This is a genomic window from Rhizobium sp. 01L419 (assembly GCF_056400025.1).
This window is the reverse complement of the sequence record NZ_JBFTSM010000002.1, coordinates 628872-679616: the sequence shown is the minus strand read 5'-3', so window position 1 is coordinate 679616 and position 50745 is coordinate 628872. Positions and strand designations below refer to the sequence as shown.

The following is a 50745-nucleotide window of genomic DNA, read 5'->3' as shown; positions in this document are numbered from 1 at the left end:
TCATCTGCCTGAAGCATATCTTCGCCCTGCATTGTCCGCGACAATGCAGGATGCCCTGAAGTCAAGCTCATCATCCATCTCTCCTCGTTCTGAAACGAGGGGGCAGTTCTTCATTTCGTTAGGGGGTCAGTTTCTCACTTCGCCTGACACCTTCGCTCAATCCGGCTTCAATGAGGATCAGTGAATGCCGCACGCAAYGCGCCCGGACCTCACAGAACCCTCCAGAGGCTGGAGCAAATCAGATTCAACACTGACTTCTGGAGGTCGGTGATGGATTGCACGCACTTCGAGATGATCAATGGAAGCGCATCAGGGGCTTTGTGCCGGGTGGGACCAAAGGCAAGCGCGGTCCCCGCACGGATAGTCGAACATTTTTGGAGGCACTCTTGTGGATGGAGCGTTCCGGTGGTCGCTGGCGAGATCTGCCCGAGCGGCTTGGCGACTATCGCTCGGTGAAGCGGCGCTATTACCGCTGGATCGAGATGGGCGTGCCCGACTCATGCCCTCCCATTGCCATCTCGATCAGTGCCAATCGGCAAGGCAACGCTGCCCAAATTAGTTAAATTTAGAAAAAAATGTCGATTCTGCCTCTGGCGGGAGGATTCCAGCCACGCCCATCAGGTTTCCCTAATGTTTTCAATGGAAGCATTTCGCTATAGTTGCATAAAGAATAATTCGCGGCATGCGAGACATTTATACTGCCACAGTTTTGGAAACGCGAAATTCAACAAGTATTTCAAAACGTAACTTCGGATCGATTCAGATAATGTGGCAGCAATATGGCTATAATTCTCAAGGGCTTACTGTTGAGTTGCTGTTGCAACCTCCAGGATGCCGTCCTATAACCCCCCGCCGTAACGGCTGATTAACCAAAAATATTAATCGGCAAACACAACGCTAAGGTTGAGGAGCAAGATCATGACGACATATTACGTAGCGACGACCGGTAGTAGTGGCGGTAACGGCAGTGCCGGCTCTCCATTCCGCACGATCAGCGAGGCGATGTCGTCGAACCTTAAACCCGGCGACGAAGTCGTGGTGAAGGCAGGGACCTACAACGAGGCCATCAACATCAACAAGGACGGCTCGGCTGCAGGCGACATCACGCTGCGCTCGGAAGTGCCGGGCGGGGCGCTGATCCGGCCGCCCGCAGGCTCGTGGAACGCAATCACTGTCAACGCCAACTACGTGACAATCGATGGCTTCGACATCAAGGGCGGCCCCGGCGACGGCATCGAAGGGGACGGCGTCCACCATGTCTCAATTCTCAACAACAAGGTCCACGACGCCGGGGAGTCGGGCATTCAGTTCAACCAGTCGGACTTCCTCAAAATCGAAGGGAACGAGACCTACAATAACGCATCGTCGGGCTGGTTTTCGGGTATCTCGATCTACCAAAACCGGAACATTACCGGCGATACCTCGACGGAGGGCTACCGGACGATCGTGCGCAACAACATATCGCACGACAACGTCACGAAGTCGGGTGCGCACACCGATGGTAACGGCATCATCATCGACGATTTCCAGAGCACGCAGGCGAGCGGTCATCCGAACTATACATTCAAGACCCTGGTCGAGGGCAACCTCGTCTACGAGAACGGCGGCAAAGGCATCCAGGTGACCTGGAGCGACTCCGTCACGGTGGCAAACAACACCGCATACCACAACAATCAGGACCCGCAGAACACCGGCACCTGGCGCGGCGAACTCAGCAACTCGCAGTCGAGCAACAATACCTGGGTCAACAACATCGCCGTAGCGGACCCATCGCTGAACAAGAACAACACCGCGATCGATAACACCTCGACCGGCGGCTACAGCAACAAGAACGTGGTCTGGGCCAACAACGTCACCTATAACGGCACGGCCGGCCAGGCCTCGGTCAAGACCGACGGCGGCAACCCGATGCCGAGCGCGGCGAACGGCAACCAGCTCGGCGTCGATCCGAAATTCCTGGCGGCGGCGAACGGCGACTTCCACCTCGGCGCCGGCTCGGTGGCGATCGACCACGGAACCGACAAGTACGGCCTCGATACGGTTGATCTGGACGGCCACGCTCGCGTCGTTGGAACTGTCGATGTCGGTGCCTACGAATCGGGCTCCCACACGACACCGGGAACGCCAACCACGCCGACGCAACCGGGGACGCCAACCACGGGGACGAAGGTATATACCGGCACCAACGGCAACGACACCATGCCACATAACGGCCAGTCCGACGGCGGCAACGAAACCTACAAGGGTATGGCCGGTAATGACGTGTTGAAGGGCGGTGCCGGCGCGGACCTGCTCGACGGCGGCACTGGCAACGACACGGCCACCTACGCGGGCTCCACTGCTGTCAACGTCAACTTGACGGCCGGGACCGCATCGGGCGGGCATGCCGCCGGTGACAAGCTCGTCAGCATCGAAAACTTGACTGGCTCCAGCTATAACGACGTGCTGGTCGGCAATAGCGGCGCCAACGTTCTCGATGGCGCGGCTGGCGCGGACAAGCTGAACGGCGCCGCCGGCGCGGACACCATCAATGGTGGCGACGGCAACGACACGGCAAGCTATTGGGGCTCCGCCGCTGTTAACGTCAACTTGGCGACTGGGGCCGCATCGGGCGGGTATGCCACCGGTGACAAGCTCGTCAGCATCGAAAACCTGGCTGGCTCCAGCTACAACGATGTGCTGACCGGCGATAGCGGCAGCAACGTTCTCGATGGCGCGGCTGGCGCGGACAAGCTGAACGGCGGCGCCGGCAAGGACATTATGACCGGTGGCGCCGGCTCGGATATGTTTATCTTCAAGGCACCGGCGGAAGCCGGGCTCGGCTCGAACCGGGACGTCATCACCGACTTCCAGCACGGCGCCGATAAGATCGACCTCTCGGCGATGGACGGGAATGGCTCTGCGCAGGGCAATGGAACCTTCCATTTCCTGGCGCAGGAGGATGCCTCTTTCGACCACAAGGCTGGCGCGCTCGCCTGGCATTATGAAGACAAGGCTGGATCCGCGAACGATACTACCGTTATCCAGGGCGACCTGAACGGCGACGGCGTTTCTGACTTCGAGATTCAGATGAAGGGTCTCGTCCACCTTGAGACAGGCGATTTTCTCCTGTAACGATACCCGTTGTGGCGGTCGTCCGATCGCCACAACAATCGCGCTAACGATCACGCAGCGCGCAACAATCGGCTACTTCGGCGCGCGGATGAGCCCACCGGGAGGGCGTAGCTCGAGCGGGGGCCTCATCCGCGCGCTGGGATTTTTCGACTGACGTCAGCCGGCCTTTCGGGCGCGGCTTTGCTGGAGGCGATAGCTGTCGCCATTCATCTCGAGGATGTTGAAGTGGTGGGTGATGCGGTCCGGCAGAGCGCCGGTCAGGCCCTCGGATCCCAAGGTCTCCGTCCATTCGTCGAACGGAAGGTTGCTGGTGATCAAGGTGGCACCTCGTTCGTAGTGTTGCGAGATCGGTTCGAACAATAATTCCGCACCGGTCTAGGTGTTTGGGCCAGATTTTACACGGGAGCGCCACGACGACAGTGGCAATCCGTCGAGCAATACAAAATAGTGAAGAGAGCCTGAGAGCACTTTCGAAGCGCTACGGGATCAATCAGAAGACTGTCGCTAAATGGAAGAAGCGGACATCGTTGGTCGACCTGCCGACAGGCACGAAGGAACCACATTCGACAATTCTTTCCCTTGAGAAAGAGGCCGCCATCGCCATCCCGGCATTCGGGCACACTCAGCCCAGAAGTGATGACACGGCTCACCGTCAACAATATCGTCCCACCCATCATTGGAGCGCCTGCCTTGTCCCAGACCACTGGATTCTGATTTGATGCGCATACTCGTGTCAGCCTATACCTGCGAGCCAGACGCGGGATCCTGATTGGGCAAGGGTTGGAATTTCGTTCTGGAACTGGCCAGCCAGGGTTATGATATCACCGTTCTTACCTGCGGCAGTCGTCATCGTGCGGCGATCGAGCGCTATTGCGACAAGCGACAGGTGCCGAGCGGTCTGAGCTCTGTCTGGCACGATGTTCCTGGCCGGCCTGGACCTGGATACGAAAACGCCCATGGAATCCGTCAGCATTACTACAAATGGCAGATGACCGCCCGTAAAACGGCGGCCTGGTTGCACGCTGAAAATCGGTACGATGTCATTCACCACCTGACATGGACCGGTCTGCGCTGGCCTTCCGTTCTCGGCGGCCTCGGTCCGCGGTTCGTATTTGGTCCGGTTGGCGGAGGGCAGAGCACGCCTTGGCGGCGAGGTTTTCCCGATCGGGGATGGAAATTCGAGATCAAGCGGGACCTTTGCAACATATGCAGCCGGTTTCACGTCATCGCCGACAGCAACACCGCGCGTCGCGGCCGCTTTTCTTACTCGGAGGGCGCGACGACACTGCCTGTGTCGGTTCCAGCCCTCTGAAGATCCCTCAGGCTGCCATATTCCCCTGAAGACATGATCTTCGGGCTTATTCGGAAGCTCTTATCGTTCAGATTGCCGTAATAGCGGTTGCGCGCGAATTGCACATATCCGCGCTTATGGCCGGGAGCGTAGACATATGCTGCAAGTCCGCTGCTATTATCGACCGACACGATATTGTCCTCGATGCGATTTGGGTGCGCCCATGATGGATGCCAATCCCGCCCGGTACTGTCATCGACGCGAAAAGCCGCGCCTGATCCGTGTGCGATGACGTTTCCTGTCACGACGTTGCTCCAGCCGCCGTTGATGCCGATCGCCGATACATTGCCCGAAAGCGTGTTTCCTTCGATGCGCACGCCGCTAGCCTTACCATCGGTGTAGATCGCCCAACTGATGGGGCTCGGCCATTCATTGGTATTTTCATATCCGGTAGGCCAGAACGTCCCGTCGGCCCTGTTCATAAGATGACCTGTCCCGGTCACGAGATTGAATCGGATGCTGCTGTCTAAGGGGTCGGTCTGCTCGCCCATCATCTTGATAGCACCGCCATCCGCCGTCTGCTGATTGGCGTTGCGGATCACGTTGTGCTCGATCACCGCGTGATGGACTGCATCTTCCGGCCCCCAGAGCGAGCCGCCGGTGATGCCGAACTGTGCAGCATCTTCGATCAGGTTGTCGGCGATCTTCACATCGTCGGCCGCCTGGAACCATATGCCTGCGGTCTCAAAGTAAACCCTTCCGACGTCGCGGATATGGTTCGACAGGATCCTGGCACCGTCCGATTTGCCGAAGCTGCCGTAACTCGTGCCGATGTAGATTCCGTTACCGGCGACATCTGCGATCGCATTGCCGGCAATCAAAACATCCTTGCTTTCAGATACATGGATACCGACGCCGACATTTTCGATGACATTGCCAAGCAGCCTGACGCCATCCGCGTGCTCCAGCCTGATGGCGCCAAACCCTCTGGTTTCCGTAAAGAATTTGCCGCTGCCTTGCGGATTTCCATCACGAAATTGAAGTCCCGAGACAATCATGCCATTGGCTCCCTCCAGCTTAAAGAATGTTGGGAGAACGCCCGCGACAACGATAGAGTCGGGGAACGGCCGGTCGGCAGGTATGTAGTCGAGTTGGCCTGTAACAGGATCATACCACCATTCCCCGGGGGCATCGAGGAATGCGGCCGCCCCGCTCAGGAAATAGCGGCTGCCCTCTGCCGTGAAGAAATAGCCAGTGCCTTTGGTATGAACAATTCGGTTTGCAGTGTCGATTGAGACCACTGGGAGCGTATCGCTCCCCCATTGGCTCCCAGGGTGAAAGCCACCAACAATGTGGGCGACAAGTCCCGCGGCATCTCCCAAGGCGGGAAGATCGCCGGCCCGGAAGCAAAAGCGTGTATTGCCTTCCCAGCCTTCATCATCCGACTCGCACTTGGCCGCAAACAACCATCCCTTGCGAGGATCTCCGTCGATGGGCGCGTTGGGAAAGCGGGCCTGGGTTTGGAGGACCCCATTGACGAAAAGATCGCCCACCGCCTGATCTGGCGGTAACCTCAGCGGTGCCGTCCAGCGGCCATCGGCCTGCGATGTCCAGCGACGCACAAGCAGGCCCCCGTGCAAAACCGGCGTCTGGTTGCATCTCGCCGTGATGACCAGGCCAGCATCGCGAGAGTCAAAGACTATCGGTTGAGCGAGATAATAGTCTCCGTTGCCCATTGCAATTGTGCTTTGGCCACCCTTCTTGCGCGCAGCATCGCGAGCTCTTTCAATGCTGGCGAAAGGACCGTCGGTACGTTTAGGATTTGGTCTGGGAAGGCGGCCACTCCAGGTGTCCTCGCCATCCGGAGAAACATAGAACATTGCCTTTGCCGCGGATGTGCCGGTCACTACGTCGCTCAAGGAAGTCCCATTCAGCTTGGCCGATAAGGTCGCCGCCGAAGCTTCCGCGCAGGTCGCGTCCCTGAGCGTCCTCTGCATCTGGTCGGGCGCATTTGCGTCCGACCTCACCGATGTCGGGTTGCCTGGCTGCGGAAAGAGCGTAGCAGGCAAAATGCTCAAGATCAGTGCAAAGCGCAGGCTCATGAGAGTTGCAGCTCCGTCATCATGCTGCGTGCGGGCGCCTGCCGCGGTGGACAGGAGCTGGCTGAAACGACGGGCGCGTATAGCGAAAACATGATCATGGCTGTGGCAAACAGAACGAAAATGGCGTCATTCTGGACCAGAAATATGCTCTCGGTCAGATTCATCACCAAAATCATGATCGTGAAGACGTTTAGCCAGAGCCAGCCATACTGCGGATCACGGCATTGAAGGATCGCGCCCTGGCGTACTGCACGGAGAAGTATCAGGGCGAACAGGGTCATTCCAATTATTCCGAAGCTCAGCATGGTATCGCGATATCCATTATGGGCGTGAGGGGCCAACCATTGGATTTTTGACCAGATAACCCACGCTTCGGGGTTCGCTTCTGTCCAAAACGCCTGGTAGCCGAAGCCGAGCGCCAGATGATCGGCTATCTGACGATCGACCAGCTCCCACAACGGCACTCGGCCCGTCAAAGTGGCATCCTTGCCGAGCCCTTCGAGGAACGGAACCAGGAATTCGTGAAGCGAAATGAGAAGGCCGACTGACACTTGAACGAAAAACAGGATGATGACGATGCGGCCGATGCCGCGGGTTCTCTGCAAGATGGAGTAGAACCCGAGCGAGCAGAATGCCGATGCCGTCGCAATTATCGCGGTCATCGATCCGGAGCCCGCAAGACAGAAGACACCCGCGCTCAACAAAATGATAGCGGTTCGCCGCCAGCCCAAGGTACCGTCAATCAGCACGGCTGTCGCCACCAGTATCATGATGGCGGCATACCAACCGAGACTGTTCTTGTTGAAGAAGATGCCCCGCAAAGCGCCGTCCGAGGGCATGCGGGCGAGATTCGGTGACGCTCCAAGAATGGCCACGCTGAGGACGACACATGTTCCCAAGCTCGCAAATACGAGCAGAAGCAGCTGCCTCGGTGTGAAGCGTATCGCCAACACATAGGCCAGGAGCACCGAAAACAGGAGGCCGATGGCGCGCCTCAAGCTTATTGACGGGCTCACTGACCACAAGACAGACAAAAATGGCAGAACAAGTAGGATGGGTAACAACAGATTTCGCCTGAGTGCTGTGAGAAATTGCGGAAAATTCCGCATCAGGATCAATCCGGTAAACGCGTAAACGGGTAAGACAAGGAGGCGCAATATGGCTTTGGCCGGATCGCTGAGCGCGCCACCGGCATCTACCAACATGAGTGGAAAGACAGCACCCGTTTGGAGAAAAAGGGAAAATCCGGCGCCCCAGCATTCGATGGTCCGCCAAGCGATGACCGGCCCAATCGCGGTTCCAGGCCCATATGCTCTCATTGTCGGTCCCCACTGAACGGGATAGGCAAGAGATCGTTGATCGTAGCAATCTGGAAAGACATATGTGATCGTTCTTGGTTGCGCCAAGGAACAATCGTCCCGTCACATCCGCAGTGCAACAAACACAAACGAAGGCGAGGCTACCTCTAACGCGCATACACACTATCCAATGACCTTGGGGTGCTAAGCCCTTGGGAGGCACTTCTCTTCCCGAGGGTTGATGGCAGGATGCACGTGATTGCCCATAAGAGCAGGTGTTGCGCGTATCCAATCGCCGGTAGGTTGGCGATGAATGCAATACCGCGAAGGACATCGCGCTAGGCCGCAGTTCTTTCCGGTGGGGTCGCAATCACCGAATCTCGATCCGCGGTAACCAGGCCGCCATTTGACGGTGGCGGGGTCAGATCGGCGGGCCGTTCGGGTAACAGCCGCAGGGACGGAGGAATGTTTGTACAGAGGAATGTTTGTGATGGCCCGATCTGCTGCCTCCTCGTCTGCGACCAAGCCGAAGCTGGTCTTCCTCCAATGGGACCACAGTCCTTATTCCCGATACGCGAAGTACTTGATGCAGCACATGCGGGATCATGTGCACTGCCTGGAGCAGCATTTTGAGGTCGTGGTCGTAAGGCGGGGGAGTCGGACCGGACAGCTCCCGCGAGACATCCCCTCGTGGCCGCGGCGGAAGCCTGAGACGGCACGCCCACTCACGCGACGCCGCCAAAGAAAGATGGAGAACGCTTATGACGCTTGAGCGGGAGGCCGCGGTAGCGGTCGGCGCGCTGTCTCCGGCAGACCGACCGCACGCACCCATCCGGATACGGACAGGGCACAGCTACCACGTGCCCCTCGCCATAACGCTCGGCCAGAGGAATGCGAGGTTCGTGCAGCGAGCACTAACTCCGCTCGCGCGGCTCGGCCGATGGGGCTGGGTGGACAGCATGAGCTTCATCCCCGAACCGGGCTTCGACGCTATCCACACCTGGAACTCCGTGCCGCTGCTTACGCGGCGCCCGTACATTGTGACCTTCGAGGATTTCTTGCCTCGCACGCCCGAGGATCGGCGGATCGCCTGGCTTGAGCGCTGGCTCCGGGATCGGCTCGTGGAGCCGCGCTGCGTTGGGATCGTTGCGCTCTCAGACTACGCCGTTCGTCAGGTCCGCCGGCAGCACCACGGCTGGAGCGGCCTGCCGGACCTGCTTGCGAAGATGTGCGTGATCCCGCCGGCGACGCCGATCCGCCGGGACCGGCCGAAGCACCATTCGGATCGGCTGCGCCTCCTCTTCGTCGGGTACGACTTCATGCGAAAGGGCGGGCCGGTCGTCCTCCGCGCGCACGAGATTCTGCGTGGGCGAGGCGTGCCCGTCGAGACGACAATTGTCTCGAGCCTCGGATGGTCGGCGGATGACTATGTGGGACCGCCTGACGCCGCTTATGTCCAAGCCGAACTCGCGCGGCTGTCGCAGGAGGGTGTGGTCCATCACCGGCGCCAGCCCCTAGCCGAAGTGCACCGCCTGATGGACGCCGCCGACTGGCTTGTCTTTCCGACTTTCCACGACACCTTCGGCTTCGTTACGGTCGAAGCGCTGGCGGGCGGCACGCCCGTCATCGCCACCGATACCTGCGTGATGCCGGAGGTGGTGATCCCCGGCGAGACCGGTTGGCTTCTGCCCTTCGAGAACGAGGATGAGGTTGGCAAGTGGCGCTGGCTCTACCGCAACGCCGAGAGCGGCTACCTTGATGCCTACCACGGGGCGACCCTCCGGCTGGCGGACGCTCTCGCGGACAGGCTGACGGAGGCGTGGGAGGAAAGGCGTGATTACCAGATACTGAGTGCCGGCGCCCTCGCTGCGGCGCGCACGCGCTACAACCCCGAGATCGCGCGGACGAAACTTGAGACGCTCTACGAACGGTTCAGGGACGTGCTGACATGACCGGCCGCCCGGAAGGCGCCACACCCGTCAAAGAGCGCGCGCTGCGCAGTGTCCGAGAGGCGATCGCGCTTCCAGTCAGCCAAGACTGCCCAGGCCTGCTTCGTTTAGGCGGACTGAACGACGGCGTTCGTGTTGTTATTGCAGATCAGAGTGCCGGTGATACCCATACGGAGGAGAAGTAATGGAGTTGTCATTCTCTTCAGATCTGGGTGCTGGCGAATATGACGCGACACCCGATAAGGCCATCGAGGCGGTACAACACTTCGATGGGCCGCTTCTGATCGACCTTGACGAGACACTCTACCTGAGAAATTCTACGGAAGATTTCATAGACTGTGCACGACCGGCCTTGGCGGCGTACATGCTCCTGAAGCTGCTCGATCTATTGCGCCCATGGCGTTGGACCGGAGCGGAGACGCGAGATGTCTGGCGCGTCCGACTCGTTATTGTGCTCTTCCCTTGGGTGATACTCATTTGGAAAAAACGCGTTACGGCGTTGGTTCGCGAGTTCGGGAATGTGCCATTACTGCGCGCGGTGAATGCGCGGCCGAACTTGCCCATCATTGTAACCCTGGGATTCCGGCCGATCGTTACTCCACTCATCGCCGCGCTCGGTCTTCCTTCCGTGCGCGTGGTCGCGGCGCGCGTCTGGACCGCAACGGATCGCCGAGATGGAAAGCTAGCGCTTGCGGGCGCGGCGTTGGGCGCCGAGACGCTGCAACGCAGCCTTTGTCTCACCGATTCATTGAATGATCTGGCGGTCCTCAAGGCATGCGCGTATCCGGTCCGCACGATCTGGCCGCGCGCGCGCTACCGGCCCGCCTTCGCCGGTCTCTATATCCCCGGACGGTACCTGACGCTGATCAAGCGGCCGAACGCGCAATATATCCGCCGGATCATCCTGCAGAAGGATTATGTACTGTGGGTCCTGTCGTCGATCTGGCTTGCGGCGGTGCCGCCATTGCACCTGCTCGGCTTGCTTGGTTTGTTGATTTCGTTCTGGGCAGTATATGAGCAGGGCTATGCAGATAACGACCGGATCGCAGCTCGGTTCGAAGAGAGTCCGCAGTTGACGGCCGAGTTCGAGAACGTGGAGGTGGCGATCCCGCAAGCAGCTCATTGGGTCTGGGCGGCGGCGGCCGGCATTGGCGGGATCGCATTGCTGCGTTGGCCACAACCGCCAAGCTTCATCGACTGCGCCATCTGGACTGCAGTGCTGTTTGCGACGTGGCTCTGCTTTCGTTTTTTCAACCGCCTGGATAAGGCTACGCGCGTCTGGCCCTACGCCGGTCTGCAGTTCGCCCGTTGCGCAGCTTTTGCAACGCTCGTGCCGATTGTGCCGATCGCGCCGGCCGCAATCGGTGCCCACGTCATCGAAAATTTTGTGCCCTACTTTGTGCGCCGGCTCCGGGGCGGCTCATGGGATCTACCGCATAATCTCATGTACCTGATCTTCCTTGTCCTGCTCTCACTCCTAGCCGCAGCCCAGCAGGGCGTCGAAATCCTCCTGCAATGGCCGACACTCACACTCTTGGGCTTCGCCGTGCTGCGAGCCGCACGGGAGCTTCGCGCAGTCGTCGCAAGGGCATCGTGGATCGATCGTGGCCCGCAACGAGACTCGCAATCCTTGACCGGGTCCGGCCCCGATCGGTCCGGGCGGCCAGCGCCGCAGGCGGAGGCGCACGTGACGCGGGAAACGCTCGTCCGATTTGGGGGGGCGCAATGATTACACTGCCGATCCGCGCTAGAAAAGCCGCCATGCGAAGGTCGCAGCGTCGGATCGGCGGGCCGTTCGGGTGACAGCCGCAAGAATGGAGAATGTTTCGTGTCGACCCCATTTTCTGCCTCCTCGCCTGCCAAGCCGAAGCTGGTCTTCTTCCAATGGAACCACAGTCCCAATTCCCGATACGCGAAATACATGACGCAGCACGCGCAGGATCATGTACGCTGCCTGGAGCAGCACTTCGAAGTCGTGGTCGTCAACGAGGATTGCGACTATGGCCGGATCTGCGACCGGTACCAACCGGACCTCACGCTGTTCGAGCTCGGTTATCAGTCGAACCAGTCGCATCGCATTGAGATCCGGAACGTGTCGGCCCATTCGCAAGTTCCGAAAGCCGGCCTCCTCAACGCCGATTCATGGTCGCCGACGCGCTCGGGCATCTTGTCGGACCTAGATCGCTTGGGAATCGGCGTTTGCTTCTCCATCTGCACGACGATCCAGGATTACCTGCCCGACAGTCTGGATGGTCTTTATGTCTGGCCGAACTTCATCGACCCAGCCGTGTTCCGCGATTATGGCGCGGAAAAGTCCATCCCGATCATGCTGACGGGCTCGCGGGCCGAGCTCTATCCTTGGCGGCGCCGTGTCTTCCCGCTCCTTTCAGGATCCTATCCCTGCCTCATCTGTCCGCCGCACGGCTACTTCGACGCCAGTGCCGCGCGGGCCCTCACCGGCGAACGCTACGCCCGCACGCTCAACGCTAGCCTCTTCGCCCCATCTTGCGGGACAATGGCACGGGAGATCGTGCGCAAGCATTTCGAGATCCCGGGCGCCGGATCCTGCCTGATCGCCGAACGCACACCGATGGCCGAGGCGGCCGGCTTCGCGCATATGGAGAATTGTGTCTTTGCCGACGCGGACGACGTATTGGACGTCCTTGACAACCTCATGCAGGATCGAGACCGGCTCCGGCGCATAACAGACGCCGGGCACGACCTGGTCCATTCCCGCCACACGATCGCGCATCGCCCACAGATCTATCAGTGGTTTCAATTACAGAAGGCACCATCGCCAGGCCGCCGGATCGAGCAGGACGGCCCGTTCGGCGACCTTGTGGGGGTCGAACGGACCGGACCGCGCTTTCCGGCGCGGAGCGGAGGAGGCGCCGACCGCACCCTGCTCGCGAATGGATACAAGAGCCTTCGGCGCGGCGAGCTTGGAGCCGCACGCAAGGGGTTTTCCGACTGCCTCATCTATGTCAGCGATCTGCCGGAGGGCCTGTTTGGCCTAGCGCTGTGCGATCTGGCGAGTGGCGATCCTGCCGAGGCAGCCATCCGGCTGGGGCACCTGATCGAAACGACGGCCGTCGTCTACGGCGCACAGGATCCCGACCCTGCCGAATGGGCCGTCTATCTCTTTGCGCTTTCCCGTCTTGGACGGGACTGGGAAGCTCGACGCCTGGCCGATTGGTATCCGCGACTGTCCCATCCCGCGCTTGATTACATTCGCAGCCTCCTCTTTGCACCCGATGCCTGGTCTGGAACCGGCGACGCGCTCACGAGACGACCGAGCATCCACGACAGGTTCGTCGCGGCAGAATCACAGGGATGGCAGGCGCTGCTGACAGAACTGTCCCGGCTCCCGCCGCCCTCCGAGCGAAGCGTCCCGGAGGGCGGTGGACGGGCACCGGCGGCCTCGCGCCGCGCCGGACGGGCGACGTTAAGGCAACTCCTGGCCCATGCGACAGAATACACAGTGACACGGGCGGGCCTGACCGCCCTAAGACCGAACATCCCCCCAACGGGAGAACTCGACTATCTGCGAAATGTGTCCCGGCAGTTGCGCCGCGCCATCCGCAAGACCCGGCTCTGGGACCTTACCGCCGACACGCGCCGGTTCTTCAAGGCGCGGCGGGAACGACGCGAGCTATTCCGAGGCGCCGAGGCCGAGCGGCGGGAGTGAGCGCAGATGCGAAATCACAGGGGCGAGGCATGGCACGAGGAAGGGCACACGGAGCGCCGTTAGGATCGTGTCCGGCGCCAATCCGGAACATTTCCAGCACCTCGCGGTTACGGCGGCGTCGATTGTCGACAATGCCCCGGAGGCCGCGATCGACTTTCATGTGTTCACCTGCGACTGATCCTGTTGCGGAGGCGATGCTCGAGGAAGGTTTCGCGGATTCGAGCGTCTTTCCCTCCGGATCATCACGTCGATGGACGGGTGCTGGGCGGGCTGTTCATCGACCGGTATTAGGCTGCTTGCCTTTGCTAGGCAGCGAGGCTCCGACCTCACGCTGCACGATCAGGACGCCGTTAACGCTGTTGTCTTCGACGAAGTAAAGACGCTGGACCACCGTTGGAACCTGCAGGCCAGAATGTCCAGATGTGGCAGGCGGGCAGCGCAGCACGACCGCCACACACGAGGCGTGTCGCCGACCTAAAATCACGCACTATACTACTTTCGAAAAGCCTTGGCTCTTTAGATCGCGGACACCCCACTCAGGAAGGCGTCGTGGTGCGATGCGAAACCTGTCCTACCATCTAATGATGTTGTCCCGCTTAAGTCCTTGGGAGGCACATCCCCTCCAAAGGTTGATGACAGGGTCTACGGGACTGCCCTTAAGAGCAGATGTTGTGCGAGTCCATTCGCCGGTAGTTTAGCGATGAGTGCATACGCGAAAGACATTGGTGGGCCCCAGTCTCCGGTGAAGTGAGGCAACGATTCTGGTGCACGCTAACTGTTCGCAGTTGACGATTAGAAGGGTTGGGATTGCTATGGTTCTGCGTCATGGTCCTGGTTCCGCACGCTACACGGCAGGAGCGTCATTTGTCGCGTTAGTGTCGGCGAGGACCTCACCAGCCCTATACAAGATCCTGATCGAGCGAGGTGATACTTCGGATATCGCTATTACGGAGGCTCCCAACCTCGGTGGCGACAGCAATGTCGAGCTCGCGGGCAACATCCTGCTGCCGCACCACCATTGGTACCGTGTAGCCTCGGCAAGTCCGGGCGGAGCCGAGGCATGCACCCGGCTCAAACTTGCTGTCGAAGCGCTATGGAGGCGGACGCGTGATGCATTGCGCAGAGCCGGCGACCTCCCTCGACCTGGTCAGGATATTGGCTTGTCGGAGTCAGCACGATGAAAGCCCTGATGCTGGTTTCCGAACTCGAAGACTACACCATCTCCTACGCCAGCGGCCTGGCACAACACATGCAGGTCGTGCTGGGCGTTCCGCGCCGGCGCTTCGAACACCTTGCTTCCTGGTTCGATCCGGCTGTCGATCTGCACCTTCTGGATTGGCCGCGGCACCGCTCGCTTTCCAATCCCTGGTTCCTGCACCAGCTCACACGTCTCATCCGGCATGAACAGCCGAACCTTATTCACCTTCTGAGCAATTCTACGCTCTGGCTGAATTTTGCCGCTCCATTCTGGCGCCCGATTCCGCTCGTAACGACCGTACACGATGTGACAGTGCATCCTGGCGATTCCGATACCCGCACGCTGCCCGCCTGGGCTCCTGAATTGATGGTGAGGCAATCGCGTCATGTCGTCGTGCATGGCGAGGGGCTGAAAAGGATGGTCCTCGACAGATATTCAAAATCCCCAGATAGCGTCCATGTCCTGTCGCATCCAGCCATTCATCGCTACGCGGAGCTCGCCCGTCGGAGGAAAATGACGCGGGGCCAGGCAGACGGAACCATTCGGGTCCTGCTCTTCGGGCGGATTTTTGCTTACAAGGGTCTGGAGCATCTGGTCCGAGCCGAGGCCATGCTCAAGGATACGCTCCCCAATCTGCGCATTACGGTGGCGGGCCGTGGCGACGACCCCAGGATCTTCCAGCCACTTATGGGGGAAGCCGGTCGCTATGATATCCGCAACCGCTTTATCGAAGACGAGGAGGTCGCGCAGCTTTTCCTGGACGCCGATATCGTTGTCCTTCCCTATACGGAAGCGTCTCAAAGCGGTGTCCTCAACCTTGCTGCGGCCTTTGGCAAACCGGTTATCGTAACGGATGTCGGCGAATTGCGCGCGACAGTTCAGCCAAATGGATTGGGGGTGGTTGTGCCGCCGGGGGATGCGGAGCAGCTCGCAAGAGCCATCCGGATATTGGCGGAGAACCGCGAACTCAGAAACAATTTCGGTGCCAATGCGCTCGAATGGGCCACAGGACCGAATTCACCTGAACAGGTCGGGGCACAGGCCGCGGCCGTTTATCGCGAGGTGGTCGGATCATGCTGATGAAGGTATTCGCGGCCGGCCACCAGATAACGATGCGGAACGCGGCAAGCGTCCGTCACTATGTGCCGGGCGGTTGCGAGAACGGCGGCGGCATCGGCAGGCTGGTCGGATATATATCCAGCACGGCGAAGGAGGCAGGAGAAAAACATCTGGTCACCGATACCAGGGGGCCTCGGTGGTCAGTCGTGGCGTCGCCTGCGCGCTTGCTCGGCGCCATCTTGATGATGGTGAAGGATCGGCTCGTTGCTCCGCGACGAATTCATCACATCCATGTCGCGGGTCGCGGCAGCACTTCCCGAAAACTGATCTTGACTGAGGCCGCCCGCCTCCTTGGATGTCGTCACATATTGCATCTGCACGACTATGATTACGCAAGCGATTTCGCCACACGCTCGCCACGCCAGCAATCGCTCATACGTCGAATGTTTCAACATGCGGACTGCGTTGTGGCGCTCGGCCAGCGTGATCGCACAACGCTGTCGGCACTTCTGGGCGTCGAGGAACGCCGCATAGTCGTCGCTCATAATTGCGTCTCCGATCCGGGCGCACACGGTGTTCGGGTCGGCGAGACACCATTGATCGTATTTCTTGGTCGGCTGAGCGAGCGTAAAGGCGTTACCGAGCTTCTCCATGCCTTGAGCCATCCGCTCATGAAGGAACTGGGGTGGCGCGCCGTGCTGGCGGGCGATGGACCTGTCGAAGACTACCGACGCCAGGCCACAGCTTTGGCACTTTCGGATCGGGTGGAGATGCCGGGCTGGCTCGACGCCGACAAGGCGCGGGCCTTGTGTGCACGTGCGGATATCCTTGTCTTGCCTTCACATGCCGAAGGCCTGGCAATGGCGGTTATCGAGGGACTTGCCCATGGGCTCGCGGTTGTCACGACACGTGTCGGCGCCCACGAAGAAGTCATCTCCGACGGCGAAACCGGTGTTTTCGTGCCTGTCGGAGACAAGGATGCCTTAGCCGCGGCGCTGGCGAAACTCGTGATCGATCCGGACATTCGCAACCACCTCTCGTCCAGGGGCCGCGCCCTCTACCTCAATCACTTCAGTATGAAGGCATACATGCGATCGATGGAAAAACTATATGAAGCCGTCTCTGCGCAACCTCAAACAATGGTTGGCGCGCCATGACAATTTCAACTGTTCCCCCAGATCGTAACGTCCCGCTGTCGTCGATGCGTTATGACCCCAGGTTTCAGACAGAGACCAAATCGGACGACTTTGATCTGACATCAGGCATGCGCCTCATCCGCCGAAGGGTCGTCATGATCGCGGCGCTGACAGCACTCTTTATGGTGCCTGCCATTACGATGATTTCCGGATTTAAGCCGAACTATCACGCCGAGTCCCGGTTGATCATTCACAGGCCATTAGCAACAACGCTCGGCGCCGAAGATAACAGTCGCAATGATCCTCTGGACCTTACATCGGAGATCGAGCGATTGCTTTCCAGAAGCGCCGCCGAACGGGTGATCCGCGATCTTCAGCTCGATGAGCGGCCAGAATTCAATGCGGCACTGCGTAAGGCCTCTGTTGCCGCAAAGGTCCGGGAAATGTTGCGCGGCCTGGTCGACAGCGAAAAACCGTCCTTGCCGATACGAGACAGCATCGAGCCTATCATCCCCGCATATTACAAGGCGCTGCGCGTATGGAGTGACGGCCAGGGTGACGTTATCCAGATCGGATTCGATGCGAGCGATCCCAAACTGGCCGCCGCAGTCCCGAACCTGCTCATGAGCATCTACCTTGAAGAGCGCAAGGACAGCATCCGCAGCCGCCTGGACGCTGCGGAAGAATGGCTTCTGCAGCGCATCGCCGAACAACAGGATCGCGTGAAGACAGCGCGAGAAGCTGCTGACAAATATCAGGAAACGGCCAGTGTCGTTTCGGACGATGACACTCAGGGTGAGCAGATCAAGTCGCTGATGGAGTTGAGTGAGCGGCAAACAAAAATCGAACAAAGCCGCGCTGAAGTCGAAGCAACGATTTCGACGCTGGAAACAGCCGACGATTCTTCGCTTGCTCTCCAGAACATACCCCTTCCCGATAGCATCGGCGCGATGGAACGCGACCTGCGCGCACAGAAGCTAGATCTGGAGCGCCTTCTTCAGACCTATGGCAACGATGCCGAAGCAGTGGTCGACCTGCGCGAGAAGATTGCCAAGTCCCACACCGACCTCGGCCGTGCGGTCGATCGGTATCTCCAGTCCATGCGCGCCAAGCTGGCGGCGCTTGATCATGAAAATAGTGCGGTCCGCTCTGCGTTCGCAGCCGCCCAGGTGCAACGTTCCCACTCGGCCCTGGCGCAAACCGAGTTGTTGCGACTGCAGCGCATCGTTGACAGAGAGCAAACGACGCTGGACGAACTCGAAAAGCAACGCCGTGGTCTTGCTGGACAGGCCATGCTGCCGGGAGCGGAACTTGAGGTTTTGTCACCGGCTGCAGAGCCGCTCGGGCCGCAGGGTCGCGGACGGCTTTTCTACCTGATCGGCGCCATGGTCGCTTCGATTTCGATCGCGGTGACGGTCGCCTTCGTGGTTGAGATGGTGGACAGGTCGGTCCGCAGCTTCGACCAGTTGGCCGGAATGGCACGCATAATACCTGGCGGTTTTATACCGCGCTTGACCAGGAAAAGCCGGAATAATCCTTCGGCACTGTTCGGCCATGGACAAGGCGGGATGTTTGACGAAGCGATGCGCACTGTCATGATTTCGCTCAAACAGTCCAACGGCGGAAAATTGCCCAACAGCATTGTGGTGACGTCTGCGCACAGCGGCGAAGGCAAGTCGCTTGTCGCCAGATCGCTGGCAATCGAACTGGCGGCCAACGGGAATTCGGTGCTGCTTATCGATGGCGACCTTCGACACGGAAATCTCGATGCGCTTTTCAAGTCAGGTTTAAAGCAAGGATTGAATGAATTCCTGAGCGGACAAGCCCAACTACAGGACATCATCTGTCACCATCCAAGCGGTATCGACTTCATTCCTGCCGGTAGCCCCAGTCCCAACCGGCGCGCTCATTTGAATGATGTGGCTGACATTATCGAGATGGCACGGGCAAATGGCCAGATCGTGATCTTCGACAGTGCGCCTGTACTGGCCTCGTCCGACACGATGCATATGACTGCGTTGGTCGAGCGAACCTTGATGATAGTAAAATGGGCAAAGACCAGCCGTCGCGCCGTCGAAATTACCGCGCTGCATCTGAGAAGCGCACGAATCTCCGAAATTGTTGTCGCAATAAATAAGGTTAAGCCGAAAAAACACGCCCTATACAACTTCAGTGACTCGGAGTTATTTTCAAGAGCGCTCATGAAATACCATGACTACAAGACATGAAATTTCACTTTCATGGAAAGGTACTTGGCACGGGTAGTCACTGTATCGGGGCTTTGGAAATGAGGGGCCATTCGAACTGCCGAGCTAAAAACTGCTTCGCCAAGCGTACCGCGCCTGGCGGGGCGACATCAACTTTTCGAAACAACTGTAGTACCAGAGTTGGAGGGTGATCATGGATACCGGAGTAAGACATAACCGCAAAGTTGCGCTGATAACCGGCGTAACAGGTCAGGACGGCGCATATCTGGCCGAATTGCTCTTGGAGAAAGGGTATATTGTCCACGGCATCAAGCGGCGCTCGTCGTCCTTCAACACCAATCGTATCGAGCATCTCTATGAGGATCCCCATGTCGAGAATCCTCGCTTCATCCTCCACTACGGGGATATGACCGATGCAACGAACCTCATTCGGGTGGTTCAGGAAACGCAGCCTGACGAGATCTACAATCTTGCTGCACAAAGCCACGTCCAGGTGTCTTTCGAGACGCCTGAATATACCGCCAACGCGGATGGAACCGGCACCCTGCGGCTGCTTGAAGCCATTCGCCTTCTGGGCCTCACCAAGAAAACACGATTCTATCAGGCATCCACCTCCGAGCTCTACGGCAAGGTTCAGGCGGTCCCGCAGAACGAGACGACGCCTTTCTACCCTCGATCCCCCTACGCTGCCGCCAAGCTGTATGCCTACTGGATCGTGGTCAACTATCGCGAGGCCTATGGCATGCATGCCTCAAACGGCATCCTGTTCAACCATGAAAGCCCGATCCGCGGCGAAACCTTCGTGACCCGCAAGATTACCCGGGCGGCGGCGGCCATCCATCTCGGCCTGCAGGACCGGCTCTATCTCGGCAATCTCGATGCAAAGCGCGATTGGGGACATGCGCGAGAATATGTCCGCGGCATGTGGCTGATGCTGCAGCAGGATGAACCGGAGGACTATGTTCTTGCGACCGGCGAAACGCACACCGTTCGCTCCTTTGTCGAGAAGTCCTTTGCCAGAGTGGGCATGCCGATCGACTGGCAAGGCGAAGGCGTCGAGGAAAAAGGATATGACAAGCTATCCGGCCGGTGTGTGGTGGAGGTCGATCCGGCCTATTTCCGACCCACTGAAGTCGACCTTCTGCTTGGCGACCCGACGAAGGCGCATACGAAACTCGGCTGGAAGCACGAGGTCAGTCTTGATCAGCTGGTTTCGGAGATGGTTCGCGAGGACCTGAAAGTCATGGCCCGCAATGTTCCGACGGTTGGTGCGAATAAGGGCTTGGTGCATGCCTGAGCTCATCTACAGCCTTGCCGGAAAAAGGGTCTATGTCGCGGGCCACCGAGGCATGGTGGGCTCGGCGATAGTCCGGCGTCTCGCGTCCGAGGGCTGCGAGATCTTGACGGCCCCGCACGCCGAGATCGATCTCAGACGGCAGGATCAGGTGGAGGCATGGATGGCAAAGAACCGTCCCGATGCCGTCTTCCTGGCGGCTGCGAAGGTCGGCGGTATTCTCGCCAATGATACCTATCCGGCCGACTTCCTCTACGACAACCTTATTCTCGAGGCGAACATCATCCACGCCGCTTATAAAGTTCGCGTTGAAAAGCTGATGTTTCTGGGTTCGTCCTGCATCTATCCGAAGTTCGCCGATCAGCCGATCGTCGAAGAGGCGCTTCTCACCGGATCGCTCGAACCCACGAATGAATGGTATGCGATCGCCAAAATTGCCGGACTGAAGCTTTGCGCTGCTTACCGAAAACAGCATGGAAAGGATTTTATCTCGGCCATGCCCACCAATCTTTATGGGCCAGGCGACAATTTTGACCTCGATTCAAGCCATGTCATGCCAGCGCTGATACGCAAGGCGCATGAGGCAAAGCATAAGGGAGAGAAGGAAATACGCATCTGGGGCACAGGAACACCGCTGCGCGAATTCCTACACGTCGAGGATTGCGCCGACGCCTGCATCCATCTCATGAAGACCTATTCCGCCGAAGGTCACGTGAATGTCGGCTCAGGCGAAGACATTAGCATCCTCGAACTGGCTGGGCTCGTCGCAGAGGTCGTCGGCTTCGAAGGCGAGATCACACGAGACCTTACCAAGCCGGACGGTACGCCACGCAAGCTCATGAGCGCTGATAAGCTCCGCGCTCTCGGCTGGTCACCGAAGATCGGCCTGAAGGAGGGCATCGCGGACGCCTACCACTCCTTCCTGAATGGGCATTATCTCGAACGCCACAACGAGGCTGCAGAGTGATCGCGGGCCAGCTGTCGTCACGGTAGCGTTATCTGACGCGCCTGATCGTCAGCGCATCAAGTTCACGGGCCGCTTGAGTTTTCGCTTTGGCTTGCTTGCCGATGAGGAAGTCTCGGGCCGCAGCGCTTCAGTTGCCCTATCGCGGTCAACCGGCCGGCCGAACAGATATCCCTGCACATAGGGGCATCCGAGGCCCTGCAGACGTTCTGCCTGATCTTCCGTTTCGACACCTTCGGCTACGATGCGGGTACCGAGGCCGATCGACATGTCGATAAGGGCTTTGACGATGACTGCGCCGGGTCCATCGGACATCCGGTCAATGAAGGTCTTGTCAATCTTGATGATATCGACGGGGAAATTCAGCAGATGTGTGAGCGAGGCGTAACCCGTGCCGAAATCGTCGAGCGCCACAAGCAGCCCTTCCCTTCGAAGCTCCTCGATCGCTTTTGCCACCTTCCCGTCTTTTTCGTCCATATAGACTGTTTCGGTGACCTCGAGCACGACATGTTTGAGAGGCGTGCGGTGGCGGGCGAAAACGCTTTTGATCCGCTCGCAGAGATTTCCCTGATTGAAATCCGCCATGGATACGTTGACGCTCACATATTGAAACGAGAGCCCGAGATCGAGCCAGTATCGGATGTCGCGCGCGACCTGCTCCAGCATCCGGTCCGTCAGGAGGTGGCCCATCGACGGATCCTGGAGCGCCTCGGCAAACGCGCCGGGTGAGAGGATCTGGCCACTGTCCGTACGAATGCGGCACAGAGCCTCGAGGCCGACGATTTCCTGCGTCGGAAGACTGACGATCGGCTGGTAATGCGCCTCTATCCGATCTTCGGCCAAGGCGCTTGTCATGGTCTGCAGTGCCCGAAACCGGTTTGCGATCGCCCCGGCAAGATCGTCGCTGTAAAGCACGAAACCGCCTCTGGCCGTCTGCTTGGCATGATGGAGTGCAAGATTTGCATGTTGCAGAAAGGTCGGAACGTGGGCTGGCCCGGGCGGTTCGAAGGTCGCGCCCCCGCAGGTGACCGAGACCGGCAGGAGATGTTCGTTGCGCTGCGGTGTCCGGTTCTCCAGAGCGCGCAGAATTTCTGCCGAAACCGCGGACAATTCCGTTGCGGGACGATTTTCGATCAAGACTGCGAACTCATCGGCGTCCACCCTGAAGGTAGCGGCCGGCGCTGCGATCCGAGCAACGACTTGACCGACCTCCAGGATCAGTCTGTCGCCGGTCGCATGCCCGAAGGCATCGTTGACCCGGCCGAGCTGATCAATATCGACGAGCAGAACCGAAAGAGGGGCAAAGGCACTGTCGACGGCCGCCTCCAGCGTTTTCAAAAAGTTGGCACGGTTGCCGAAGCCGGTGAGGTTGTCGAAAAAGGCGAGCCTCTGATTGTCGGCCTTCACCTCCTCGCGCTCGAGCACCAGCGAGCAAAGGTCGAGGCACTCGGCGACGATCATGCGCTCTTCGGGCGTGGGACCGCGATTGTCCTTGTAGTAAAATCCAAACGCCCCGAGCACGCGTCCGTCACTGCGCAGGATGGGGCTGGACCAACACGCCTTGACGCCATGTTCTTTCGCAAGGATGTCGGCAAGCGGCCGATAGGGTGTCCAGAGCGGGTCCGTAAAGATATCGGTGACGGCGATCGGCCTGCGGAAATGGGCAGCCGTGCCGCACGAGCCGACATCAGGCCCGATCGGTATTCCGTCAAGCGCATCGGAATAGGTTTTGGCGATCGTCGGCCCCGCCAGGGGATGTAGGAGCCCTTCGCGGTCAACGGTCACGATCGAGCAAATGACGCCGGCTGCAAGCCGTTCAGCATGCTCGCAAATACGATCGCAGGCGTTTTCGAGGGAAGACCCTCGTGCCAGCATATCCAGGATTTCTTGCTGAAGCTGTCCTCGCATGCCCGGCCTCGTCGTGTTGCCTTTCGCTCGAATGGCCTCGAAACCTGTTCGACCGGTTAGGATCGAAAACTAGCAGGTACTGTGTTACGGGTTCGCAAATTTATCGACTACAATTCGACGCCCGAGATATATGGGTAGGTTTTCGTGCTGTGAGCGGCCGCAGCCGCAAGTCGATTCGATGGCGAAGCTGCATGATGGGAAAATAGGTTAGCCACGTCTAGCTCTGAAGAATATGCTGGCGCACCAATTCCTTCAGATGCTCCGTATCACCGGCCTCGATTGCATCGATCATCAGATGGTGCTCCCGGCTCGACTGTTCCACGCGGGCGCGCGTGCGCCACTGGGATACTGGCGCCGACGAGGTTCGCTGGCGAATTTCCGTGATAAGGTCGACCAGTTCCTGATTGCCGCCGAGGACCAGCAGTTGTCGATGGAAGGCGAGATTTGCCTCGTAAAGTTCCAGCATCGTGCCATTCAGCACCATGAAGTCGAAATGCTCGGCAAGTCCGCGCAGATTGACGATATCTGCCGACGACGCGTTCTGAATGATTGCTTCGACCATCGCCGTTTCCAGGATGATACGGATCTCGCTGACTTCCTGCGCGCGCCGACCGTCCGGTTCATAGACATGGTAACCGCGGTTCGGCACATGTTCGACGAGCCTCTTCTGGGCGAGGCGATCGAGAGCCCGGCGCACTTCAGGCCGCGTGCAGTTATAGCGTCGCTCGAGATCGATCTGCTTCAGCCATGTTCCCGGCAACAGGGCGCCAGCCAGGATATCCTGAAGCACGAGATCCGTCACGTCTCGCCCGGCAGACGTTCCCTGCCCCGAATCCATCATGACATCCGCCATTCGAACTTCTCCTGACTTTCCTCATCGATACCACGGGCTGAGGCATTTCCGTAAGCCGGCCCAAACAGTTTGAGGTGATGAAAATTTATTCGTGCACACGGATTGCGCATAAAATTTTTGTATCCTAAATTGGCGCCAATTTTGGATACTATGCAAGACGAAGCTGTTTTGGAAGCCATGAAAAACTCGGAAGCCGTGTGGGACATCGTTGAAGCCAAGAGCGCATCCTTCTTTGCGCTCAGCGATCGGATCTGGGATATGCCGGAGACGAATTACGAAGAATATCGCTCCGCCGAAGAACACGCGCGCCAGCTGGAAGCGGAGGGATTTCGTGTCGAGCGCGGCGTCGCGGGATTGCCGACCGCTGTCGTAGGCGAAGCCGGTGAAGGTGGTCCTGTTATCGCAATCCTCGGTGAATTCGACGCGCTGCCCGGGCTGAGCCAGGAGGCCGGTCTCGCTGAAAAGCGTGAGGTGACGGCAAATGGCAACGGCCATGGATGCGGCCACAACCTGCTCGGCGCCGGTTCGATGCTGGCGGCAGCCGCGGTAAAGGACTTCCTTGCCGCAAACGGCCTCAAGGGCCGCGTGCGTTATTACGGCTGCCCGGCAGAAGAAGGCGGGTCTTCCAAGGGCTTCATGGTTCGTGCCGGCGTCTTCGATGACGTCGATATCGCCATTTGCTGGCATCCGGCGGCTTTTGCTGGCGTCAATAACCCTGTGTCGCTTGCCTGCAACGAACTCAACTTCCATTTCACCGGCCGCTCCTCGCATGCCTCGGCAACGCCGCATCTCGGCCGCAGCGCTCTTGATGCGGTTGAGCTCATGAATGTCGGCGTCAACTATATGCGCGAGCATATGCCATCGACGGCGCGCATCCATTACGCCGTTACCGATACCGGCGGTTCCGCGCCGAATGTGGTGCAGGCCCGTGCGACGGTGCGTTATCTCATTCGCGCCCGAAATCTCCCCGAACTCCTGTCGCTCGTCGCCCGTGTCAAAAAGGTGGCGGAGGGCGCAGCCCTCATGACCGAGACGTCGGTCCGCAGCGAAGTGATCAGCGGCGACGCCAACCTCGTCGGCAACGTCCCGCTCGAAGAACTGATGTTTGCCAATCTCCAGCGCCTCGGCCAACCAGTCTTCGATGAAGCCGATCGCGCAACCGCCCGGAAATTCCAGGCGACCATGAGTGCCGAGGACATCGCCTCCTCCTACGCGCGCTTCGGCCTGAAGCCGAAGAAGGACCAGCCGCTTTGCGAGGAAATCTTCCCGCTCTATGCCGGCGACAGCACGATCGTCGGCTCCACCGATGTCGGCAGCGTCAGTTGGGTCGTACCGACGGTGCAAATGCGCGGCGCGACCTATGCGATCGGCACACCCGGCCATTCCTGGCAGCTCGTCGCCCAGGGCAAGCTTCCGGCGGCCCACAAAGGCACGGAACATGCGGCGAAAGTCATGGCGAGTACCGCCATCGACCTGATCCGCGATCCTGATCTCATCGAGGCGGCCAAGGCGGACCTGAAGGGTCGCCTCGATGGGACGCCATTCGTCAATCCGATCCCTGATGACGTTCAGCCGCCGCTGCCGCAGAAGCAGGCATCATGAACCAGCCCGGCATCCTCGAGCTGATTAGTTTCGGCCCCGAGGGATGGGGCAAGGCGCTCATGGCCGGCGCGTGGATGACGATTCTTGTTGCGATTTCCGGTTATGCGATCGGCGCGGTGATCGGCACTTTCGGTGCTTGGGCGAAGATATCGGGCGGCCGCGGCGTCAGGATCGCCGCCGATACCTATACGACGGTTCTTCGCGGCATACCGGATCTCTTGGTCATCTACCTCTTCTATTTCGGAGGCAGCGCCGCCGTCACGGCACTCGGCCGGCTTTTCGGCGCCGAAGGCTTCCTCGGCTTCCCGGGTTTTCTTGCCGGATCGCTCGCCGTCGGCGTGACCTCAGGTGCACAGTTTACCGAGGTGTTCCGAGGGGCGTTCAAGGCGGTCCACGCCGGTGAGATCGAGGCTGCAATTGCCTGCGGCATGGGCCGTATATTGCGGTTTCGCCGCATCGTCGCGCCATTGACGCTTCGCCACGCACTGCCAGGCCTTGGCAATGTCTGGCAAGTCGTCCTGAAGGAATCCGCGCTCGTTTCCATCACCGGCGTGGCCGAACTGCTCCGCCAGACACAAGTCGCCGCCGGCTCGACCGGTCTACCCTTCGATTTCTATGTCGTCGCCGGAGCGATCTATCTTATTATATCAACTGGTTCCGGCCTTTTCCTGAGGCGAGCTGAAAAGCACTTCTCTCGCGGCGTAAGGAGAAGCTGATGGATTGGCAATTTCTCATCGAAACCTTCGTCAGTCTCATTTCAGCCATCCCGCTGACACTTCAGCTTGCCGCGACCTCGATCGCGCTCGGCGCAGTCGTTGCGCTCGCGATCGCACTTTGCCGGCTTTCCGGTATCAAGATGCTTGAATGGTTTGCGCGGGCTTATGTCTTCGTCTTTCGCGGCACTCCGCTACTCGTACAGATCTTCCTGATCTATTATGGGCTCGGCCAGTTTCCCGAGGTCAGGCACAGCATCTTCTGGCCGTTCCTGCGCGAACCCTATTGGTGCGCCGTGCTCGCGCTGACCATGAATACCGCTGCTTACGCGAGCGAGATCATCCGCGGCGGCCTTCAGTCGGTACCCTTCGGCCAGATCGAAGCGGCGCGTGCCTGCGGCATGCCACGGTTCATGCAGTTCCGTCGCATCGTTCTGCCGCTCGCGATCCGGCAGGCATTGCCGGCTTACTCGAACGAGACGATCGCCATGGTGAAGGCGACGTCGCTCGCCTCGATCATCACCCTGATGGAAGTGACAGGCGTTGCCGCCAGGATCATCTCCGAGACCTATCGGGCAATCGAAGTGTTCATCGTCGCGGGCGCCATCTATCTGGCGATCAACTTCCTGCTGACGCGCCTCGTCTATCTTGTCGAATACTGGCTAAGCCCGCATCTGCGCCAGCCCCTTCCCTACCATCCCGCGGCCGTCCCCGCATCCGCACTCGAAGGAGACGCCCGATGATTGCGGCGAACGCCCCTCTTTCTCCGATCGCGCTCAGCGTGAAGGACCTGCACAAGAGCTTCGGTCCTGTGCAGGTTTTGAAAGGCATCTCGCTTGATGCGCATGAAGGCGATGTGGTCTCCATCCTCGGTTCCTCCGGCTCGGGAAAGTCCACCTTCCTGCGCTGCATCAACCTTCTGGAGACGCCCAATTCCGGCGAGGTGACCGTTGCGGGTGAGACGATCCGCATGGTTGCCGACGGCAAAGGCGGCAGCCGGCCGGCCGAACGCAGACAGGTCGATCGCATCCGTTCGCAGCTTGGAATGGTCTTCCAGAGCTTCAATCTCTGGTCCCACAAGACCGTGCTCGAAAACGTCATCGAAGCGCCCGTCCATGTCCTCGGCCGTTCGAAGGCAGAATGCATCGAGGAGGCCGAGGCCCTGCTTGCCAAGGTGGGGATTGCCGAGAAGCGCAATTTCTATCCCTCGCATCTTTCCGGTGGCCAACAGCAGCGCGCAGCGATCGCACGCGCGCTTGCCATGCGACCGAAGGTGATGCTCTTCGACGAGCCGACCTCGGCGCTCGATCCCGAGCTCGTCGGCGAAGTCCTGCGCGTCATGCGCGCGCTTGCCGAAGAAGGCCGCACCATGCTGGTCGTCACCCATGAAATGGGCTTTGCCCGCGATGTCTCCAGCCGGGTCGTCTTCCTGCATCAGGGCGTCGTTGAAGAGGACGGCAAGCCGCAGGAGGTCTTTGCCAATTCCCGGTCGGACCGTTTCCGCCAGTTCATCAGCAAATAGTTTTCTCAGCCCAAACAAAGAAAAGGGGAGCAAAAACATGACGTTCTTTTCACGGGTTCTGATGGCGACATCAGCCGCAGCGATCATCGCGACGGCCGGCATCGCGCATGCCGAAGACAAGAAGTGGACGACGGTGACGATCGCCACCGAAGGCGCCTTCAAGCCCTATAACTTTACAAAGCCGGATGGCACGCTCGATGGTTATGAGATCGAGCTGACCAAATATCTCTGCGACCACATGAAGGTCGAGTGCAAGATCGTCGTCCAGAACTTCGACGGCATGATCCCGGCGCTGAACGCCGGCAAGTTCGATGCCATCATTTCCGGCATGTCGGCGACGGCCAAGCGTGAAGAGGTTATCGCCTTTAGCGATTCCTACGGCTCCACCGGCCAGGCCTTCGCAACCTCGAAGACGGGCGATCTCGCGAACCTGCCTGAAAAGGGCCAGGTGTTCTCGCTCGCCAGCGATGAAGCGGGTGCTGCTGCCGAGATCGAGAAGATCAAGCCGGCGCTGCAGGGCAGGACGATCGGTGTGCAGACGGCCTCAACCGCGGCCGCCTTCGTCGACAAATATCTGAAGGGTGTCGTCGAGGTCAGAGAATATAAGACGACGGAAGAGCATGATCTCGATCTCAAGGCCGGTCGTGTCGACATCGTCATGGCATCGATGGCGTATCTAACCACGGCTTCTGAGAAGCCGGGCAATGATGACATGACGACTGCCGGTCCGCGTTTCCAGGGCGGTTTCCTCGGTCGCGGCAGTTCCGTTGGCCTGCGCAAGAGCGATACCGAATTGAAGGCGATGTTCAACGACGCGATTGCGGCCGCGAAGGCGGATGGCACGATCAAGACGCTGTCGGAAAAATGGTTCGGCTTCGACGTTACGCCAAAGTGAATGAACTTAAGATCGATACCCGGCGAGCGAAACTCGTCGGGTATTGCCATTCAGCCTGTCATCGGCGCCTGCGCGTAGCGTACCGCCGATCGCCTTGATGGCAGAGACGTCTGAGCAGCCATGGCGCTCAACGTTCCGTCGCGGAATATTCAATGGACAGAGCCTTGCAGCGCTCGTAAGCGGCGTCTACATCGCTATTCGTGTGGTCGCGGGTGTCGCCAACGGCAGCCCGACATTTAAAAGAAACAAGACACGATTCCATTGTGCAGGAGGGGCAACTATGGCCAATCTTCCCGATATGACGAAACACCGCGGCTTTCCGTCGGGCATGCCAGGGAGCGGCATTCAGTTCACCATCCGCCGTGCCAATCCCAGGGGCGTGACGCCGATCAAGGCCCTGCCCCGCCGCGCCCGACCCGGGACGGCAGAGCACCGGGTCGATGCAGCCTTCCTGCATGCGCTTTGGCATCATTTCGGGGCAGAGCCCTTCGAGCGCGGCAATCTCGACGCGGCTCGGCTCAACTTGCTCTTTGGACGAGAAGTGGTGGCTGTCGACAAGGACTTCGATGCGATGTCCTATGAGGCGATGCTCGTCATCGACGAAAAGGTAGCACGTCAGAATTTCCCGGAAGCGTTTGAAGACGTCATGGAGGTTTGATGAGAGCGCTGGCGATGGGCACTGAGCGTTGGGTCCATGGCCATCATCATCGGAAAACCAAGCACATAGCGATTGCCCATATTGTCGTCTCAAACAGAGCTGCCAATAAATCCTTTATGGCGCAAAGCTTCGCAAATTTCCAAGAATGAAATCGTAGACTGGTTCAGGCTGTCCCGGCCCGGTCGTCCGCAAAACCGGCGGAATGCTTGCTGATGCTTCTGCTCTGTCAGCAAGCATCGCTGGCGACATTCCGAGTGCCTGCGAAAAGGCGTCATGCGGGACTTTCGATAGTTGACGAAGCAGCCCGGCGGCGCGGCCAGCATGACGCATAGCCGGTGTGCGTTTGCCTTCGCGGATCTTCACACCGGCAGCGGAGAGCAGGATCAGGCCCTTGAGCAAGGCGCGTAGCGCACTGCCTCTCTCCGCGACCTGCCAAATCCCCTCCCAGGCCTCATGCGCTTCCCAGTAATAGCCATGGTTGAAAAGGTCCGCGCCCCACGCGAATTCATCGGAATCGAGTGTCGGAAGAATCGGTGCAGGCTCAACCTGGTAACTGTGCCCTGCCGGATCCCGTACGGGATGGGGCATCCGACCGGGCAAGTAGGCGTAGCGCGGAAAGCTTCTCTGCGGCAGCAGACGAGGACGTTGCATAACCTCAATCATCATGCCGGTGACCATGATCGCAAGCGAAGCTGTGCGCAAGCCGGCCGACAAATCGCTTCGTCGCCACCATCGGATCGGCTGTCCTCATAGGCGCGGAACGACGTCGCCGACGTATGCCGATTGTCCTAGGACAGCGCCTCGTCTACGGCGATTTGCGCCATCGCAAGTGCTGCCTCCCGGGTTTTTGCGGCAGCGATGAAGAGGCCCTTGTGGCAGAAAGTCGCTCCTTCGACGCCGCAGACACGCTCGAGCTCCTGGCCAGTCAATCCCGCCCAGGATGCAGGCAAATCGGCGCGCAGCTCGAAGCCCTCGTCAGCGCGGCGGATGCCGGTCAGGCACCAGTCGTTTTCCCGTGGGTGAACGACGAAAAGCAGATGATCCGCCTTCGCTCTTACGATCGCCGCGCGAAAAGGCATGCCCATTGGCAATTCGAGAACATGCCCCTCGCCTGTCTCGTTGATCGCCTTGAGAACAAGGGCTTCCGCGCGGAGTTTCGCAGCCTGCGTTGCGATACCGGCCTCCACGAAGCTTCGCGCAATCGAAAGGGCGGCGTGGAACGCCCGGTCATCGGCCTCGTGATCCTTGGCATCGAAAACCGGTTTCAAGGTTTCCAGCAGGGCCGGCAGTGTAAGGCCTGCCAGCTCGCCTGCGATGGAAGGATCAAGCGCACCATTGTCAGTCAGATCGACCGGCAAGACGAACTTGAAGTCGAAGGAAGCATGCACCGATGAAATATGCGTTTCGGGCACGCCAAGGGCTGCAAGATAATCAGCCCCATAGTGTTTCCAGACGAGCCCGAAGGAACTGTAGGGCCGTCCGTCCTCACGCATGGGCGCGCCACGCTGATGGTGGTCGAAAATACCTGCTGCGGGATCATACTGCCCGCCGACGTCGTAGATGATGCGATCGGTGGCCGGTGTGGTCCATTCGACATTTCTGCTGCGAATGATCCTGGCCTGTGGGAACAGCCGGGTCAGAATGACGCTCGAAAGCAGCTCATCGGCGTGGAAGCCGCCGGAATGGGTAACCAAATATAAGGGAGTCATTGTCAGATGCGCCTCTCGGAGCCGGGAATGTGTCGCCGTCCTGATAGCCCGCGTCGATCCCCAGCTCAACAGTCGGTGAGGGAAACGGCCACACAATTCTGTCGATCCGGATATTGAAAGGCATCCCGGACGTGATGCAGCCACAATGCTGCGGTAACACCATAAACATCCGAGGACATTGTTTCCTCGATGAGGCAGGCTCCGTTGTCCGATTGCCGACGCACGCTTGCGACCCTCCCCTCAGCAATTTGTGGTAGCCGCAGTTGAATGCTGCTTCCGGGCATGGACCCCGTGCCAAGGCATGAGTGGCAAGCTGCGACGGCGGATCATCGCCGACGAGCGCCCAAGCAATCATTTCCAGACAATCAGGAGCGAACCTTCGCGGTTCGGATTTCTCATGAATAATCACCATTTCGCCCACCCCAACAGAAGTGCTACACCATCGAAGCAGCGCCTGCTGGATCGATACAAGCAGTACCTTCAGTTTGCCGAGCTGAAGTCTTTGGCCGGTGACCGGATCGGCGCAGAAAATGACTACCAGCATGCCGAACATTTCTTCCGCAGCGCTGCCCAACAGAAAGACGCCGACCGACTATGAACGTAACGATGACGGCCGGCCAAGACGCCGGTGCCGAAAAAGCCTGGCTCAAGATTCTCTCGAATTACCGAAAACCCAATACAGGCCGAAGCCTGTATGAACTGGCCGTGACCTTGATCCCGTTTGTCCTTTTTTGGGCAGCAGCGGGGGTCGCGATCCATTTCGGCTATTGGCTCGGCATAATCCTTGTCGTTCCGGCAGCCGGATTCCTTTTACGGCTCTTTATGCTGCAACATGATTGCGGGCATGGCTCGTTTTTCGGACGGCGTCAGTGGGATGACTGGACAGGGCGCGTGATCGGCATCCTCACGCTCACACCTTACGACTATTGGCGCCGCGCGCACGCGGAACACCATGCCTCAGCCGGCAATCTGGATGAGAGGGGGGTCGGCGATATCACCACGCTGACGGTCGAGGAATATCGCGCCTTGACGGGTCGAGGAAAACTCGCCTATCGCCTCTATCGACATCCTCTGGTCATGTTCGGCATTGGCCCTGCCTATCTTTTTCTCTTCAAGCAAAGGCTGCCGTTCGGCATGATGCGCTCCGGGGCGCTGCCCTGGATTTCGACGATGGCGACAAACGCCGGCATTGCTGCACTCGCCATTCTCCTCATCTGGGCCGTCGGGATCGTTCCCTTTCTGCTGATCCATTTGCCAACCGTTCTGCTTGCCGGATCGGCTGGCGTCTGGCTGTTCTACGTTCAACACCAATTCGAAGACACGCATTGGTCCAAACCTCCGGAATGGACGTTCCCCTATTCCGCCATGCATGGCGCCTCGCATTATGATCTACCGCGTCCCCTGCGATGGATCACCGCCAATATCGGCATGCACCATGTCCACCATCTGTCGAGCCGAGTGCCATTTTACAGGTTGCCGGAAGTGCTGCGTGACTATCCGGAGTTGGCGAAGCTTGGGCGCATCAATATTCGCGACAGCCTCAGCTGCGTGAAGCTCATCCTCTGGGACGAGACGGCACGACGGCTGATTTCACTGCGTGAGGCAGAGGTGCGCGCCTAACAGCAGGTTCAGGCGCACACCGCGATCGGTCAGCTCAGATTTTTCAGATAGAGCGAGAGCAGTTGCGTCTGCGAGGAGATGCCGAGCTTGCGATAGACGTTTCGGCGGTGAACCTTCACCGTTCCCGTCGAAATGTTGAGCTTCAGTCCGATCGATTCCGACGAGTGGCCCTGCAGCACCAGCTCGACGATGGCCGTTTCGCGGCCCGTGAGGTTGAGGTCGTGCCAGACGGTATCGACGCGCGGGATGCCCTCGTTTTTGCGGCGGCTCCTGCCTCTTGCCGCAAGCTGCGCGTCGAAGCGTGGCGCAAGTCCGGCCCAATAATGTTTCACCATGCTGGCCACAAGCGGCTCGACCTTCTTCAGAGTAGCGAATTCGGCGGGCGGAAAAGCGCCGGTCTTTTCGCGCCGCATCAGCGACAGCACGACTGTGATATCGCCATCGACGGGCACGAAGAAGCCAATTTCTTCGGCTAGTCCGGTCTGCACGTAATAGCTGCGATAGTATTCGCTGGAAAAGAACCGGTCCGGCGCAAGCTCGCGCATCCGGAAGACGCCTTCGCGCCGCTCCCGAGCAGTGTGGTAGAAGGGATCGAGCAGGTAAGGTCCTGCCTGATAGAGCGTCACGAAAACGACGTTCTCTTCGCGATCGAAGGTGCTGTAAAGATCGATCGGCCGCTCTTTTGCCCGATAGGCGAAGACGACGACATAGTCGAAGCGCACCAGTGCGGCCATCATCTGGCGGAACGTATCGCCGAAGCCCGCATCCGCCATGGCTGACTTGCCGACCGTGGCTTTGAAAGCGGCAAACAGCGTCTCCAGCTCGATACTCACTAGCCCTTCCCCTCCGCCGTTCCACGCAATTTCGCGCAGCCCGGATATACACCTTCCATGAAACGTTGTGCGCCAAAATACCTCTCTCGGGGTATATACCGTGCAGGAAGCTCAGGCTTACTCTTTCCTTAACGACGGTGGCAATAAGGCAGCGATAGACTGCCATTCCAACCAACCGCAGGGAACAGACGTGGCATCCGCTTCGACGAACGATATCGAATTCCGTTCGGTCACAAAGAACTATGGCGCCGTGACCGCTGTAACGGACATCAACCTTACTGTGCCCAAGGGCGCATTTCTGGCGCTGCTCGGGCCTTCCGGCTGCGGCAAGACGACCTGCCTGCGCATGATCGGCGGCTTCGAGCAGCCGAGCGAAGGTACGGTGCTGATCGACGGGCACGAGATGAATGGCGTTCCGGCCTATCGCCGCCCCGTCAACATGGTGTTCCAGCATTACGCGCTGTTTCCGCATTTCAACGTCGAGCAGAATGTCGCCTACGGCCTGAAGCAAATGCGCCCGAGGATCGGAGCGGCCGAGATCGACCGCCGTGTCGCCGAGGCGCTCGAGATGGTCCGGCTCGGCGGCTTTGCCAAGCGGCGGATTCATGAAATGTCGGGCGGCCAGCAACAGCGCGTGGCGCTTGCCCGGGCCATCGTCAACCGGCCTTCCGTGCTGCTGCTCGACGAACCGCTGGCCGCACTCGACAAGAAGCTGCGCTCGGCGATGCAGATCGAGTTGCAGACCCTGCAGCGCGAACTCGGCATCACTTTCGTCCTCGTCACCCATGACCAGGAAGAGGCGCTTTCGATGGCCGATGTCGTCTGCGTCATGAGTGCCGGACGCATCCGCCAGCTCGGCAGCCCGCAGGAAGTCTATGACCGCCCGGCCGATCTTTTCGTCGCCGACTTCGTCGGCAAGACGAACCGCATCACTGCGGCGATGGAGGCTGATGGCGCCACGCTGCGGCTGGCCGATGGTTCAGCAATCGCCTCCGGCAAACGGCTCGCGCCAGGAGAGGTCATTGCGGCTCTTCGCCCTGAGGCAATCCGTCTAACGCGTCAGGCGACGGTAACAGGCACGTCATTCAAGGGAACCGTGACGCACCGCATTTTCCTCGGCTCATCGGCAGAATATGCCGTGAGCGTGCCGGGGCTTGGCGATTTCCTGATCACCGCCGATCGCCGCAGCATGAACGAGAGTGATCTCGTGGAGCCGGGCGAGGAGGTTTTCCTCGGTTTCGACCCTGCAGCCATCCATGTCTTTCCAGCGTCGAATGCATAAACCAAAACAAGGGAACAGCATCATGAGCAAGGATTATAAGGATAATCTCCCCATTTCCGCCGAAGGCTTCATAGACGAGTTCATGCGCCTGAAGCGCGGCTCAGTCAGTCGTCGCCACTTCCTCGGGATCACCGGCCTCGGTCTTGCGACCGCCGTGCTGTCGCGCTTCCCGGGCGCACTGTCGACGCCTGCCTATGCGGCAGACGACCTCGGCACGCAGATGTCGATCGCCACATGGCCGAACTATCACGATCCGGCAACCTTCGAGAACTTCAAGGCGGCAACCGGCGTTGCCGTCGAAGTCAACGTCTTCGGTTCGAACGAGGAAATGCTTGCCAAGCTTCAGGCCGGCGCCTCCGGCTGGTCGCTTTTCGTGCCGACCAACTACACGATCTCGACCCATCACAAGCTCGGCCTGATCGAGGAACTCGACCTTTCGAAGATCCCGAATTTCAGCCAGGCAAGCGAAAGCCCGCGTTTCACCAAGGAGGGCCAGATCGACGGCAAGACCTATGCCGTGCCGAAGAACTGGGGCACGACAGGCTTCTCCGTCAATACGTCCAAGATCAAGACCAAGCTTTCGAGCTGGAAGGACTTTTTCGAGATCGCCCAGACGGAAGCCGACGGCCGTGCCATGGTGCACGACTACCAGCTGACGACGATTGGCAGTGCGCTTGTCTCGCTCGGCTATGACTTCAATTCGATCAAGGCCGACGAGCTTGCCAAGGCGGAAGAATTGCTGATCAAGGTCAAGCCGCATCTCTTCGCAATCAATTCCGACTACCAGCCGTCGATGCGCTCCACCGATGCGTGGCTCACCATGTGCTGGACCAATGATGGCGCGCAGCTCAACCGGGACATGCCGGAACTTGCCTATATCCTCGGCACCGACGGCGGCGAAATCTGGACCGACTATTATGCGATCCCCAAGGATGCGCCGAACAAGGCTGCTGGCTATGCGCTGCTCAACTACCTGATGGACCCGCAGAACGCGGTGAAGGAGCACATCGCTAACGGTGCACCGACCACCGACAGCCGCGTCATCGCGCTGCTGCCGAAGGAGGTCACGTCCAACAAAATCGTCTATCCTGACGAAGCAGCACTTACCCCGCTGGAATTCGGCGCCGCCGTGACGCTGACCGATCCGGGTCGTGCCGAACTCATGGCGCGCTTCAAGTCCGCATAATTCTATCTTTGAATTCCGGCCCCCCCACACTTTGCCATGGGGGCCGGTTCAGCTCTCAGATCCGGCGGATAACGACACCAGCCATGTCCCTGACCCATGCCACCAAACGGCGTCTAATCACCGTCGCCCTTGTCGGCCCGGCAAGCGCCTGGCTATTCGTCTTCCTGGTGCTGCCTTTTATCGCCATCATCGTCTTCGCCTTTGGCGAGCGGGCGCCGGAAGGCGGTTATCAGGCGGGTTTCACCTTCGAGCAGTTTGCCAATCTCGGAGCGCGGTCGGCCGCCTTCGTCAATACGCTGATCCTGGCGCCGATCGGGTCGGCCGCCTGCCTCATCATCGCCTATCCGGTTGCCTATTACCTGGCGGTCAAGGCGAGCCCGCAGCGCCGGCTGCTGCTCGTCTCGCTGGTCGTCGTTCCCTTCTGGACCAGCCTTCTGGTGCGCACCTATGCCTGGATGTATCTGCTCGGCGCCCGTGGCATTCCGCATCTGCTTGAATTCGTCGGCATCGAAAATATCAGGCTGATCAATACGCCCGGCGCCGTGCTGCTCGGCATCGTCTACGGTTACCTGCCGCTGATGATCATGCCGATTTATGTCAGCCTCGAAAAGCTGGACCGCCGGCTGCTCGAAGCCTCGGCCGACCTTGGCGCGAAGCCTATCTCGACCTTCTTCGGCATCACGCTGCCCCTGTCGCTACCGGGTGTCATGACCGGCGTTGCGTTGGTGACGATCCTGCTTCTCGGGGAGTACCTGATCCCGCAGCTTCTCGGCGGCGGCAAGGTGTTCTTCATCGGCAATGCACTTGTTGACCTCTTCCTGCAATCACGCAACTGGCCCTTTGGATCGGCGATTGCCATCACACTGGTTGCCGTCGTCGTCATCGTGCTGCTTGTCGCCATGCGCATTGCCTGGCGCGTCGCAGGTACCCGCCAGGTGGATCTCATCTGATGCGCGCACTCGTGATCTTCGTCTATCTGTTCCTTTACACGCCAATCGCGCTTGTCGTGCTGTTCTCCTTCAACGCGGGACGCAATGCCAGCGAGTTTACCGGCTTCTCGACGCAATGGTATGGTCGGGCGCTTTCCAACACCTTCCTGATGGAAGCGCTGCGCAACAGCCTGATCATCGCCTTTACCAGCGCAGCACTCGCCGCGATCTTCGGTACCATGGCTGCCATCGGCATGGAGCGGCTCGGTGCCCGGGCGCGCGCGGTTTTCGACGGTCTCTTTGCTGCGGCGATCGTCGTGCCTGGTGTCGTCATCGGCATTGCAACGCTGGTTGCCCTCGTCGAAGTCTTCGGCTTCATCAACCCTGCTATCGCCGCTCTTTGGCCGGGTGACCAGCCTCCGAAGCTCGCGCTCGGCTACGGCTCGATCATTGCCGCCCACGGGCTCTTCACCATGGCCCTGGTGACGATGATCGTGAAGGCGCGCATCGCGAGCCTTGGCCGCGATATCGTCGAGGCTTCCAGCGATCTCTACGCGACACCGTTCACGACCTTTCGGCAGATCGTACTGCCGCAGATCATGCCGTCGATCCTGGCGGGTTTTCTGCTCGCCTTCACCTTTTCCTTCGACGATTTCATCATCGCCTTCTTCGTGGCGGGCTCCAACACGACGCTGCCGATCTATGTCTTTGCCTCCATCCGCCGCGGCGTGACGCCTGAAATCAATGCCGTCGCCACGATGGTGCTGATCGCTTCGCTTGCCCTCATTCTCATCGCGCGCTTCCTGATGCGCGAAAAGACAACGACAAACTGACCGGGGAAATGCCATGATACTGAGAGATCGCGTTGCAATCGTCACCGGAGCAGGCTCGGGCATCGGGCGGGCGGGCGCGCTGATCATCGCGCGCGAAGGCGCCCATATCGTCGTTGCGGATATCGATTTCCTGAATGCTGAAGAGACCGTCAGCCAGATTGCCGAGGCGGGCGGCAGTGCCGAATGCCTGGTGGTCGATGTCACCGACGACAAGGCGCTTGAAACCGGCATTGCCGCTGTTGCCGCACGCCACGGCCGGATCGACATCCTCCACAATCACGCCGGCGCGCAGGTGGCCGGCGATCTGGAACAGGTTGCCGTCGAAGGCTTCGACAGGTCCTGGAGCCTGAATGTGCGGGCGCATTTCATGGCCGCGCGTTTCGTCATGCCCATCATGAAAAAAGCCGGCAAAGGCGTGATCCTCAATACGTCCTCGTCGTCAGGCGTGCTCTACGACCGCGAAATGATCGCTTATACGACGACCAAACATGCTGTCATCGCCATGACCCGGCAGATGGCGGGCGACTATGCGAAATTCGGCATTCGCGTGAATGCGCTTTGCCCCGGATGGGTCGACACGCCGTTCAATGAGCCATTCATCGCGCAGATGGGCGGCCGCGAAGCGATCGAAGGCTACATTGCTGAAAAGGTGCCGCTCGGCCGCTGGGCGGATGTTTCGGAGATCGCCGAACCGATCCTGTTCCTGGTCTCGGACCGTTCCTCCTACATGACGGGCCAAATCCTCGTCGTCGATGGCGGCGAGACCGTCGTCTAGGACGACTGGAAAGTCAGTTGCACCTTGCAGGCCAGCGAACGGTTGCCCGCAATGGTAAAGGCTGAAACGGCGTCCTGGAGCGGTAGGCTGTGGCTGATGATCGGCCGCACATCGATCTTCCGGCGGGAAATCAGGTCGACAGCGGTCGTAAATTCCTCGTGAAAGCGCTGCGTCCCGTGGATGTGCAGCTCCTTGCCGACGATGGCGTTGAGGGGCAACGGAACGTCTCCGGTGACGCCGACCTGGATGATGGTGCCGCGGGGGCGGATTGCGGCGATTGCGCTGTGGATGGCCGGAGCGGCTGCAGAACATTCGAATACGAGATCGAAATAGCCTTTTCCCGTCTGAAATTCGGCAAATGAAGCTGTATCCCGCGCCACGTTGATCGTGCGGCTGGCTCCCATTGCTTTCGCCCGCACTAGCGCCGCATCGGCAAGGTCGGTGACGACGATCTCGCCGGCGTCATAATGTCTGATAACGGCAACCATCAGGGAACCGATCGGTCCGGCGCCCGTCACCAGGACTTTTTTGCCGGCAATGCCGGGCGCACGTGTTGCGGCATGCAGGCAGACGGATAACGGCTCGCTGCAGGCCGCTTCCGCCGGTGTTGTCGAGGCTCCAACCTCGACGCATTGTCTGGCCGGCACCACCAGCCATTCCCGGAACATGCCCTGCTCATGCGGCAGGCGCATTGCGCTGCCCATGAAACGCATCTCCAGGCAGTGGATCGGCATGCCGATGCTGCAATATTCGCAGGCACCGCACGGCTGGCTTGGATTGACCGCCACCAGCGTGCCTGTCTTCAAGTTCACCCCCTCGCCTGCCAGTTCGACCGTTCCGGCGGCCTCATGACCGGGTATCATCGGCTCACGAACCCTGACCGGCCCGAAGCCGCCGTCCTGGTAATAATGCAGGTCGGAGCCGCAGATACCTGCGGCTGCCATCTTCAAAAGCACCTCGCCCGGGCCGGGGGCTGCGACCGGATCAGTCTCGATCCTGAGATCGCCCTTTGCATAAAGCCGTGCCAGCCGAGTCTGCATCGAACCCTCCTACTTCAGCAATCCGAGCTGCTGTGGCAGCCAGAGGGATACGGAGGGAATGAAGGTGATCAGGATCAGGGCGATGAAGAGCGGTGCCAGCCAGGGCAAGATCGCCATCGTCGTCCGTTCGACGGAAAGTTTCGCCACCCGCGATAGCACGAAGAGCACCATGCCGAGCGGCGGATGCAAGAGCCCGATCATCAGGTTCAGGGTCATGATGAGGCCGAATTGCACCGGATCAATGCCAAACTTCGCAACGATCGGCAGAAGGATCGGCACGAGGATGGTGATAGCAGCAATTGTATCCAGGAAGCAGCCGACGAACAGCATCAACAGATTCACCAGGATCAGGAAAACCCACTTATTGTCAGTGATGGACAGGATCGTATCGGACAGAAGCTGTGCGGCCTGGCTCACCGTCAGCAACCACGCGAAGACCGAGGCAGCAGTGACGATGAAGAGAACGGAGGCTGTCGTCTCGATCGTGTCGAAGCTCGCCTTGGCAAGCGTCGAGAACGTCATCGTTCGGTAGCGCACTAGGCCGAGAAACAGGGACCAGAGGACAGCGGCGACGGCAGCCTCAGTCGGCGTGAACCAGCCCATCGTCATTCCGCCGATCAGGATGACCGGCGTCATCAGCGCCATGACGGCGGAAAAGCGGAAATACCAGTCGAGCGCCAGAAGCACGGCAAGGGCAATGCCGGCCGCAGCGTTCATCGATACGCCTGATCGCATCATCACGTAGATCGACAGCGGCACGAGCAGAACGACGACGATCTCCAAACCTGCGGAAAGGAGCTGTTTGACGTCGAACGGCGCATCGGAGCCCCAGCGCTTCACATAAGCAAAGGCGGCGACGGTGATCATCATCAGCAGCGTCATGACGATGCCGGGCAGGATGCCGGCCATGAAAAGAGCACCAATCGAGACATTCGCCATCATGCCGTAGATCACGAAGGGCAAGGATGGCGGAAAGATCGGACCAAGCGTTGCGGATGCCGCGGTCACTCCGACCGCGGCCTCAACCGGGTATCCGTGATCCTTCATCGCTTTGATCTCGATTGTGCCGATGCCGGCTGCATCGGCAAGCGCAGTGCCCGACATGCCTGAGAAGATGACGGAACCGATAATGTTGACCTGTGCAAGACCACCCTTCATCCAGCCCACAAGCGCGACGGCGAAGGAATAGATGCGGCCTGTGACACCCGCAGAATTCATCAGGTTGCCGGCAAGGATGAAGAAGGGCACGGCGAGAAGCGGGAAGCTTTCGACGCCTGCGATCATGCGCTGGGCGACAATGATGTCGGGCGCAACGCCGTAGAGGACGATATAGAGAACGGATGCGACGGCCATTGAGATCGCGACGGGCACGCCGATCAGCATCAGTACCAGAAATGAGCCAAGCAAGAGCAGCATCAGGTCATCCTTCGACAGCGTGGAATTCTTCGGGGCGCTCCAGAACGGAGTAGCCGCGGCGCATATTGGCGATGAAGACGATCACCGCACGGATCAGCATCAGCACGAAGGCTGCAAGCACGCTGTAGAAGACGATGTTGCGCGGCAGGTCGACGGTGACCATCTGCTCGTCGGCGACGATCTGCACATAGCGCCACATCAGATAGCAGCCATAGGTGAAGAAGCCGATGCGGACGATGTCCACGAAGGTTGCGAGCACGCGCGCGAGGCCTGCCGGCATGTAGTGGTAGAAGACATCCACCTGGATATGGCGCGATGTGCGCACGCACATGACGGCGCCGAGAAAGACGACGCCGATCAGGCAGTTGACGGCGATCTCTTCGGTCCAGGCATAACTGTTGTTCAGAACATAGCGGGTGAAGAACTGCAGAAAGACGCAACCAGCCATCAGCCAGAAGACGATCAGGGTGATCCAGTCTTCGATGGCGTAGTCCGAGATATTGGCGGTGGGCGCATGCCCTTCGAATTCGTGGCCGATCTCCTCGGCAGTGACTTGCGTATGGACTTCTTGTGACATGATCGGCCTTGTTCCGGTTGGGAAGGAAGGGCGCGCGGCGCTCAGGCGGCGCGCCCCCGGGCACTTACTGGATCGCGCGGATCGCTTCCCAATCGGTCTTTTCGTAGCCGAAATCCTCGAACTTGACCTTTTCCGCAACCGTCTTCTCGAAATCGGCCTTGTCGACCTCAGTGACGCTCAAGCCCTTCTCCTTGAAGGTGGTGATCAGGCTGTTTTCCTTGCCTTCGATGGTCTTGGTCGTGCGCTCGGCCGCCTCCTGCATGACGTCGCCGAAGGTCTTCTTGTCTTCGTCCGAAAGGCTCGACCAGAGCGTCTTCGAGATCACCGTATTCAAGTGATCGACGATATGGCCGGTCAGGATGATGTTCTTCTGGACTTCGTAGAACTTCTTGGCCTCGATCGTCGTCAGCGGGTTTTCCTGGGCCTCGACCGTGCCGTTCTGAAGAGCGAGATAGACTTCGGCAAAGGCTATCGGCGTGGTGTTGGCGCCGCACGCGCGCGGCATGGCGAGATAGGCCGGAACGTCAGGCACGCGGATCTTCAGGCCCTGCATGTCGGCGCATTTGGCGATCGGCTTGTTGGCGGTGGTATGGCGTGTGCCGTAATAGCTGACGGCGGCGATATGGTTGCCGGTCTTGTCTTCATAACCCTTGGCGAGGCGCTTGAAGACGTCGCTCTTGGTATAGGCAATCAGGTGTTCCGGGCTGCGGAAGATATAGGGAAAATAGGTGACGCCGATCGGCTTGTAGTCGCGGGCGGCAAAGCTCGATCCGGAAATGATGATGTCGACCGTTCCGAGCTTGAGGCCCTGGTTGATATCGGCTTCCTTGCCGAGCTGCGAGGCCGGATAGACTTCAATCTTGTAACGGCCGTTGGTGCGCTTGTTGATCTCTTCCGCGGCCCAGAGGGAATCGGTGTGGAACGGTTCCGAGGTCTCGTAGACATGCGCCCACTTCAGTACCGTCTGGGCATGTGCGATCGCCGTCGTCGCCATGATTGCGGCGGCAGTGCAGAGTATCGTCGTCAGTTTCAACTTCATCGCTCTCTCCTCCTGAGATCTCGTTAAGTGGCTGCTTTTCCCTTGTTTGGCCCGGCCGCGTGGCCGCGCCCCTCCTCGCCCGAAAACTCCTCCCCGAAGCTTTCGGAAAATCTCTTCTGCGAATTCGTGAGATGCGTGCGCATAGCCGCCTTTGCCCCCGCCGCGTCACCCGCGGCGATCGCGTCGCGGATAGCCCGGTGCTCTTCCAGCGCGCTGCGCCACGACACCGGCCCTTCGAAATGGCTGGCGAGCTTCTCGAAATACGGCGTCATGCGCATATCGAACATTTCGCCGGTGACTCGGATCAAGGTCGCATTGCCGATAATTGCGGCGATGCCGGTATGAAAGGCGCGGTCGGCGACAAGTACGGCGCGTGCATCCTCCACCACGCCGCTCATCGCTCTCAGCGCCTCGTCGAGAACAGCAATGTCTTCCGGACGGGCGCTCTTTGCTGCTTCCTCCGATATCGCGCATTCGATGATGGCGCGTGCCTGCAGCAGTTCGAAAGGGCCTTCTGCCGGCTCACGCTCGTTGCCGGTCACTTCGGCGGCGTGTTTGCCCGTTATGTAGATGCCGGAGCCCATGCGAATGTTGATGTAGCCTTCGACTTCAAGCACGATCAGCGCCTCGCGCAGCGTAGGGCGCGAAACCGAAAGTTGCTCCGCGAGCTCCCGCTCGGCGGGAAGCCGTTGGCCGACGACGAGTTCGCCCCGGATGACCATCAGACGAATCTGATCTGCCACCTGCCTGTAAAGGCGGCGTGATTCAACTGCCGAAAACATTGTGGCCTCCCCGGCGCGCTTCTCCTCAAGCGCACAACTGGTCAACTGGCCTGACCAATTAGATCAAAGGTATCATCGGGAAAGTTGTGCGTCAATCCGTCGCAAGCATTCAGGCCGGGCTGACCAGTTGATAAGTGGCAGCAAGCGATCTGAAGGCTTCGATTGTCGCAGGGTCGAGCGTAACGCCATGTTTTTCCCGCTCGGCGGCGACGGCCCATTCGCGGTCTCCGGGCGCCAACACCTTGAAGCCTTCGCGCGCCGGGGAAGATCTCAAGGTTTCGACGTAGCGCTTCATGGCGGCATCGAAGGTTTCAATGTCGAGAAAAGCGGTGGGATTAAGCGCGATGACGAAGGCACCGAGGCCGCGTGGCGTCGAAAAATCAGGGCCGGGCATCGGAGCGATATCGAAGCTCAGTTTCATGCCTGTCAGCACTGCGCTCAATATCTCCGGAATACCCGCAAGCCCCGCGCCCTTGAAGCCGAATTCCCCGCCGAGCGGCGCCAGCATGTCGGCCACATCGGGGTCGGTCGTGTCGTAACCCCGCTCATCGGAGGCGACGCCTTCGGGAAGTTGGCGGCCAAGGCTGCGATAGAGCTGCACCCGGTTATAGGGCACGGCACTCGTCGCCATGTCGAAAAGCCACGGGTTACCATGCCTGACCGGCACGGCGCAGGCAATCGGATTGGTAACCGGTATAAGACCTGCGGTGGTGATGTCCTGCTGCAGTTCTGAGAATTGCGGCGTATGCTGCGAGCATCCGGGACAGAGGCACCGGGAGCACGAAGGTGCGGGCAGGCCGATACATTGGATGAGCTGTGAGCTCGCGTTAGTAGCTGGCCGCCTCTGCGACTCGCCCGGTTGCGCCGAGAGCGCGAATCCGTAGTTGTCGTGTCGCCCGCAGCTCCCGTTGTTCAAACGACAGGAGACGCTTATGCGACGGGTTATCGGAATTGATATCCACCGAACGTTTGGCGAGGTGGTTTTCTGGGAAGACGGCCGGCTCCGCCATGGTGGCCGCGTCGACATGACACGAACAGCTCTTGAGGGGTTCGGCAAGACACTTACGTCAACAGACGATGTTGTCATCGAGGCGACGGGAAACTGCATGGCTGTATCTCGTGTCCTTTCGCCGTTCGTGCGACGTGTCGTGATTGCTAATCCCCTGCAGGTGAAAGCGATCGCGCAGGCGCATGTGAAGACTGACAAGATCGATGCCGGCACACTGGCCAACCTTTATGCTGCTGGGTATCTGCCGGAAATCTGGACACCAGACACCGCCACAGAACGCATGAGGAGGCTGGTGGCCCGTCGCTATCAGGTCGTGCGACATCGGACGCGGATTAAGAACGAGGTCCATTCTATCTTGAATGCTCACCTGATCCCGAAGTGCCCACATGCCGACCTGTTCAACGGCCGCGGGCGTGAATGGCTCAAACGTCAGCCTCTGCCTGACGATGAGCAGATTGCGGTCCAGCGGCATGTACGCGAACTCGACAGGCTCGGTGAAGATCTTGCGGTGCTCGATCGGCAAATTGCTGAAGGAACGATGGATGATCCCGCGGTCAAACGGCTGCTCACGATCACAGGCGTCGATCTCACCGTGGCGACGGGATTGATGGCCGCCATCGGCAATATCAGTCGCTTTGAAAGCCCGCAGAAGCTGGTCAGCTACTTCGGGCTTAATCCGCGGGTTCGCCAGTCTGGCCTTGGCGCTGCCCACCACGGACGCATCAGCAAGATCGGTCGCAGCCATGCGCGGGCCATGCTGGTGGAAGCAGCATGGGCGGCCGCAAAAGCGCCGGGGCCGCTGCACGCCTTCTTCGTCCGGATCAGAGCCAAACGCGGCCACCAAGTCGCAGCCGTCGCGGTGGCTCGAAAGCTTGCGGTTCTGGTCTGGCACATGTTGACCAGACAGGCCGACTATCTCTGGGCTCGCCCGAGTCTTGTGGCACACAAGATTCGAGCACTGGAATTACTGGCCGGGAAACCGCAGAAGAAGGGAAACAAGCCTGGCCCTGCCTATGCCTATAACGTCAAGAAGCTCCGCGACCAGGAGATGCGCGTCGCTGAGCAAGCGCAAAAGGGCTATGAACGCTTCGTCGATACGTGGCGTCCGCGCCCGCCTGATCAAAAGGCGCGCGGACGCCTCAATCCGGCAAGGCTCGAGTAAGGTGGCCTGACGGTGCTTTCAGCCGATGCACCGCACTTCACCACGAGGTCATCCGCGCAAGGAAAAAATACCATATTTTTGAGCAAAGCGCTTGTCGATCTGATCCGTGCCATGAAAGCGCATGGCGCCATCGTGCAGACGCACGAAGCTGTCGGAATTGCAGAAGGCAAAGCCGATGAAGCCACGCAGGGCGGCATGGAATGCATAGGCACCTGCCGGTCCGAAATGCGAAGAATTGCGGATAGCAACCGCGCCGATCCCGAATTCCCCGGCAAGCCGCGTCGCATGCTCCATCGACGTATAGGCCGCGAGCGCACCATGGCCATTGTCCGCATCGAGCGAGGCGACGGCACCGAACGTGTTTACCAGTGCGACATGCGGACGTGGATTGAGGCGTCCTTCCGTCAAGCCCTTCACATAATGTGGGAGAAGGCGCACACCGTGGCTATCGATGCCGTAGCGCGTGCCATGCAGCATCCCCCGTGTCGCCGCATCCGCCGTCTGCTGGTCCGCACCCGCGGCGAGGAAGATCTTTCGGCAAAAGTCCTCGATCGTTGCCAGGGACGCCAGGGTGCCGGCGGGATCTTTGCTGTCACTTGTCATGGGCTTCAATCCGTTCAGGTGGAACCTCAAACTCTAGCGCGCTGGCGAGAAGATTCGATAGGCGAATCGTCCCTGAAGCTGCGCCTCGCCGAAATTCCGATCCAACTTTGTCATGCATCACGACTTGCCGAGCGACAGGCGAAACTGCCTGGGTGTCGAGCCGGTCCGTTGTTTGAAAATATCGTAGAAGCGGCTGCTGGAGCCGAAACCGCAATCGAGGGCAATTTCCAGGATTGAGTCCTCGGTCTCGACCAGCCGCTGCATTGCTCTCGCGAGGCGATAGCGCGTCAGATATTCCATCACAGAAATGCCGAGCACGTCGCGAAATGCCCGGTTGGCGGTGGTTGGATGCACATTGGCGCGTTTTCCAAGATCCCCCAGGTTGAGCGGCTCGGAAAAATGCCGGTTGATCAGGTCGGTCAGCACTTCCGAATGGCGGATGGCGGGGCTGACGGGTGTCACAACGGCTGCAACGGACGAGCCTTGATCAGTGGCGTGATCGAGGATGAGCCTACGCACCCTGAGCTTGGCCTCCTCGGCGATCAGCTGGCGCCGGACGGGATCGCCCTTGCTCCACTCCTCGACCCAGGCAGAAACATTGAGCGGCGTCGTCTCGCGACGACTGGGTTCGACCACGAAGGCACCTTGCATGATCGCCTGTCTAGCCTTCTTGTCGATGGAGAGCGCGAGAAAGTCGACGAGCGGAAGGTAGATACAGATGAGCGGCGCCTCCGGCGTCACCAGGATTGTCTGGTGGGGAATGGCCGCCCAGAAGAGGACAAGGCGCCCGGCCTCAACCCGTTCCTGCCGACCATTGAAGAGATAGGTCATGGCGCCATCGAGAAGCAGGTTGATCTCGACATGATCGTGCCAGTGCGCGGCGCTCATGGCATCGGCCGTATGACGCTCGATCAGGAAGCCTCGTGGCGACCCCGTCCACTCGCCGCTGTTGTTGTGTTGATCGTCTTTCATGCTCAGCCACGCTTCAATCCGGGAATACTCCCTTCAATAACAGGAAGAAATTCTGATTTGGAAGAGGCACGACTATGGCACCTTTAAATCGCGGGAGACCGAAATGCCGAAGATTTGCCTCGTGGGTGCGGGCAGCACCGTTTTTGCACAGAACATTCTGGGGGACGTGCTCTCTACCCCCTCGGGCAGCGACTATGTGATCAGCCTGTTTGATATCGATCCCGAACGGCTGAAGACATCGGAGATCGTTGCGCGCCGCATCTGCGAGGCGCTCAATCTGCAGAGGGTCAAGGTCGAGGCCACCCTTGATCGCCGCGAGGCGCTGCGCGGATCGGATTTCGTTATCCTGATGATGCAGGTTGGCGGCTACAAGCCCGCCACCGTGACGGATTTCGACGTGCCGAAGAGATACGGTCTGCGGCAGACCATTGCCGATACGCTCGGCATCGGCGGGATCTTCCGCGGACTTCGCACCATTCCGGTGCTCGAGGCAATTTGCCGCGATATGGAAGAGGTCTGCCCCGATGCGCTGCTGATGCAATATGTGAACCCGATGGCGATCAATTGCTGGGCAATCAAGGAGCTGGCGCCATCCATCCGCACGGTCGGCCTTTGCCACAGCGTCCAGCATACGGCCGCTCATCTCGCTTCTTGCCTCGACGAGGATATCGCCGACATCAACTACATTTCGGCAGGCATCAACCATGTCGCCTTTTTCCTGAAATACGAGAAACTGCATGCCGATGGCAGACGCGAGGATCTCTATCCCCGCCTGAGGGCTCTGGCCGGCGAGGGACGCGTGCCATCCGATGACCGGGTGCGCTTCGATGTACTCAAGCGGCTCGGCCATTTCGTGACGGAATCGAGCGAACATTTCTCCGAATATACGTCCTGGTATATCAAGGACCGGCGCCCTGAGCTCATCGACAAGCTCAACATCCCGCTCGACGAATATATCAGCCGCTGTGAAAGGCAGATATCCGAATGGCATGCCCTTCGCCGGGAGCTCGAAGGCGACAAACCGATCGACGTCTGCCGCAGCAACGAATATGCCGCCGGCATCATTCACGCCGCCGTCACCGGCAATCCGGCACTGATCTATGGCAATGTTCCCAATAATGGCCTGATCGAAAACCTTCCGGCCGAATGCATCGTGGAAGTGCCCTGCCATGTCGACAGGAACGGCATCCAGCCGACCCGCATCGGCAGGATCCCCTCGCAGCTCGCCGCTGTCATGAAGCTCAGCATCTCGGTTCAGGAGCTTACAGTCGAGGCAGCGCTGACGGGGAAACGCGACCGCATCTATCAGGCAGCCCTCCTCGATCCGCATACATCGGCCGAACTCTCGCCGGACGAGATCTGGAGCCTGGTCGACGACCTGATCGACGAACATGGCGACCTTCTGCCGAAGTACCACTGAGCCCGGTCAGAGGCTTCCAGATCCATCATGAGGCGCGCCGTCTTTCGGGACTGCGCGCCTTTCGTTTGCATTTTCAGCGCTCAGCTGGCGTCATCAAAAAAATCATAAACGATCATAATTGTGATTGACATTGATCGTATCGGGTGAGAACTTTGACGCAAATAAACGAAATTACGACAGGGGATGGTCGGTGAACAAGGGTGGCGGAGTGAAAACTGACCGGCTCGATGCCATCAGAAGCCATCTCTATGCGAATGGCTTTTCCACCATTCAGGATCTGGCCGATGCGGTGGGTGCTTCGCTGGCCACCGTGCGCCGAGACCTGCAGATTCTGGAACAGGATGGAGCAATCGACCGCGTGCACGGCGGCGCCCGCATCGCCGAGGGTTCCTCGGTCGAAATGGCCTTCCAGGAGCGGGAAAAGCGCCAGCTTTCGGCCAAGCGCGCGATTGCCAATGCGGCCTACGAGCTGCTGCTGCCCCGAACCGCTATCTTCCTCGACGCCGGGACGACGGTTCTTCAGCTTGCCCGGCTCATCCGCATCAACCCGATACCGCTGCGCATCTTCACCAACGGCCTGATCGTCGCTCAGGAATTTCTGAACATTCCGAACCTTGAGGTCGTCCTTCTCGGCGGCCAGCTGCGCAGCGAAAACGCTTCGCTCGTCGGCCCGCAGGCCGAGGCGATGCTCGAAACGATCTGGTTCGATCAGCTGTTTCTTGGAGCCAGCGCCATCAGCCCTGACGGCGCGATCTACAGCGTGGACAGCGCCGAAGCCAGCCTGAACCGGCGCATGCTCACCCGCTCTACCAACGGCTATGTGCTCGCCGATTCCTCGAAATTCGGGACGATGGCCACCTACAAGGTCGCGCCGCTGAATGTTGCGAAGCTCATCACCGACAAGAGCCTGACGCCGCAATGGCGCTCCGAGCTCACCAATTTCGGTGTCGATGCGACCTTTGCCGAGCTGGGAGCAAAGGAATGAGCGACGAGCTGATCCTCGGCATCGACGGCGGCGGCAGCAAGGTTCTCGTCACGCTGGCCAATAAGGACGGCCAGATTCTGCGCGCCGCGCTCGGCGGCGGTGTCAATCCGATGGACAATCCAGACTGGCGACGGGAACTGGAGCGGCATATCGAACCCTTCCGCAATGAGCCGGGACTGGCAGCCGTCGGCGCTGCCCTGCCCGCCTATGGTGAAGTTGCGCATCTCTCCGCTCTCCAGAGGCAATGCATCGACGAAGCTTTTCCGGATATCCTCAGGACAGTCCTCAACGATGTCGACGCCGCCCATCTCGGCGCCTTTGCCGGTCGCCCGGGCATCCTCGTTCTGTCGGGGACCGGCTCCATGTCCTGGGCGCGCAACGGAGCAGGAGCCTCCGCACGCGCCGGCGGTTGGGGCGATCTCATCGGCGACGAGGGCAGCAGCTACTGGATCGGTCGTGCAGCCCTGCATCTCATCAGCCAGAGCCTCGATGGACGTGGCAAGCCGACGGCGCTGGCGAGGGCGATTTATGATCACCTCCGGCTCGATATTTCCGATCCGATCAATGCTCTCGGTGGCTGGATCAACGGGCTTGCGAGGCCGCGCGCTGGTATCGCCGCGCTCTCCATTCTCGTCGACCGAACCGCTCAGCAAGGCGACGAAATGGCGATCGACCTGATCGAGAAGGCCGCCGAGGAGCTTGCCAAGCACCATTGGGCGATATCGGGCCATTGTGAAACCGGCTCCGACTGGACCTATGCAGGTGGCACCTTTTCCAGCCGCCTTTTGCTTGAAGCTGTCGAACGGCGTATCGGCCGGCGGGCGATTTCACCCGTACTTCCTCCCATTGGCGGCGCGCTTCTGGCGGCCGCCCAACTTCTCGACTGGCCGCTGAACGAGCGCTGGTTCGGGCAAATCGCGGCTGCGGCCGACACCGTGATCGCGCGATCAAGACAATGACTGTCAACGATAAAGGATGGGAACATGCGTAAATTCATATTGCCTTTGCTTGCCTCAGCCGCCCTTGCGATTACCCTGCCCGCCATGGCCGACGATGCCAAGCCGCTTGCCGGCCAATCGATCACCGTGCTCATGCCATCGCCGCAGGGGGCCACGGTTGCGG

Annotated in this window: 43 protein-coding genes and 5 pseudogenes (1 of these 48 cut by a window edge); 32 read left to right on the top strand and 16 right to left on the bottom strand. The window is 59.6% G+C overall.

Annotation, left to right across the window (positions count from 1 at the left end; all coding sequences use genetic code 11):
- From AC1DUP_RS06925 to AC1DUP_RS06915, 3 genes and pseudogenes are all read left to right on the top strand, one after another.
- Nucleotides 1-184, top strand: a 184-nt coding sequence (locus AC1DUP_RS06925; RefSeq protein WP_477832268.1) for a hypothetical protein, incomplete at its 5' end; no start/stop codon positions are given.
- 86 nt (nucleotides 185-270) lie between these two features.
- Nucleotides 271-497 (top strand): annotated as a pseudogene (locus AC1DUP_RS06920) (transposase); the annotation flags it as partial.
- Between the two features lie 421 nt (nucleotides 498-918).
- Nucleotides 919-3114 (top strand): choice-of-anchor Q domain-containing protein, encoded by a 2196-nt coding sequence (locus AC1DUP_RS06915; RefSeq protein ID WP_113307578.1) that lies wholly within the window; start codon nucleotides 919-921, stop codon nucleotides 3112-3114.
- A 156-nt stretch (nucleotides 3115-3270) separates the two neighbouring features.
- On the opposite strand, the pseudogene AC1DUP_RS06910 reads toward AC1DUP_RS06915, so the two are convergent.
- Nucleotides 3271-3489, bottom strand: a pseudogene (locus tag AC1DUP_RS06910) (ATP-binding protein); the annotation flags it as partial.
- 8 nt (nucleotides 3490-3497) lie between these two features.
- On the opposite strand from AC1DUP_RS06910, the pseudogene AC1DUP_RS06905 reads away from it, so the two are divergent.
- Nucleotides 3498-3714, top strand: a pseudogene (locus tag AC1DUP_RS06905) (IS481 family transposase); the annotation flags it as partial.
- Between the two features lie 663 nt (nucleotides 3715-4377).
- On the opposite strand, the gene AC1DUP_RS06900 reads toward AC1DUP_RS06905, so the two are convergent.
- Together AC1DUP_RS06900 and AC1DUP_RS06895 are read right to left on the bottom strand one after the other, a co-directional pair.
- Complete coding sequence (locus tag AC1DUP_RS06900; protein ID WP_113307576.1) at nucleotides 4378-6507, bottom strand: right-handed parallel beta-helix repeat-containing protein; 2130 nt, start codon at nucleotides 6505-6507, stop codon at nucleotides 4378-4380.
- Nucleotides 6504-7826: an O-antigen ligase family protein gene (locus AC1DUP_RS06895; RefSeq protein ID WP_113296521.1), complete on the bottom strand. Its 1323-nt coding sequence runs from the start codon at nucleotides 7824-7826 to the stop codon at nucleotides 6504-6506. Before AC1DUP_RS06895 ends, AC1DUP_RS06900 begins: the two co-directional genes overlap by 4 nt.
- A gap of 938 nt (nucleotides 7827-8764) precedes the next feature.
- Between AC1DUP_RS06895 and AC1DUP_RS06890 the strand changes: the two genes are divergently transcribed.
- The 10 genes from AC1DUP_RS06890 to fcl all read left to right on the top strand — a co-directional run bounded on the left by AC1DUP_RS06890 (nucleotide 8765) and on the right by fcl (nucleotide 21303).
- Nucleotides 8765-9757 carry a glycosyltransferase family 4 protein gene (locus tag AC1DUP_RS06890; protein WP_477832267.1) on the top strand — a complete coding sequence of 331 codons (993 nt, stop codon included), beginning with the start codon at nucleotides 8765-8767 and terminating at the stop codon, nucleotides 9755-9757.
- Nucleotides 9754-9939, top strand: coding sequence for a hypothetical protein (locus AC1DUP_RS06885; protein ID WP_113307574.1), 186 nt, complete (start codon nucleotides 9754-9756; stop codon nucleotides 9937-9939). The genes AC1DUP_RS06890 and AC1DUP_RS06885 overlap by 4 nt, the downstream gene beginning before the upstream one ends.
- The gene (locus AC1DUP_RS06880; protein WP_113307573.1) at nucleotides 9939-11483 is read left to right on the top strand and encodes a haloacid dehalogenase-like hydrolase; all 1545 of its coding nucleotides are present in this window, start codon (nucleotides 9939-9941) and stop codon (nucleotides 11481-11483) included. The genes AC1DUP_RS06885 and AC1DUP_RS06880 overlap by 1 nt, the downstream gene beginning before the upstream one ends.
- Before the next feature lie 99 nt (nucleotides 11484-11582).
- On the top strand, nucleotides 11583-13442 hold the full coding sequence (locus AC1DUP_RS06875) for a glycosyltransferase (RefSeq protein ID WP_113307572.1): 1860 nt from the start codon (nucleotides 11583-11585) through the stop codon (nucleotides 13440-13442).
- 250 nt (nucleotides 13443-13692) lie between these two features.
- The gene (locus AC1DUP_RS06870; RefSeq protein WP_477832266.1) at nucleotides 13693-13920 is read left to right on the top strand and encodes a glycosyltransferase; all 228 of its coding nucleotides are present in this window, start codon (nucleotides 13693-13695) and stop codon (nucleotides 13918-13920) included.
- Nucleotides 13921-14619: 699 nt separating this feature from the next.
- Complete coding sequence (locus AC1DUP_RS06865) at nucleotides 14620-15720, top strand: glycosyltransferase family 4 protein (RefSeq protein ID WP_113296528.1); 1101 nt, start codon at nucleotides 14620-14622, stop codon at nucleotides 15718-15720.
- Nucleotides 15714-16856, top strand: a complete 1143-nt coding sequence (locus tag AC1DUP_RS06860; protein ID WP_113296529.1) for a glycosyltransferase family 4 protein — start codon at nucleotides 15714-15716, stop codon at nucleotides 16854-16856. The genes AC1DUP_RS06865 and AC1DUP_RS06860 overlap by 7 nt, the downstream gene beginning before the upstream one ends.
- Nucleotides 16853-19063 carry a polysaccharide biosynthesis tyrosine autokinase gene (locus tag AC1DUP_RS06855; RefSeq protein ID WP_113307571.1) on the top strand — a complete coding sequence of 737 codons (2211 nt, stop codon included), beginning with the start codon at nucleotides 16853-16855 and terminating at the stop codon, nucleotides 19061-19063. The genes AC1DUP_RS06860 and AC1DUP_RS06855 overlap by 4 nt, the downstream gene beginning before the upstream one ends.
- A gap of 172 nt (nucleotides 19064-19235) precedes the next feature.
- A complete protein-coding gene (gene gmd / locus AC1DUP_RS06850) occupies nucleotides 19236-20339 on the top strand; it encodes a GDP-mannose 4,6-dehydratase (protein ID WP_113296531.1) in 1104 nt (367 codons plus the stop codon).
- Nucleotides 20332-21303, top strand: a complete 972-nt coding sequence (fcl, locus tag AC1DUP_RS06845) for a GDP-L-fucose synthase (RefSeq protein WP_113507049.1) — start codon at nucleotides 20332-20334, stop codon at nucleotides 21301-21303. The genes gmd and fcl overlap by 8 nt, the downstream gene beginning before the upstream one ends.
- 48 nt (nucleotides 21304-21351) lie before the next feature.
- Here the strand turns inward: fcl and AC1DUP_RS06840 are convergent, their stop codons facing one another.
- Together AC1DUP_RS06840 and AC1DUP_RS06835 are read right to left on the bottom strand one after the other, a co-directional pair.
- Nucleotides 21352-23208, bottom strand: coding sequence for a bifunctional diguanylate cyclase/phosphodiesterase (locus AC1DUP_RS06840; protein ID WP_477832265.1), 1857 nt, complete (start codon nucleotides 23206-23208; stop codon nucleotides 21352-21354).
- 217 nt (nucleotides 23209-23425) lie between these two features.
- On the bottom strand, nucleotides 23426-24061 hold the full coding sequence (locus AC1DUP_RS06835; protein ID WP_113307568.1) for a GntR family transcriptional regulator: 636 nt from the start codon (nucleotides 24059-24061) through the stop codon (nucleotides 23426-23428).
- Between the two features lie 177 nt (nucleotides 24062-24238).
- Here AC1DUP_RS06835 and AC1DUP_RS06830 point away from each other — a divergent pair, with 177 nt between their 5' ends.
- From AC1DUP_RS06830 to AC1DUP_RS06805, 6 genes are all read left to right on the top strand, one after another.
- Nucleotides 24239-25663, top strand: coding sequence for a M20 family metallopeptidase (locus tag AC1DUP_RS06830; protein WP_113307633.1), 1425 nt, complete (start codon nucleotides 24239-24241; stop codon nucleotides 25661-25663).
- Nucleotides 25660-26379 carry an ABC transporter permease subunit gene (locus AC1DUP_RS06825; RefSeq protein WP_113307567.1) on the top strand — a complete coding sequence of 240 codons (720 nt, stop codon included), beginning with the start codon at nucleotides 25660-25662 and terminating at the stop codon, nucleotides 26377-26379. The genes AC1DUP_RS06830 and AC1DUP_RS06825 overlap by 4 nt, the downstream gene beginning before the upstream one ends.
- Entirely contained in the window at nucleotides 26379-27119 is a 741-nt protein-coding gene (locus AC1DUP_RS06820) for an ABC transporter permease (RefSeq protein ID WP_113307566.1), read from the top strand. The genes AC1DUP_RS06825 and AC1DUP_RS06820 overlap by 1 nt, the downstream gene beginning before the upstream one ends.
- Complete coding sequence (locus AC1DUP_RS06815) at nucleotides 27116-27898, top strand: ABC transporter ATP-binding protein (RefSeq protein WP_113307565.1); 783 nt, start codon at nucleotides 27116-27118, stop codon at nucleotides 27896-27898. Before AC1DUP_RS06820 ends, AC1DUP_RS06815 begins: the two co-directional genes overlap by 4 nt.
- 37 nt (nucleotides 27899-27935) lie before the next feature.
- Nucleotides 27936-28793, top strand: a complete 858-nt coding sequence (locus AC1DUP_RS06810) for a transporter substrate-binding domain-containing protein (protein ID WP_113307564.1) — start codon at nucleotides 27936-27938, stop codon at nucleotides 28791-28793.
- A 280-nt stretch (nucleotides 28794-29073) separates the two neighbouring features.
- Nucleotides 29074-29451 carry a hypothetical protein gene (locus tag AC1DUP_RS06805; protein ID WP_113307563.1) on the top strand — a complete coding sequence of 126 codons (378 nt, stop codon included), beginning with the start codon at nucleotides 29074-29076 and terminating at the stop codon, nucleotides 29449-29451.
- Nucleotides 29452-29565: 114 nt separating this feature from the next.
- On the opposite strand, the gene AC1DUP_RS06800 is transcribed toward AC1DUP_RS06805, so the two are convergent.
- Together AC1DUP_RS06800 and AC1DUP_RS06795 are read right to left on the bottom strand one after the other, a co-directional pair.
- On the bottom strand, nucleotides 29566-30165 hold the full coding sequence (locus AC1DUP_RS06800) for a DUF309 domain-containing protein (RefSeq protein WP_477832264.1): 600 nt from the start codon (nucleotides 30163-30165) through the stop codon (nucleotides 29566-29568).
- A 74-nt stretch (nucleotides 30166-30239) separates the two neighbouring features.
- Nucleotides 30240-31160 carry an MYG1 family protein gene (locus tag AC1DUP_RS06795; protein ID WP_113307562.1) on the bottom strand — a complete coding sequence of 307 codons (921 nt, stop codon included), beginning with the start codon at nucleotides 31158-31160 and terminating at the stop codon, nucleotides 30240-30242.
- 301 nt (nucleotides 31161-31461) lie between these two features.
- Here AC1DUP_RS06795 and AC1DUP_RS06790 point away from each other — a divergent pair, with 301 nt between their 5' ends.
- The gene (locus AC1DUP_RS06790) at nucleotides 31462-31758 is read left to right on the top strand and encodes a DUF4167 domain-containing protein (RefSeq protein WP_113307561.1); all 297 of its coding nucleotides are present in this window, start codon (nucleotides 31462-31464) and stop codon (nucleotides 31756-31758) included.
- Entirely contained in the window at nucleotides 31755-32780 is a 1026-nt protein-coding gene (locus AC1DUP_RS06785) for a fatty acid desaturase (RefSeq protein ID WP_113307560.1), read from the top strand. Before AC1DUP_RS06790 ends, AC1DUP_RS06785 begins: the two co-directional genes overlap by 4 nt.
- Before the next feature lie 29 nt (nucleotides 32781-32809).
- Here the strand turns inward: AC1DUP_RS06785 and AC1DUP_RS06780 are convergent, their stop codons facing one another.
- On the bottom strand, nucleotides 32810-33613 hold the full coding sequence (locus AC1DUP_RS06780; protein WP_113307559.1) for a helix-turn-helix domain-containing protein: 804 nt from the start codon (nucleotides 33611-33613) through the stop codon (nucleotides 32810-32812).
- Between the two features lie 190 nt (nucleotides 33614-33803).
- Between AC1DUP_RS06780 and AC1DUP_RS06775 the strand changes: the two genes are divergently transcribed.
- The 5 genes from AC1DUP_RS06775 (at nucleotide 33804) to AC1DUP_RS06755 (ending at nucleotide 38618) form a co-directional block, all read left to right on the top strand.
- Nucleotides 33804-34895, top strand: a complete 1092-nt coding sequence (locus AC1DUP_RS06775) for an ABC transporter ATP-binding protein (RefSeq protein ID WP_113296544.1) — start codon at nucleotides 33804-33806, stop codon at nucleotides 34893-34895.
- A gap of 22 nt (nucleotides 34896-34917) precedes the next feature.
- Nucleotides 34918-36081: a polyamine ABC transporter substrate-binding protein gene (locus tag AC1DUP_RS06770; protein WP_113307558.1), complete on the top strand. Its 1164-nt coding sequence runs from the start codon at nucleotides 34918-34920 to the stop codon at nucleotides 36079-36081.
- Between the two features lie 83 nt (nucleotides 36082-36164).
- Nucleotides 36165-37031, top strand: coding sequence for an ABC transporter permease (locus tag AC1DUP_RS06765; protein WP_113307557.1), 867 nt, complete (start codon nucleotides 36165-36167; stop codon nucleotides 37029-37031).
- Nucleotides 37031-37843 carry an ABC transporter permease gene (locus AC1DUP_RS06760; protein ID WP_113307556.1) on the top strand — a complete coding sequence of 271 codons (813 nt, stop codon included), beginning with the start codon at nucleotides 37031-37033 and terminating at the stop codon, nucleotides 37841-37843. Before AC1DUP_RS06765 ends, AC1DUP_RS06760 begins: the two co-directional genes overlap by 1 nt.
- A 13-nt stretch (nucleotides 37844-37856) precedes the next feature.
- Nucleotides 37857-38618, top strand: coding sequence for an SDR family oxidoreductase (locus AC1DUP_RS06755; RefSeq protein WP_113307555.1), 762 nt, complete (start codon nucleotides 37857-37859; stop codon nucleotides 38616-38618).
- On the opposite strand, the gene AC1DUP_RS06750 is transcribed toward AC1DUP_RS06755, so the two are convergent.
- The 6 genes and pseudogenes from AC1DUP_RS06750 to AC1DUP_RS06725 form a co-directional block, all read right to left on the bottom strand.
- Entirely contained in the window at nucleotides 38615-39658 is a 1044-nt protein-coding gene (locus AC1DUP_RS06750) for an L-idonate 5-dehydrogenase (protein WP_113307554.1), read from the bottom strand. The two genes, AC1DUP_RS06755 and AC1DUP_RS06750, sit on opposite strands and share 4 nt — an antisense overlap.
- A 9-nt stretch (nucleotides 39659-39667) precedes the next feature.
- The gene (locus tag AC1DUP_RS06745) at nucleotides 39668-41074 is read right to left on the bottom strand and encodes a TRAP transporter large permease (protein ID WP_113307553.1); all 1407 of its coding nucleotides are present in this window, start codon (nucleotides 41072-41074) and stop codon (nucleotides 39668-39670) included.
- Between the two features lie 4 nt (nucleotides 41075-41078).
- Nucleotides 41079-41651 (bottom strand): TRAP transporter small permease, encoded by a 573-nt coding sequence (locus AC1DUP_RS06740; RefSeq protein WP_113296551.1) that lies wholly within the window; start codon nucleotides 41649-41651, stop codon nucleotides 41079-41081.
- Nucleotides 41652-41715: 64 nt separating this feature from the next.
- Nucleotides 41716-42690, bottom strand: coding sequence for a sialic acid TRAP transporter substrate-binding protein SiaP (locus tag AC1DUP_RS06735; protein WP_113307552.1), 975 nt, complete (start codon nucleotides 42688-42690; stop codon nucleotides 41716-41718).
- Nucleotides 42691-42713: 23 nt separating this feature from the next.
- A complete protein-coding gene (locus tag AC1DUP_RS06730) occupies nucleotides 42714-43472 on the bottom strand; it encodes a FadR/GntR family transcriptional regulator (protein WP_113307551.1) in 759 nt (252 codons plus the stop codon).
- Nucleotides 43473-43581: 109 nt separating this feature from the next.
- Nucleotides 43582-44160, bottom strand: a pseudogene (locus AC1DUP_RS06725) (Ldh family oxidoreductase); the annotation flags it as partial.
- 262 nt (nucleotides 44161-44422) lie between these two features.
- Here AC1DUP_RS06725 and AC1DUP_RS06720 point away from each other — a divergent pair.
- Complete coding sequence (locus AC1DUP_RS06720; protein WP_477832281.1) at nucleotides 44423-45643, top strand: IS110 family RNA-guided transposase; 1221 nt, start codon at nucleotides 44423-44425, stop codon at nucleotides 45641-45643.
- Between the two features lie 96 nt (nucleotides 45644-45739).
- Here AC1DUP_RS06720 and AC1DUP_RS06715 read toward each other — a convergent pair.
- Together AC1DUP_RS06715 and AC1DUP_RS06710 are read right to left on the bottom strand one after the other, a co-directional pair.
- A pseudogene (locus AC1DUP_RS06715) lies at nucleotides 45740-46246 on the bottom strand (Ldh family oxidoreductase); the annotation flags it as partial.
- A gap of 117 nt (nucleotides 46247-46363) precedes the next feature.
- A complete protein-coding gene (locus AC1DUP_RS06710; protein ID WP_113307549.1) occupies nucleotides 46364-47218 on the bottom strand; it encodes a helix-turn-helix domain-containing protein in 855 nt (284 codons plus the stop codon).
- A 103-nt stretch (nucleotides 47219-47321) separates the two neighbouring features.
- Between AC1DUP_RS06710 and melA the strand changes: the two genes are divergently transcribed.
- The 4 genes from melA to AC1DUP_RS06690 all read left to right on the top strand — a co-directional run.
- Nucleotides 47322-48638, top strand: coding sequence for an alpha-glucosidase/alpha-galactosidase (melA, locus tag AC1DUP_RS06705; RefSeq protein WP_113307548.1), 1317 nt, complete (start codon nucleotides 47322-47324; stop codon nucleotides 48636-48638).
- 190 nt (nucleotides 48639-48828) lie between these two features.
- Nucleotides 48829-49623 (top strand): DeoR/GlpR family DNA-binding transcription regulator, encoded by a 795-nt coding sequence (locus AC1DUP_RS06700; protein ID WP_113307547.1) that lies wholly within the window; start codon nucleotides 48829-48831, stop codon nucleotides 49621-49623.
- A complete protein-coding gene (locus AC1DUP_RS06695) occupies nucleotides 49620-50582 on the top strand; it encodes a BadF/BadG/BcrA/BcrD ATPase family protein (RefSeq protein WP_113307546.1) in 963 nt (320 codons plus the stop codon). The genes AC1DUP_RS06700 and AC1DUP_RS06695 overlap by 4 nt, the downstream gene beginning before the upstream one ends.
- A 24-nt stretch (nucleotides 50583-50606) precedes the next feature.
- Nucleotides 50607-50745: the start of an ABC transporter substrate-binding protein gene (locus AC1DUP_RS06690; RefSeq protein ID WP_113307545.1), read on the top strand. The gene runs 1118 nt beyond the window's last position; 139 of the gene's 1257 nt are visible here — the first part of the coding sequence; the start codon lies at nucleotides 50607-50609; its stop codon lies off the right edge, out of view.

Coding starts and splice junctions, on each gene's coding strand:
- AC1DUP_RS06915 (WP_113307578.1), top strand. CDS start 919: ATGACGACATATTACGTAGCGACGACCGGTAGTAGTGGCGGTAACGGC.
- AC1DUP_RS06900 (WP_113307576.1), bottom strand. CDS start 6,507: ATGAGCCTGCGCTTTGCACTGATCTTGAGCATTTTGCCTGCTACGCTC.
- AC1DUP_RS06895 (WP_113296521.1), bottom strand. CDS start 7,826: ATGAGAGCATATGGGCCTGGAACCGCGATTGGGCCGGTCATCGCTTGG.
- AC1DUP_RS06890 (WP_477832267.1), top strand. CDS start 8,765: ATGAGCTTCATCCCCGAACCGGGCTTCGACGCTATCCACACCTGGAAC.
- AC1DUP_RS06885 (WP_113307574.1), top strand. CDS start 9,754: ATGACCGGCCGCCCGGAAGGCGCCACACCCGTCAAAGAGCGCGCGCTG.
- AC1DUP_RS06880 (WP_113307573.1), top strand. CDS start 9,939: ATGGAGTTGTCATTCTCTTCAGATCTGGGTGCTGGCGAATATGACGCG.
- AC1DUP_RS06870 (WP_477832266.1), top strand. CDS start 13,693: ATGGACGGGTGCTGGGCGGGCTGTTCATCGACCGGTATTAGGCTGCTT.
- AC1DUP_RS06865 (WP_113296528.1), top strand. CDS start 14,620: ATGAAAGCCCTGATGCTGGTTTCCGAACTCGAAGACTACACCATCTCC.
- AC1DUP_RS06860 (WP_113296529.1), top strand. CDS start 15,714: ATGCTGATGAAGGTATTCGCGGCCGGCCACCAGATAACGATGCGGAAC.
- AC1DUP_RS06855 (WP_113307571.1), top strand. CDS start 16,853: ATGACAATTTCAACTGTTCCCCCAGATCGTAACGTCCCGCTGTCGTCG.
- gmd (WP_113296531.1), top strand. CDS start 19,236: ATGGATACCGGAGTAAGACATAACCGCAAAGTTGCGCTGATAACCGGC.
- fcl (WP_113507049.1), top strand. CDS start 20,332: ATGCCTGAGCTCATCTACAGCCTTGCCGGAAAAAGGGTCTATGTCGCG.
- AC1DUP_RS06840 (WP_477832265.1), bottom strand. CDS start 23,208: ATGCGAGGACAGCTTCAGCAAGAAATCCTGGATATGCTGGCACGAGGG.
- AC1DUP_RS06835 (WP_113307568.1), bottom strand. CDS start 24,061: ATGGCGGATGTCATGATGGATTCGGGGCAGGGAACGTCTGCCGGGCGA.
- AC1DUP_RS06830 (WP_113307633.1), top strand. CDS start 24,239: ATGAAAAACTCGGAAGCCGTGTGGGACATCGTTGAAGCCAAGAGCGCA.
- AC1DUP_RS06825 (WP_113307567.1), top strand. CDS start 25,660: ATGAACCAGCCCGGCATCCTCGAGCTGATTAGTTTCGGCCCCGAGGGA.
- AC1DUP_RS06820 (WP_113307566.1), top strand. CDS start 26,379: ATGGATTGGCAATTTCTCATCGAAACCTTCGTCAGTCTCATTTCAGCC.
- AC1DUP_RS06815 (WP_113307565.1), top strand. CDS start 27,116: ATGATTGCGGCGAACGCCCCTCTTTCTCCGATCGCGCTCAGCGTGAAG.
- AC1DUP_RS06810 (WP_113307564.1), top strand. CDS start 27,936: ATGACGTTCTTTTCACGGGTTCTGATGGCGACATCAGCCGCAGCGATC.
- AC1DUP_RS06805 (WP_113307563.1), top strand. CDS start 29,074: ATGGCCAATCTTCCCGATATGACGAAACACCGCGGCTTTCCGTCGGGC.
- AC1DUP_RS06795 (WP_113307562.1), bottom strand. CDS start 31,160: ATGACTCCCTTATATTTGGTTACCCATTCCGGCGGCTTCCACGCCGAT.
- AC1DUP_RS06790 (WP_113307561.1), top strand. CDS start 31,462: ATGAGTGGCAAGCTGCGACGGCGGATCATCGCCGACGAGCGCCCAAGC.
- AC1DUP_RS06785 (WP_113307560.1), top strand. CDS start 31,755: ATGAACGTAACGATGACGGCCGGCCAAGACGCCGGTGCCGAAAAAGCC.
- AC1DUP_RS06770 (WP_113307558.1), top strand. CDS start 34,918: ATGAGCAAGGATTATAAGGATAATCTCCCCATTTCCGCCGAAGGCTTC.
- AC1DUP_RS06765 (WP_113307557.1), top strand. CDS start 36,165: ATGTCCCTGACCCATGCCACCAAACGGCGTCTAATCACCGTCGCCCTT.
- AC1DUP_RS06760 (WP_113307556.1), top strand. CDS start 37,031: ATGCGCGCACTCGTGATCTTCGTCTATCTGTTCCTTTACACGCCAATC.
- AC1DUP_RS06755 (WP_113307555.1), top strand. CDS start 37,857: ATGATACTGAGAGATCGCGTTGCAATCGTCACCGGAGCAGGCTCGGGC.
- AC1DUP_RS06750 (WP_113307554.1), bottom strand. CDS start 39,658: ATGCAGACTCGGCTGGCACGGCTTTATGCAAAGGGCGATCTCAGGATC.
- AC1DUP_RS06745 (WP_113307553.1), bottom strand. CDS start 41,074: ATGCTGCTCTTGCTTGGCTCATTTCTGGTACTGATGCTGATCGGCGTG.
- AC1DUP_RS06740 (WP_113296551.1), bottom strand. CDS start 41,651: ATGTCACAAGAAGTCCATACGCAAGTCACTGCCGAGGAGATCGGCCAC.
- AC1DUP_RS06735 (WP_113307552.1), bottom strand. CDS start 42,690: ATGAAGTTGAAACTGACGACGATACTCTGCACTGCCGCCGCAATCATG.
- AC1DUP_RS06730 (WP_113307551.1), bottom strand. CDS start 43,472: ATGTTTTCGGCAGTTGAATCACGCCGCCTTTACAGGCAGGTGGCAGAT.
- AC1DUP_RS06710 (WP_113307549.1), bottom strand. CDS start 47,218: ATGAAAGACGATCAACACAACAACAGCGGCGAGTGGACGGGGTCGCCA.
- melA (WP_113307548.1), top strand. CDS start 47,322: ATGCCGAAGATTTGCCTCGTGGGTGCGGGCAGCACCGTTTTTGCACAG.
- AC1DUP_RS06695 (WP_113307546.1), top strand. CDS start 49,620: ATGAGCGACGAGCTGATCCTCGGCATCGACGGCGGCGGCAGCAAGGTT.